Consider the following 57,671-nt stretch of genomic DNA (forward strand, 5'->3'; position numbering starts at 1 on the left):
CGCCCCTTTTCCTTTTGGAGTTGGGGTCGGTTCTGGAGGAGGTGGAGGAGCCACTGTAGTAGGCGCCAGGGTAGGGACCGTCTGCGCACTGGAAATTTGAGGCGCACTCAATCCCCAAAACACGCCGAAAAGAATCCCTATAGCCAAAAAAGCAATTACTTTTTTCCAAGACATAATGCCCCCTATGTTTTTTACAAAACCGGATTGCTTTTATTATAACACGTTCAAATTCTTTTAATGACTATACAGATAAAAAATTCATATCAAAATCCTGAACAAAGCCTCCAGATAAGGTAATTTGACTTCCACACATTGAACCTGCAGGATCTGGTTTTTTACCAGCCCGGGAGAGCCCGGTAATACCGTTTCCCAACCCAGTTCAGGAATCATCACCACTGCTCCTGAAGAACGATGGTCAACTACATGAGCCGCTCCGCTCCAACCGGGATTTTGCAGTAAAAACACCAGTGTCCAGTGCTTTTCGGAAAGAGTTTCAGCCTGTCGAAGGGAAGGCAAGAGAGCCTCGACTTCGCCAATCCGTTCAAGGATTTCCTGCTCAGATAACACACGCTCTTCCCGAAGAGAACGACGAATCTGTTGATGGACAACCAGATCCAGGTACCGCCGTAAAGGGCTTGTTCCCGGTACATAGGCGCTTAATCCCAATCCAGCATGTTCTCCAGGGGATATTCGGTACTGGCTTCGTCGCATCCACCGACGCATGGCGTACATGTCTGCGAGCGTGTTGCCAGTAAGCCGCTGTTCGGGCGGTTCCTGCACACTGAAAGGCACGGGAATGTGTCTTGCTGAACACCATTGTGCCAGCGCCGATCCAGCCAGAATCATGGCTTCCTCCACCATTCTTCGGCTCCGCAGGGACAATACGGGAGAGATGCTGACCCGATAAGACGAATCCACTTTAATCTTCACTTCAGGCAAATCCAGATCAACGGCACCCCGGTTCTGTCGGGATGTGCGATGTTGAGATAGGATGTCCTCAATCTCTGCAAATATAGAAGAATTCATCAGCGTTTCTGCTATTTGATAGGTCAACCGCGTCACCCGCACCCACGAAGGAACAATATCAACGCTCTGAATTTCTCCTGAAGTTGATAATTCAATTCCGATGGAGAGTGCCGGTGAAATTTCCTGTTTGCCCAACCCGAATTTCGAGATGGCATCTTCCGAAAGCATGTGAATAGTGCCTTCAGGAAGATGAAGAGACTCGACGCGCTGGCGGGCTTCCAGATCAGGTGGAGTATCGGGGAAAATTAATGCCGCAGGATCGGCAATATGCACCCAAATCCTCCTTCCTTCCAGACTAACAGCATCATCGGGAACCTCGCTCCCTTCATCGTCTATGGCGTAAGCGGAAAGATGGGTCAGGTCTATTCGCGGTTCGTCCGGAAGAGATGGAAGGGTATAAATCGGAACCTGAAGTGGAACCTGAAGCCGACGGGGATGAGGGTTGTGAGTATCCTTCCAGTAACCAATCTCGAGCAGAAGTTGATGAGCATTCTCGGGGGTCTCGGCTCTTTTTAATTCCTGCAAAACCCTTGATCGTTTGGAAATTCCATATGCGAATTGTTCAACCTCTTTGAGGTAGCGAATGTCCTGTTCAATCCATTGTTTAAGACGAATGCGGTTAAGAAATGCCTGCCATTCCTGCTCCGATTTTTGCTTTGCCCTTTCCTGTTCCTCTTTTTCCCTCACCTCTTCTTCTGACAAAACCTGTATTGCCTCAGGCGTGCCTTTAAATAAATAGCCCTGTAACACAGATTTCCATACTTCCCATGCCGTTTGAGGGGTATAGGTACCAAACGCCAGTTCCGACAACTCAACCAGTGTTGTGGTCATTCCTGCCAGTATTTGCCATGCACCCTGTAAATCCCCAGCAACAGGATGGAGTTCCTTCAAATCCTGGATGGGTCCGGGATGGATGAGCACCACATCCTTTGGGCGCACACGAAATACCTCTCCGTTCGACAACTCAATTTCCCAACGATCGCCTGTTCGGATGACTCTGGCAGGTTCGTTTCGGAATGCTACCAGTGCCCCTGGATGGATATTGTTCATAAGTACCTCGCTTCCAAGAATATCCGTATTTCGGTTGAGTTTCATGAGTTTAACGAATCATGTAAAATACATTAAGTTCATGTGCGCACGCTATTCAACCTTACCGCTTAACCAGATTCTTCAGGGAGATTGCCGGGATATTCTTCCCGACCTTCCCGACCGGTCTGTTGATTTAATTTTTGCCGACCCACCCTACAATCTTCAACTCCAGCAAGATTTATATCGTCCTGATCGTTCGCGGGTGGAGGCTGTTAATGATGCCTGGGATCAGTTCTCCAGTTTTTCAGAATACGACGAATTTTCACAGGCATGGCTGAAGGAATGCCGGCGTGTTCTTAAAGATGACGGGGCTCTGTGGGTGATCGGTACATACCACAATATTTTTCGCATTGGCACTATTTTACAGGATTTAGGCTTCTGGATTTTGAATGATGTAATCTGGATTAAAACCAACCCTATGCCCAATTTCAGAGGTGTGCGATTCACCAACGCACATGAAACGTTGATCTGGGCAGTGAAATCCAGAGATGCCAATTACATCTTTAATCATCACGCCATGAAAGCCCTGAATGATGATCTGCAAATGCGCTCTGACTGGTATATTCCGATTTGCTCCGGTCCCGAGAGAATCCGGATCAATGGAAAGAAAATCCATTCCACCCAGAAACCCGAAGCCCTGTTGTACCGAATCATCCTTGCAACCACCCGTCCCGGCGATGTAATTCTTGATCCGTTTTTTGGCACAGGCACAACCGGAGCCGTTGCTCAACGCCTGGGCAGGAACTGGATTGGGATTGAGCAGGAATTGCAGTACATTCAAGCAGCCCGGGAAAGAATCGCCCGGGTAAATCCAGCCCCAGCAGATGCTCTTTCTTTACCCGTACGCTCCCGGAAAAGCCGTCTTCCCTTTGGAACGCTGGTAGAGCATCATCTGATTAAACCCGGACAGATTCTTTATTTTGACCGAAATCCGGATATCCGAGCCATGGTTTTATCCAACGGACATCTTTCAGTAGATGGTTGGAGCGGATCCATTCATATGGCTGCAGAAAAAATTTGCGGGCGACCAACCAACGGCTGGGAAAGGTGGTACTTCCTCGACGAGCATGGTAACTTTCAACCTGTTGCTGTTTTGAAACAGAAATTTCTTTCCGGTATTTCAAAAGAAGATGACCTGAAGGAAAACCTCTAATGGCTCTCGACATTTCTCGCATTCAAGCCATTTGCTTTGATATTGATGGAACGCTCGGTGATTCGGATGACCAGTGGGTAGAAATGATCTATCATCGGATAACCTTCCTGAAAGGCTGGTTTGGAGAAGAACGATTGCACCAGCTGGCACGCTGGATCGTCATGGAAATCGAATCCCCGGGGAACCTGCTCTACAATTTTCTGGATCGACTTCACCTCGACGATGAAGCCTCAAGGTTGTTTAATTTTTTAGCACGCACATTCCATTCTCCTTCCCCAAAATTCAAGTTGATTCCAGGGGTAGATCGAGCCCTGCATTTGCTGGCACGCCATTATCCTCTCGCCATTGTCAGTGCCAGAGATGAACGCGCAACGCAGAGTTTCCTTCAGCAAGCCGGGCTTGAGACTATCTTTCAGGTGGTGGTTTCTGCGCATACCTGCACGTACACCAAACCTTTTCCAGAACCTGTTCTTTGGGCGGCAGAGAACCTGCACATTCCTCCATCTGCCTGTTTGATGGTGGGAGATACTCCTGTAGATATTCATGCTGGAAAGAAAGCCGGCGCTCAAACTGTGGGAGTCCTGTGTGGGTTCGGAACGGAAAAAGAACTGCTCCGTGCTGGAGCGGATTTGATTCTTCAGACCACCTCAGCATTGCCGGAAATCCTCTTAAGGGAGACATAATTCCATACCAAATGGATTACAAATTCACTGAATAAATTGAAGAATTTCCAATAAACACTAGAATATAAATCAGGTGTTATATCGTACCATCGGGGAAATATGAGCAATATAGATTTAGATAAGACTCGTGAACAACTGGTTACCGACCTCATTAAAGCCCGTGAGCATATTTCCCGTCTACAACGGCAACTGATCGATTACCAGAGCCGGGATATAGCCTATCCAGAGATGATGTTGCAGAGCATCCCGGACGGGATTCTTCTGTTTGACAAGGAGGGCTATCTGGCAGAAGTAAAGCCTTCTCAGGATCCCCTGCTCTCTACCCTGTTTCCGATAGAACATTTGATTGGTCATCAATATACTGAATTTTTTCCTGACGATCTGACCGAAAAGTTCTCCGACGCTGTATCTCAGGCAAGAAAAAAGCCCCAAACCCTCCAGACATTTCTGTATGAAGCGCAATCGCCTGATGGAGTAAAAGTCAGTGTTGAATTCTGGGTCAAGGTTTTCCCTGGTGGGAGTGTGGCATGTTCTTTTCGTCCCTCCCAGACCGAAAGTCAAGCCCCTGAGCAAGATGTTCACCGGCAAAATGTCTTCTACCATAACCTCATTGAAATTACCCGTCAACTTTTAGAAAATGCATCGCCATCTCGCTTCTGGCAGATCCTCACCGAATTAATTCATCAGCACATGGGATTGTACCTGACTCGAACTTACCTCTACCAGTCGGATAGTGAATCTCTTTCTCTTATCGCGGGTACCGGAGACGTAACCATCTCGAGTCAGAGCACCCACCTGACCTTTTCCACCACCAGCCGTTATCCAGCCGTTCGAGCATTTAAACAAAATCAGGTTGTCCTGATAACTAACCCGGCTGCAGAAACCGGTATCCCCCCTAATATCCTTTTGCCGGGTATTCAATTCCTTCTGGAAATTCCTATTGAAGGGGTAGGAGTCCTGGAACTTGCATCTGAGAAAAGCCAGGCATTTGACAGGGATGAACAATTGATGCTTTCCTCTCTTGCACAAATGGTCCGAATGATATGGAAAGTTCTTATAGAAAAAGATGCTTTAGAAAAGCAAAAAGAACTGTTTTTCCTGGAAAAAGAAATCAAAGAGCGCATTCAACAAACGAAAACCATTGACGAAGCCTTGCAGGTGACCTTACAGGAACTGAGTAACGCCCTGGGATTTGAGCGCGCAGAAATCCGCTTAAATATCAACCCGGACAGAAAGGCAGCCTCTGGAAATGAATGAGGGTATTTCCTCCCGGCTCGAAGAGCGGTTGAAACGCCTGCTGGACGAGATAGACATTCCTCCACCTGTTCCAGAAAAGTCGGCTTCCGCTGGAACCATTCCCACACCTGAACCCTTCCCGCAGGAAATCGTTCGAACCTTTTACCCGGGTTTAAACCTCCTCATTCATTCTGAAATGCCTAAAACTTCCACGTTGCCTGCGGTTTCTATTCCTATTGCCACTGAAGATCTTTACATCGGTAAAATTACCCTCTATAAAACGGATAAGCCCCTTCAGGAACACGAAAAGACCCTGATTGAAACGGTTCTCAAGATTCTGGCTTCTCATCTGGGAAAACTTGTCCGACAACCTGAAATGCTCAATGTGTCTGTCAGCACAAAGCAGGGAGAAAAACGCCCTTTTCCCAAGAGCATTATTGAGGAACGCGGGTATTCTTTCTGGAATCATGAAATTGCTCCCCTTTTATCTTCCATTCCTTCCACTCTAGACCCTCTTCTGACCTCCTTAGAATATCAGGATGATCTGGCTGGACAAATCCATCTCAGTCTGCAAGGCATTCCGGACACACAAGAGCATGGTGAATTTTTGAGAGGGGTTTTAAGTACCCTGCAAGAGCATCTGATAAGTCTTTCTTATCAACAATTCTCCAAAAATCTTCTGGAACAACAACTGTCCTGGGAAAATGCATTAGAGAAAATTCTCCATGCCCGCTCCCCTGCGGATGTTCTTACTGTATTTTGCGAAATAATTTCCTCTACCGCAAAAGCGTATCTTCTACATTACATCGAGTCTTCCGGCTTCTTCGAAATCTCATCCCAGTGGAGTTCTCGACCTCAGTCTACATCAGGACTCAGACAAATTGTTGCTGACCCCATCCTTCAGGTAATTACCCATCCTGAAAAAATCCTGCAAATTTCATCAAATACTGAGACTCCCGGGGCATTAAGAGAATTGAAAAACTTTCTCAGCCCTGAAGAGCATTTGCTCGTCATTCCACTGATTTCAGGAGAAACGCCAGAGGGTTGCATTCTGCTAATGTCAACACAAAAACCAGTTATCTGTGAAGAAGACGAAAGAAAACTCCTTCACCTTGCCGGGGTGGCTTCGCTGGTATTACACCGCTTGACGGAGTAAATGTCATTTCTTACCCGCCCAAAGCAGCCCCAGACTGAACAATGCAATCAGAAAAACCCCATATTGATATCGAAAATCGGAAGAAATATTGACCAGCAGCATAATGGATGATTGCAGGATGGGAATCACCCCTACCATGAGTGCCCATCTCCATGAACGCCGTTGCAAGGAAGCCATCCCCCAAATAATGAGAAACACGTAGAAAGCCCCGCCAGCGCTCCACAAGATACCCGCCCCGTGTGTAGAACTCCAGACAAGAAATCGCGCTAAGGGTAAGGTCAAATCGGGTAATACCGGTTGTTCCGTTACCCCATAAGGATTGTCATTAATCCAATGGACATTCCCATCAATGATCTCGATATTGTGATAGAGCGTGGTACACGAAACGCACACCTGCCAGACCAAACCACTACTGCACGCCCAATGCTGAAGGTCTACTTCAGGATTGCGGAGCGCCAATCGAATAAACAGGGAAAGATGACGGGAATGGTTTTGGGCAAACAATTCATGGTTAAAATGATCTGTGAAGTAGATAGGACTGACGTTACAGCAATAGTAAGGCCAGGAGTCCAACGGCATCAGTGCGTTAAGATAGGCTTTTTCTTCATCCGTAAGTGGGGTTCCTCTGGTGATATGGGCACCAAAATGATGAAGAAAAATGGTGTCTCCGAGGACATAACTGTTTCGCTCAACCTGAAAGACATCGTAGAGGGGACCCCGAATTCCCAGCCCCACTGCTGACCCAACAAGCACCGCAAGCCCAATCGTTTTCCAGTAATTCCGGTACAGCGCTAGAAGCACAATGAACACAACGATAAAAATTGCAACGCCGTTATGTCGAAAAAGGAACACGACCGTTGCCATCAAAGATAACCCTAACCCATGACGCTTTTCAGTCAGCCATTTTCCTTCTGATTCTGCAATCAATATACATATTAAGAACAATCCCGCCAGCCCATACGAGTAAGGGACATCCTTCCAGTGAGTGATGGCAAAAACAGGATTGGCAGGCACCAGTGCCAATAGAATGCTCATTCCCCAGCCAGCCCATGCCGAAAGCCCCAGAGATCGCAACTGTCCCACTCCCCATCCAATCAGCATACTGAACGCAATAATTTGCAGGAGCGTCATAGAGGCTGGTGAGTTCCACAATTTTGCCATTCCGGCAGTCAGGAGGGTGTAAATCGCAGGCGCCCAGTCATTAAATTGACCCGTCAAGACCTGGCGCCACTGATCAATAGAATCTTCCGAGAGAATTGCCGGGTAAAACGCCAGCCAGTAAATCAAACCCGTCAGAAAGGGTGGAATACTGTAACCAATCCAAGACAGGAAAGGTACCGGTTGTAACCAGGAATACCGCCGGTGAAGGACAGCATACCCCACCAAAGAAAGTACGCACCAGGTCAGTGCCACCCAGTAAGCCGCGAAAGCCAACCAGGATAATGGTCTGGCGAATGGCTGAGGATTTTCCAGTTTGACAATTATCTGTGAGACTTCTGAAGCATAGAGATTGATCTCACGACTCTGTCCATCCCACTGTACCAGCACTTTTCCGCCTTCCGGACCACCTCGAAACACCAGATACCCTCTATGAAGAAGCCTGCCATACCAGCGTAAACTTCCCGTGTTCCCGGCTGATAAAATCCACCCGTCGTCATTGCGTTGCCATCCTTCGCCCTGAAATTGATGCAGAGGAATGCGATAGCGATTTCCGTCCGATAAGTACTCCATCCAGAGTTGAGAAGATGATTTGGAAGTTCCGTCCTGTGGGATTGGGGTAATCGTTAATTCATGCTTGGGGAAAAGGAAAGCAATCCATTCGGGGCGCATTGGAATGGCAACCATCAACCAGAGGGAAAACCCTGCAGCAAACAGTACCGCAAGAACCCTCTGCCAGATGGGAATCCTTCGCAAAGCGGGGAGATAAATATTTTCCGTCAGAGATTGAGCAATGAATGTTCCCAAAGCGGTCAGGATCACTACAACAAGCCCAAACTTCCAGCCAGAAAGGTCTAACTGGCGCAATACAAGAGCACATACAGTGATTGCAAAGGCTGTTCCTGTACCCAGCCAGATTCCTTGAAGAAGAATTTTTTTCCACCCGCGCATGCACAGCCTCAGTTATGGGAAAGTCCTGTTGAGTATATCACAGGGGTGAAAATCTTCTGCTCAAGCGAAACAAATCGAAATTGTGGTATGCTTTTCTAAAAGAGATTGTAAAAGGTGGACTATGATTGCAGATTTCGCCCGGCGGGTGGTAGAAAACATCCAAAAAACCTTTGTGGGCAAAGAAGAGACGATACGCCTGTTACTGGTTGCAGTATTGTGTGAAGGACATGTCCTCATCGAGGATGTACCTGGAACGGGAAAAACCACACTTGCCCGGGCGTTAGCAACATCACTGGGATGTACGTTCCGCAGGATTCAGTTTACTCCTGACCTTCTTCCCTCAGATATTACCGGCATTTCATGGTTCAACCAGAAAACTCAGGAATTTGAATATCGCCCCGGTCCCATCATGACCCAGATTCTGCTTGCCGATGAGATCAACCGTGCCACCCCACGTACCCAATCAGCATTGCTGGAGGCAATGCAGGAACGTCAGGTTACTGCAGATGGAATCACCCGAAGACTGGAACGCCCCTTTCTGGTTCTGGCGACGCAAAACCCGGTCGAACTGGAAGGTACTTTTCCCCTTCCTGAAGCACAAATTGACCGATTTTTCCTTCGCGTTAGTCTGGGATATCCCGATCCTTCTGAAGAAAACACCATCCTCACACGCTTTGGTTCCCATGACCCTGTGACGGATTTAAGACCTGTCACACAACCAGAAGAAATTTTCGAAATGATTGCGTTAAGACAGAAAATCCATGTAGAGGCTTCTGTTCAGGATTACATGGTAAAAATTGCAAGAGCCACAAGAGAAGAAGCCGATATCCTTCTGGGAGCAAGTCCACGGGCAACACTGGCTTTGTATCAAGCCTCTCAAGCCATCGCTGGAATACAGGGTAGAGATTATGTGATCCCCGACGATGTAAAAAGCGTCATCGCTCCTGTCCTGGCTCACCGGCTGGTCATTTCCCCTCAGGCGCAACTCCGCGGACGCAACGCTCAAGATCTGATTCATGAACTGGTCTCTCGACTTCCTGTGCCGGTTGAGTCATGAATCCCATCGCCTGGCTTCCCCTGCTTTTCTTCTTGTTCCTGATGGGGATTGCTCTCCAAGCCCAGTGGTTAATTTTTTTCAGCATGACCATTGTGGTTGTGTTTGGCATGGTCCACTACTGGACTACCCATGCGCTGGATCATGTTCATTACCGACGAAGTTTTCGGTACCGTCGTGGTTTCCCCGGCGAAGAGAGCCCTGTAAGCATCGAGATCAGCAATCAGAAAGCCCTCCCTCTCTCCTGGCTTAAGACAGAAGACCCCTGGTCATTGCAGATTGCCCCTACCGATGAGGCTTTGCTGGCACCTTCCCCCATTGAGGGAGAAGGATGGCTCGTGAATGTTGCCAACCTGCGCTGGTTTGCAAAAGTCCGCCGCCAATTCTCAATGCGATTTGGAAAACGAGGAGTGTATTACGTAGGAGAAACACGCCTGTCATCCGGAGATCTCTTTGGCTTAAGCCAGATAGAACGAACCATTCCCAACCGGGAATATCTGACCGTGTTTCCAGCCCTTTTGCCATTTGAAATGCTGGAACTCCAGGCAGAAGATCCATTTGGCGAGGCACGCACCAGGAACACCCTGTTTGAAGATCCGACTCAATTTGCCGGCATTCGCCCATACCGTCCAGAAGACGGCTTTCGACGTATTCACTGGGCTGCAACAGCGCGAAGCGGAGAACTGCAGACAAAAATGCTTCAACCCGTCTCGGCGCACACGCTGGCAGTATGCCTGAATCTATCCACATCGGAGCAATTCTGGCTGGGATATTCTTCTCCATTACTGGAAAAATTAATCAGTGTTGCCGCCACGCTCTGTTATTATGGGGTTCAGCACCGCTACAGTGTTGGACTGTATGCCAACGGCTGTCTTGCAAATTCAGATCAGCCATTCCGGATTCAACCCGGTGAGACCCAACAGCATCTTGCACATCTGTTAGAAGCCCTGGCAGGGATTACTCCCTACATCCCTCAACCATTTGAGGCATTCCTCACCGACTCCCTCCCTCAAATTCCATATGGCACAACGTTACTCATTATCACTGGAATATTGCCGGAGTCTCTGGTAGAAACCCTGATGCGACTCCGCACCATTCGTCGCCGCATTCTTCTCTACAAAATTGGCAGTCCACCCCAGGTAAACATCCCGGGTATTCGAGCCATCCATGTGCCATAAGAGTTGATGTGTTACCAAAACCCTGCCATGAAAACGAAAATCTTCTCCCTGCGTCCGATGGAAATGTGGAAACACTTCCCCCTTTTGTTTCAGGGGGGAATGGAAATGGTTTGGGCATCGCTCTGGTACGCAGGGCTGTTTAGTGAGCAGGTTCGTATCCCCTGGTGGGGCATCTGGCTGATTTTCTGGGGCATCCTCCTCTTCAGTTATGGACTGAGAACCGCAATGATCCACGTCAAGCGATGGGAGATAGCATTTCAATCTGTTTTTCTACTCTGGGCACTCACTGCGGGTATCCTCTCGCTGAAATGGATTTTTTATTTTCAAGTTGGAATTGGATGGAAACCTCTTCTTCTGTCTCCCTGGTATGCGTTGACAGGAGCAGAGGAAAGTTTCCTGCCCTTCTTTCATACCCTGATGATGCCTCTGATTATCCTGCGGGGCATTGCCCTGGCAAATTCCATCCCGGAAATAAGCCAGGTTCTGGTGGATTTTCAAACCGGTCTTGTTGGCATTCTTCTCTTTGGACTGTTCTACCTGCCAGTACAACCCGAATTATCGGCAACAGGGTTATTCCTGTACCTCTGGATCGGATTAGTCACCCTGAGCAGCACCCGTATCTATGGAGTTAGCGCCTTTCGGGGTGGAAAGTTATCCGCTATTAATCCTGCCTGGGTTTTGGGTTTGTTCGTCTTTTCAGGGCTGGTGATTCTTCTGGGATTGCTTTCAGGGGCTCTTTTTAGCAGTTATTTGGGGAAGTTCCTCCTCCAGATTATCATTATTTTGATCGCCATTCTGGGAGGACTGATCATTTTGGTTGCTTTTCCCCTCCTTATTGGAGTCATGCGGCTTTTGATCTGGGTATTTGAACGTTTTGGAGGGCGAATGAACGAGATTCAAAACGCCATCCAAAAAGCACTGGAGCAAACCCAGGCTTATTCGGTTCAATGGATTGAAAGTCAGCAGAAAACCATCAGCACTTTGAAAATTGCCATTCCGCTGCTGGTGTTGCTTGCCGTTCTGGCAGCAGTATGGCTATGGCTCCGTCATCAGAGCCAGTCTCAAAATCTTCAGGAAGAAGAGGAAACCCAAAGCGAACGTCCAGGGCTATCCAATTTATTCTTCTCCAACCGAAAAAGCCGCCAGAAAAAGAGCCGGTTTTCCCCCCAACAATTACTCGCCATTGCCCGTATTCGTAGAATATACCACCAGTTTGAAACCCTGTGCGCACGGGCAGGAACCCCTCGCCCCACCAGCGCCACTCCGTTAGAATTTGCCGAGCAATGTAATGAACACTTCCCTGAAGTGAGAAAAGACGTCCAAATCATCACCCAGATGTATGTACAGGTGAGATATGGTGAAATTCCAGAAACCCCTGAAGCATGGAAACAGGTACTGGAAGCATGGAAAAATGTTGAGCATTTTCTGAAAACAAAAAAGCCTGCTCGAGAGCAGGCTCTGAAGAGAAACACTATCTCTTAACCTTCCCCAAACGCCTTTAAAATTCGAGCAATGTGCATGGCGCCTTTCAGATACAGGTCCAGACGGATATTTTCATTAGGCGCATGCGCCTGAGAACCGGGATGCCCAATTCCCGCCGTCACCACAGGCACATTTAATGTCTCAATAAAGACATGATTTGGTCCCGATCCGCCCACCATCGGAACAATTTGCATGGGTTGCCCATAAGGTTCAACCGCAGCATCCACAACCAGTTTGACGAACGGGTCATCGGGGTCTGTCAAAGCAGGAGACTCCCCACCGAGGAAGGTCACTTCTACATCCTCAAATCCTTCAGCGTCCAGGTGGGCGCGTAATTTTTCGAGAACTTCTTCAGGAGTCTGGTGAGGAACCAGGCGGAAATCCACTTTAGCACTGGCTCTGGCTGGCTGAACCGTTTTGGAACCAGGTCCCTGATAGCCGGAAGTCAGCCCGCAAATTGTGCAGGTAGGTTCATACACCTCAGCAATCTTTAACGGCGTTCCTCCGGTTATTCCTCTCAGAAAAGATTTGACCCCATAACGGGTTTTGTATTCTTCAGCAGGATCGGGTAAGGCTTCCAGAAGAGCAATTTCTCGTTCTGTGGGTTGGCGCACATTGTCATAGAACCCACGGATACGAATGCGCTCGTCCGTGCCTTTCAAAGAATTGAGCGCCCACACCAGCCGCCAGGCGGCATTCGGCATAATCGAACCACCCAACCCTGAATGCATATCCTGGCTGGCAGTTTGAACGCTGAGTTCCACATAACAAATCCCCCGCAAACCCAGATACTGCATGGGGACATCGCGGAAATCTACACCGCCGAACTCCCAGATACATGCATCAGCCTTAAGCAGATCAGCGTGTGAACGCACAAACGGCGCCAGATGGAGGCTGGAGGTTTCCTCTTCCCCTTCCAGAATAAATTTTACTGTACAGGGCAGTTCTCCTTCTTCCGCAAGGAGGGCATCAACGGCAAACAGCCGGCTGGTGAAGTGCCCCTTATCATCGCTAACGCCCCGTGCGAACAACTTACCCTCTCGAATGGTAGGCTCAAAGGGTGGAGTATCCCAGAGTTCCAAAGGTTCAGGGGGTTGAACATCGTAATGGTTGTAGAACAAAATGGTTTTGGGACTTTTTCCTTTGCGCTCCGCATAAACAATTGGGGCGCCATCTGTAGGAAAAATTTTGACCTCAAACCCTCGCTTTTTCAACATCTCAGCAGTCATCTCTGCTGTTTCATGCAAACCCCAGTTTTGCGCGGAAACGCTCGGCTGAGCACAATACCGCGAGAGTTCCTCAATACTCTCATGCAGGTGATTCTGTAGATACAAATCAATTTGAGAAAAACGGGACATACGAGCCTCCTTGATGAAACTTGGTTGTTTTGAGACCTAGAAGGGGAGGAAGTTCAACAAACCTGCCCCTCCATATGCAAACAGGAGCATTTTCAACACTTTCCCAATCCAACAAAACAGCAGGAACCGCCACACCGGCATTCTTAACATTCCAGCAATGATTCCAGCCACATCAAATACCGGATTGGGAACGAAAGCCAGAACCAGCACCGTCCAAACCCCGTAACGCCGCATCCAATACACTAACCGATCATATACATCAGAGCGTTCAACCACGCCCCTGCCGCTGATACCCGCAAGATATCCGGAAAGTTCACCCAGCGCACTGCCCGTTCCTGCCACCACAGCCACCCAAAAGGGATGAAAAACAGCCCCCATTAGAGAAGTAAATAACACCCCCGGTACTGGCAAAATCAGGGTGGCATTACTCAGCAATGAAACCAGGAACAAGCCCGGATACCCCAATCCGGCAAGTTGTTTTACCTGGTCACGATACAGGTAAATGGAAACCGAAAGGACGATTACGAGGAGCAATAAGAGAATTCGGACAATTCGTAATCGCGTCTCCGGTTTCATTCAGCAGGCTGTTCCTCTCCAAGCAGTTTTTCGATTCGAGCAATCACCATATCGAGGGCAACAATGTTCATTCCCCCTTCAGGGATAATGACATCGGCATATCGTTTGGTAGGCTCCACAAACTCTAAATGCATGGGGCGAACCGTTTCCAGATATTGACGAATTACTGACTCGGTTGTTCTGCCCCGTTCGACAATGTCCCGTTGTAATCGTCGAATAAAACGGATATCGGGATCAGTATCCACAAATATTTTCACATCAAAAAGCGCGCGTAAAGCAGGTTCGTAGAAAATCAAGATTCCATCCACCAGAATGATCCGCCGCGGTTCAACCAGAATGGTCTCTTCAGTTCGGGTATGATGCGCAAAATCATACACCGGCATATGGACTGGCTGCCATTGTTTCAGTTGATGAATGTGCTGAATCAGCAAATCCGTCTCCAGCGAGTCCGGATGGTCAAAATTAACTCGCTGCCGTTCTTCCAGAGATAGATGAGTTAAATCCCGATAGTAAGCATCATGAGAGAGGCAGGCGATACGATGACTGCCAACCCGTTCAATGATGCTTTTCACAACAGTTGTTTTTCCAGAGCCGGTTCCACCGGCAATACCAATTACGAGGGGATTCAGGCGTCCTTGCATAATCGAATTATAGCAAATGCTGAGGAAACTACGGGTAGGAAATTAAAAAATGGTCAAGAGTCGTGGTTTGATTGCCTTTTTATGTTATATTCTGGTTATGCCCAGTTTGGATTATGAACTTTTATCGCATGGACGGGCTTCTGCAATTGCAGGAGAGAAAGAAATGGCGCGCCGCTATCTGGAACGCTTCTTGAGACGCTCACCCTCAGAAGAGGAGCGTCTCGAGGCTTTATACTGGCTGAGCGAAGTGGTTGACGACCTCAGGGAAAAACGAGCGCTATTAGAAGAAATTCTGGCAAGCAACATGGGAGATGTTCGCGCGCGCCGGAAATTAGCCATTCTGGATGGAAAAATTAAACCAGAGGAGATTGTTGATCCCGAACACCTTCCTGCTCCCGGGGAAATCCAAACCAATGGCACCCGTTCGTTTACCTGTCCTCAATGTGGCGGCAGGTTGACCTACGCACCTGATGGACAATCTCTGGTGTGTGAGTTTTGTGAAAGCCAGTCCCGAATTCGCCAGCAACGCCCCACAAAAGAAGATGATTTTCTTATTGCCATGGTCACCGCGAAAGCCCAGCGACATCCCATCCAGCACCACGTGGTGGAATGCAAAGGGTGCGGTGCTTCCTTCACGCTACCTCCCCAGGCACTCACCCATGTTTGCCCCTTCTGTCAGACTCCCTATGCCATCGAACAAGTTGAAGTCCGGGAATTAGACGCCCCGGATAGCATCATTCCATTTAGAATTTCCAGGGAAGAGGCACGAAAAATTCTGGTTGCATGGCTACGCGAAAATTCGCCCGAAGAAAAGCCTTCCCTCAAATCCATGTCTGGAGTGTATTTACCGGCATGGGTATTTACCATCGGCGGGCAAATTGACTGGAAAGGCTGGATATTCAAAGAGAAAAAAACGGTGCCTGTTCAAGATCGCCAAATCCTTAACATTCCGGATATCCTCATCCCCGCAGTGAAGGACTTTACGGAATCCCTGAAACCTGTATTTGATTCTTTTTCTCTAAGTGATTTGATTGCATTTGATTCGGGGTACCTCGCCAGTTTTCATGCAGAAACCTTTCAAATTTCCGCTGCCGATGCTTCCCTTCTCGCACGAGAGAAAGCCGTTGAATTGATTCGTGCAAATATTACTGCAAGCGCATTTTCTCAAATTCACGATCTGGCGGTCAAGACACCCAATATTATGGTTGAGTCTTACCGACTGGCTTTATTCCCCGTATGGATGGTGGTGCTTCGTACTGGCTCCACCCAATTCCGGGTGGCAATTAATGGGCAAAACGGAAAATGCTACACAGAGCGGGGAAGCTCATCATCTCACTGGCTGAAAAAGTTACTGGGATTGTGACGAGAGATCATCCAGAATTTTACGGGCAAAAGCCTGGCTGAACGCCATGGTCTCTTCAAAACCCTTTTCCCCTCGCAATAAGGTATGATGTTCACCCGAAACGAAGTGAAACTCCAAAGGAGCCTTTATCAGGCGAGCCAGACGAGCAGTGACCTCAGGACGCACAACAGGATCATATCTGCCCTGAAGGATACAAACCGGCATGGACAAACGCGGCGCTGACCGCTTAACAGAGCGACTCAGAGCACGAAATTGCTCCAGAAATAATAAGGGTACCTGAATCTGTTGCACCATCTTTCGCAAAGAAGGCACATCTACCGGCACATCCGGTGCTGCACGGCGAGCCTCGGCTTTTAACTGCTCAACCCACTGAGGGAAAAGGCGAAATGGATAAATTGCCTGTGGGAGAAACAGACGCACAATCCCGACCAGAAGGCGGATCCCCATGGATTCGGGAATCCAGAAAGGTGCCAGAAGAAGCAATCCATGTGGCTGAGATTTTTCCGCCGCCACAATCGACAACCCTCCCCCCATGGAAAAACCCGCCAGGAGCACTTTCCGCCCCTGGGTTTTGTAATAGGACACTTCCTGCACGATTTTATCTACCCATCTCTGTAACCCGTGCTGATACATGTTGGGCAACTCGGCTCCAAAACCCGGTAACAGCAGGGCTTTGACCGTCCATCCCTGTTGATTGAAAGCCATTGCCCACTCACGGACCTCAGCAGGTGTACCGGGAAAACCGTGAACCAAAACAGCAACCGGATCCCCTCCCTCCAGTATAAATTCCTGATGTTCATCCCCCTTAAGAATGCCTAATTCGGGGAAAACAATTTCCTCTCTGGGTACGTAAATGGCGTGCAAAGCATCAAAAAGCAGGAGGAAACCACCCTGCACCAGGATGCCCAGTCCCATACCACGCCACCACTCATCTCCCCCGCTGGACATCATCCAAATCCCGCCCAAAACATAAAGCACATCCAGTCCTGTATTGACCCAGAGAAACTTTTGAAGACGGGAAGCATCTCGACTGAAACCTTGAAAGTCTGGAGGCGTTTCAATTTTTTTATTTAAGCCGCGCAAGGCAAATAAGGCAATGGCACAATCAATCAATCCCCAGAGCGCACTCTGGAAACCAAAGCCCTTCCAGAACAAAGCAGGGTGTAACAACCCCAAAACAGCGCCAGCAAGGACGCTCAAAGTACCCCAGGCAAACAGGCGATGACTGAGAATTTTCTGGTAATAGTAGATCATCTGGTTTCAGCAAAAACCCAATTCAATCTGGCGATTCTTCTCAAGAACTCTCCGCGTTTAACGCATCCAACAGGTTCAAAATGCTCTCGTTTGAAGGAATGTCCGCCATGGAGTCGCCATAATGGCTATACCGAATAACTCCCTGTTTATCAATCAGGAAAAGCGCAGGCATCCTCCCGAATTTAAATAAACTGACTTCCTGATCATAACGATTGGCTACTCTGGAACGAAGATCGGCGCATCCCGGAAAAGGCATCTCATTCTCTTGCCAGTACTTCCGAAAAGCATTGGGACCATCGGGACCAATGGCAACAATTTCTGCCCCACGCTTGACAAACTCCGCATAATCCTGACGCAACTGCGCCAGATGTTGACGGCAATAGGGTCATATAAACCCACGCAAAAGCACCAGGACTACTGGCTTTTTCCCCCGGAAATCAGATAATCGAATAAGGTTTCCCTGTGTGTCGGTTAATTCAAAGTCAGGTGCTTCCATCATGCGAGACAATCGTTCAGCCATATCCTTCCCCTCCATCCTATTGAAATTTATACCTGCCAAGAAATTCTTCAACTGCTTTCAAAAACTGATCAGGGCATTCTTCCTGTGGAACATGGCCACAATTTGAAAAAACTACCAGTTGCGCCTGAGGAATTTCCTCAGCCAGTTTCAGGCTGAGCGATGTGGGTACGATACGATCATCATCCCCGGTCACGACGAGTACCGGCATGGTCAATTCAGCAAAACGGAGGGAGAGATCTTCACTACCGCTGCCTGCTTTGGTAAACTCCCACAAGGCGCGATCCCAGTTTTCCATATGAAGAGGTTTGCGATATCCTTCTATTACTTCTGGGGTTAATTTCGAAGGATCGTGCCAAGCCATTGAAATCAGGGATTGTCCCTGCTCGCCTGCAAAAGCAGATCTCAACAAATAAGGTCCAATGCGGTTCAATTGAGGAGTGTTCATGAGGGCACGAATGAATGATGACTGAACTCCTCCACCCTGATAAATAGCGGCATCTACCAGAATTAACCCAGAAACTCGTTCGGGATGAGCCAGAGCCATCTGCATTGCCAGCCTGCCCCCCGCTGAGTTTCCAATCAGGATTGCCTGATTGACTCCAAGACGATCCATTAATCCAACCAAAAGAGAAATATTGCCTTCAACGCTGTACGGATTTATACCCTGCCAGTCTTTGGGCATAGGACGGCTGGTCAACCCAAAGGCGGGGCGGTCGTAAGCAATGACCGTACCATGAACAGAAAGTGGTTCCACCACCTCCCGCCAGGAAAACGTACTGGCGCCAAACCCATGAAGCAAAATGATCGCGGGTTCACCGGCACCGTACTTCTTGTAGTGGACCTGAATACCCTGGATCTGGATGAACTGGCTGTCTGGGTCTTTTAATTCATTTACATTCCGGATGTCCTGCAAAGGGGGTACAGGCAAGATCAATGGGACAACCAGCAGTCCTGCCAGCAAAAGCAACAAAATCACCCCAATAACCCTCAATATCCCAGAAATCCGCTTCATAAATCCCCCTCTTTCATACGGGTTAAAAACTCAAGGATGGCTGACACCACCTGTTCTTGCTGCTGTTCGCGAGAAATCTGTGCGGGAAGATCGCCATTCTGATCACCATACCAGCCAAACTGAGCATGGTTCCCTCCGGCAATTTCCACCCAGAGGGTATCTGCCGGTAAAAGAGGGCGAGATGCCAGTACTTTTTCAGGTGTGGCAAGTCCATCCTGAGAAGCATATATGGAGAGAACTTTGAGAGATGATATTTCCCGCAGGTTATCGCTGTTTGCCGGGTACGATGCCAGTAAAATCAGCCCTTCAACTTTATCCGGGTGTTGCTTGATGAAATGAGCCGCCATGGCACCACCCAGAGAATGTCCGCCAACCACCCAATGCTTTACATCTGGATAAGCCCGAATCACATCCAGGGCAACGTCCGGATCAAAAACCGCCAGATTTAAAGGCATGGAGGGAATCACCACCAGGTAGCCTTTCCCGGAAATACTCCGCGCAAGCGGCGCATAGGATCGGGGATCTACTCTGCCGCCGGGGTAGAAAATCAAACCCGTATCCGGTTCCCTCAAAAGCGGGGTGAAAACCAACCAAGATGACTCAGATACAGAAACCTGTTGATCAGACTGGAGTGCATTCATCGCTTCTGGCACAGGCTGCGCAGGCGTGGACCCCCAAATGACAAAACTGCCAATGAACAGAACAAGAATGACCGGCAAAAGCCATAAAATTCGCAGTTTCTTCATATGAAGATTCTACGTCATCCACGGCTATTCGAGAAGATACGCTCTATACAAACCCTGTACAAATATCTTAGAAATGGATTTCTGCAACCTGATCAAAATCAAAGGATAAGGTTTGCGATTCTTCTTCGTCTTCTTCCCAGTCCAGAAAATTCCCTGCTAAACCGCGATCACACAGGGAACGATACACACAGAAACGACAACGCTTTTCTTCAGTGGTGGGAGGAAAGACATCATCCTGTTCAATCCAATCAATCAATTGAAGGATGTCTTGCCTGTCCTTTTCAAACTGTTCTTGAGAATACGGCAAATGCACACTTTTTTCTGGAGCACCAGCAAACCAGTAAATCATCTCCACATCTTGAGGTCTCGGAGATTCCGTTCCAAAAATATTTTTACCGGCTTCCACAAGCACATAGCGATACACGCGTGTTTGCCAGCGCTGTGACAGATGAATGACTTTGGGAACTTTCTCTCCAGTCTTCCAATCCCAAATGATCCAGCGCAATGGATCGGTTTTCATTTGAATGAAATCAAAGCGGGCAAAGAGGCGGTATTGTCTGATCGGAAGACTGAGGGCAAACTCTACTTTTTTCACCTGGCCTACATTCAGTGACGGGTACAGTTGCACAAAGTTATTCCACCACGTATACAAAAGGGGATCGCTCCCGGCAACCTTTTCCAGAAGCGCCAGGTCTAAGCCCACCAGTGCCTGTTGTGCCAGCCGATGAAACTGCTCGCCCAGCAAGCGATGCCTCTCATACTCTTCCAGCGGCTCCACAGGCGGGGCAGGCCAGGCAAGTTGCTCTAAATACCGAAGCCAGAACCGGCGCGGGCAATCGGCATAGTCCTGCAAACTGTGCTGACTGAAAACAAACGATTGTTGGTCTGCCAAACGCTTAACAGGTTGGTTGAGCATTTTGCCTCCACAACTCTTCCAGCGCCATCAAGGCACGCGCAGCATGGTACCGCCCTTTCCTGCCCGTGTTCCAGGTAATCACCAGTTCCTGACGAGCCCGGGTAATACCAACGTAAAGAAGCCGTAATCGCTCTCTGGCATAATCCCGGCGGGCACGGAGGGTAGCAATTCCTTCGTGATACCATTCATACTCATCACGGGAGAAAAGAATGCGCAACTGTTCCAATAACTCCGCCGTTAAATTAAGGTGGTCACGGATAAACCAGTCTTCGGCAATATAGGTATCCTCCGGATCGCCGGCAGGAAAATCATAATTGTTCACTGACATCAGGTAAACCCGATCCCACTCCAATCCTTTGGCTTTATGCATGGTGGCAACAACCACCTTGCCTTTGTAATCATCCGGGTTGAAGTTTAAGTCATCCTTGCTGAAGCCGGCAAAACGGCGCTCATTTTTCACAATTTTATCCAGTTCATCCACATAATCCTTCAACTGCCAGCCCGGGTTCATCGATTTCAAAATATCCAGAGCCCCGGCAAGTTTATGGGCAACAGCCAGATCAGCCGGTGCGGTGAACAGGTCCTGCGCAAGGGTTAGAATCAACTGGTCAATGGGCAATACCACTGCCATGCTCCATCGGCGAAGCAATTCCCGGAAATGACTGCATTCCTCAACCAGAGTGGGATCCGTACTGAGCAGTTTTTCATCGTCCAGAGGGTCTTCCCCGGGGAAAGGAAATACCCACTTTTCCAGCAGGGACTGGCGCTGAATCCATTTTGCCACTCGTTCAATCGTGGGTTTTTCATCCGCTGTGATGGCACGGGCGGATCTCCAGGTTTTGTACAACTCACTCAATTTTATAGCACTGGTTGGTGAAGCCAACCACTCCAATACCTTTTTCAACACCCTCGCGGCTGAGCGTGTCTGAGTGGTGGTTTTTAGCAAGGTATCTACCACCGGAATCTGGTATCTGTTGAGGAATTCAACAAAATCCATGGCTCTTTGATTGCGTGGTACAAGCACAGCCACCGTACGATTCTGATTGTTTTCATCTTCGAGCCATCTTTTGAGGGATTTCACAACTATCTCAAATTCTTGCTGGTCTTCTAACTCCTTCATGAAAAGTGTAATTCCTCGTGGAACATCCGGGGGATTGGGCTTGGGATCATCCGGCTGAGTAGGTTGAATCAGGGGTAGATCCAGACCATTTTTGAGGACATCTTCCTCATCCAGGGTTTGTGACCAGCAAATCAACAGATTCGCCAGGCGAATAATATCAGGCGAAGAACGTCCTGACTCTGGCAATTCTCGTGGAATTACTCCCGGGAGTTTTCGGAAAGATTTCAGGAATTCCGGACTGGCAGTAGTAAAGGTTTCATAGATTGCCTGGTTAGGGTCGCCTACCCTGACCCAGTTTCCCGGGCTTCCCGCCAGTTTTTTGAGAATCTCTTCCTGTAAACGGCTGGAATCCTGGGCTTCATCCTCCAGAATATAGGGCCAGCGGTAACGCAGTTGCTCCAGAAAGACTTCATCTTGCTCAAGAATGGAATACGCCAGATAAATCAGGTCATCAAAATCAACCGCTACACGATATTGAAGGGCTTTCTGGTATTCCGTATATAACTCGCAAGCCACCTCTGCCAGCGCTAACGGCATGGGCAACCTGTCCAGTTCGGTACGCAAACGCTGGGGGGTGATACCCTGGTCTTTACAATAACGAATGGCATTACGGGCTAAATTCGAAATCAGGCCAAAAACATGCTCCCGCATCACCTGTTCCACATCGCGAGGGCTTAAATCGGGCTTCAGATATCCCTCGACCCAGTCCATGTGACTACGAATCCAGAGGCGTGCAATTTCCATCAGGATCCGTTCCGATTCACCCTCATCGAGAATACGGTAATTTTCAGACAAACCCGCCAGCTCGGGGCATTCCCGGACAATGTCATTCGCCAGACCGTGAAGTGTGCGCACAGTGTAACCCATCCCGGGAATAGCCCCAGCCTCATGAATGAACGAGGCAATCCGGCTGGCAAAGTTATCTACAGCGGCATTCACCAGGGTAACTATCAGAACTTCCTGATCATCATCCAAGCCGCCACTGAGGATCAGGTTTGCAGCCAGACGGGAAAGGGTAAAAGTTTTCCCCGCACCAGGCACGGCGGAAATCCCCATCCATCCCCCCTGATAATTCAGGATGGACTGTTGACTGAGGCGCAGACGAACTTCAGTCACGCCGACCTCCGTTAATGAGGACCCGGAAGAGCGCCTTGAGGAGTAATCCGCGCTGCTCAAAACCGGCTTCGTTTAAATCACTGTAAGCGATGAATACCTTTTTCCGGCAACGCCGCAACAACCCGAGCGAGATACGGTACAGGGAATTGCGATTGAGTTTGATTTCTTCTTCCGCAGTCCATTTTCTTGCAGGTTCCCAGCGCCGGCTCAACACAATCGGATGGGTTAAGGGCTGGAAAATGCGTTCGTACCATGTTTTCGCCCCAATATCCAGCCAGAACTGATAGTCCACAATGTAATTGTTCATCAAAAAAGTATGAGCGGGTGCAATAAACACTGCGTTTTGCTCGGAGGGCTGCCAGTTCATCAAGTACAGGGCGGAGATTACACCCTCCTGAACCAGCAACAGGTATTCTTTGCCCAGAGGCATATCTCCGAGGCGATGCTGCACAGCCCGGCGGAACTTCTGGACGGATTCGATAAGATTAGCGGTCACCTGGGCAGCATCCAGGCGAGTGTGAAAGCCAAACCCGGGGCGTGATAAAACCTCATCGAATAACCGGCTGAAGAAAAAGTCCAGTTCGTTTACCGGATGTTCTGCATATGCCTGCAACCACTCAAAAAGAATCTGATAGCGCTCTGCAATGCGATGGGTAATGCGTTCTCGCATGTCCATCTGGATTTTCTCTCCAAAGGGCTGTAAAGTCATGATGCCGTTTTGTCTCCGGTAACAGACTTCTATCAGCAAGTGAGCGCGCGCCCAATCCAAATCTTCAATCGCCAGAAGAAGCGCTTTCTGCAAATCCTGCTTTTCCGGAAGCATCTCCCAGTGAGGATGGGCTAACCTGGCAAGAGTCAACAGACACTGTGCAGCAGGTTCGTCATTCAATGCCCGCGAGGGACGATGAGTCCGATAAGGAATTTGATGCCTTTCCAGCCTGTCAGCAAGCGAAAAACGCAGCGCATCAGATAAGATAGGCGCTAAAATGGCAATTTCTCCTGGTGGAACCCCCTGATTCACCAAAGTTACAACTTTTTCTACTGTCCAGTCCAGCATTTGAGGGAAAAACCGCAGAGATTTTTCAGGCGGTTCGACCACTTCCCTGAAATTCGAGAAAGAAGCTCGGACTACCGGATGACGGGATTCTTTACGCTCTACCGAGTCCCTCATGTGAATTGCCAGATCACGCATCACCTGAGGAGCGGCAGAATATTGCTCAAAGCGGACATCCGTATCGCAAACGGATGCCAGTCGCGCGGCGCTTTCCGGGTCCGCGCCCAGAAAAATGCGAAAACCGGCATCTGTATCCATAATCACCAGAGCAGAGTCTGCCTGAGGAAGCACTTCCAGCAGAAAATCATGTGCCAGAGGGATATCTTCCTCGACATTGTCCACAATCCAGTGGCGATATGAAGCCAGAAGGTATTCCCGACACAGAAGTGTCTTCCACAAATATCTGGAAAACACTTCAATTTGCAGTGAAAAATCCAGCAGGTTATGCTGAAGACAGTATTCTCGAAATTGATTAACGCAAACCTGAACATCATCATAAACGTGCAATTGTTCAGGGGCACCACTCCAGGAAGATTTGAGGCGTTCTGCAATTTCTGTATGGGGAAAACCTGCCAGCGCAGCCTTATTGAGATTATCCAAAATCTGGCTGTACAAACGCGCCCGCTCTACTTTCACTGTCTGGAAAAAGCCCTGATCCAGAAGCGGACGAACCAGAGAAGCCATAAAATATTGAGCGTTTTCAAGCGTCAAGAATGTAGGTGATTGCTCTGGATGAGCAAAACCGGCATCCCTGGCGATCAGGGGCCAGAACAAGCCCACCATCCGTTGAGCCAGCCCGCTGAATGTGGAAACGGTGACCTCACTGCCATTCCCCTGAAATTGGTGCAAAGCCCGATAATAGGGAATACCCAGTGTCCGCTGGGGAACCATGATCATGATGGTATGTCCAGGCACACCCGATTGCAATAAGGCATTCAATCGTTCTATCGCTGCAGTGGTTTTCCCACTGCCTGCAGGTCCCTCAATGAAAGCACGGCAAAGAGGTAAATTAACAACGCGGGTTTGTTCAGAAGTAAGCGAAATCATAACTCGGGTTTACCGGCAGGACGCTCAATTTCTTCAATGGCTTCAAATGGCGTCACCCCACCAAAACTGACTCTTAGAATGCCTAAAAGGTAGCGATCCATGGTGCGCACGGCGGGGTAAATGGCGTTGCGAATATAGCCAGCCGTAAGTTCTTCTTCCATGAAATTCAAACTGCTTTTATAGCGTACCTCTCCATCGGCAAAATCCATTTCAAAGTTTCCAATACGCATTCCGTAATTTGCGCGGGTAATAAATTCTGCGACAGAGGGTCTTACCGCTTCTGGAACCCGAACTGGAGCAACGGCATAAAACAGTAATTCTTCCACATCCGGGACAATGGTGATAAAACAGCGCAAATCTCCATTTTCTCCCGTGTAGCCCATGGTGAAGGAGAATTTTCCTTCAATCCGACGAGGATGCCAGCCATCTTCCTCTAGAAAATCCTGTAGCGTTTCGAAGGCTCTCAGCACATTGGGCGAAATGGGATTCTCTTCGGATGACTCTCCTGACCCTTGATAAGACACATTCCCTCCTTCAGGCAATCTGCTCTAGTTTTGGGTGATGTACTGGATGGCGTACTCTGCATCCGCATACCCCGGGTGCTCTCCCAGGGCTTTTAAGAACATTTTATAGGCTTCTTCCCGTTTTCCCAAGCGATACAGCCCCCAACCTCGCCATAACATGGCTTCTTCCGAATTAGGAGTAATTTTCAAAGCATATTCGGTCAAAGTCATTAATTCGTCCAGACGAAAGTCGTGAAAATAAGCCATAAATGGACCAAACTGATAACGCAACATGCGTTGGGGCAAACCAATTTTGCGTGCCTGATCATATGCCTGAGCGGCTTCATGGTACCGGTCAAAGTAAACCAGATTCGTCCCTAGATTGAACCAGGCAAACGCATTGGATGGATCCTGACGGGTTTCACGCTCTGCCTGTTTCAGCGCGTTCATCCGGTTTTTATCCAGATCCCAATCCTCACCCAAAATTTCTTTGACCGTTTCCTCCTGCTCAGGATAATACAGCACAATATAGACGCGATTAAAGGCTTGCCAGTTTTTATCCAGATCAGCGTACGCAACTTTTATATTAGGGCTGACAAAAGAATCTTGCGCAATAAAAATTTGTTGTTGATCATCATAACCCGTCAATAACAGGTAATGTCCAGCCCAGCGATCATCATTGGGCCAGTAACTCTCCTCCATCATGAAGGTCTCTTCTATCATCACGGGAATGCCCGCAGCAATGAACTGGCGGAGACGATCAATACTCCCTCCTACACGGTATTGAAGCCGTAACCAGCCTACATTGTGAAGGGTATAAAGAGCCAGTTCCTCCACATTCACATTGCGGTCATCCCGCATGGGTTTCACTTCGCTGGCAATGTCTGCCTGAGTCCCTTTCCAACCAAAGAACTTCAAAGCCATTGCCAGAGTAGCAGGACCACAATTGTTAATATCCTGCTTCTCATATTCAGGCTCTGGCAAGAGAACCTGTGGAGGAATCGGTGTTGGGGTCGGGGTGATGGTTGGAGATGGCGTAAGAGAAACCGTTGAAGGAGTTACGAATGCCTGAGACCCCATAGAGGGTGTGGAAGTCCATTGAGGGGTAGCAGTCGGATTCGAAGCAGCCTGGACAATCCGAGGAGTGGGAAGAGGTTTGACCGGATTAATGACCCCCCGCACATAGGCACGGGCAAAATCAAAACGCCAGCCATAACGTACACGAACTCCTGGCAAATTCCATACAACAACCCCAAGGATGATCACACCAATAAAGATGGATAACCCAATAAAAAGGCTTCTCTGTTTAATGCTCATGGGGCAAATTGTACCAGACTTCTCCTTATAGGTTTTCAAACCTTTTCGTGATAAAATGCTGTCAGACATATGCTCACCGATCCCCTTGGCAGAACCATCAGGTACCTGCGTATTTCGGTTACAGACCGATGCAATCTGCGTTGTGTGTACTGTATGCCTCCTCAGGGCATTCCGCTGTCATCACATGACACTATCATGCGCTATGAGGAAATCCTTGAAGTCGTCAAAGTTGCCGCTGAGCAAGGCATCACTGCTATCCGTCTTACAGGCGGAGAACCACTGGCACGAATGGGAATCACCGAACTGGTTCGGATGATCGCCAGTGTTCCCGGCATTCACGATATCAGCATGACCACCAATGGACTCCTGCTGGAACGATTTGCTCAAGAACTCAAAGAAGCCGGTTTAAAGCGTATTAATATCAGTCTGGATACCTTAAAACCGGATCGATTCAGCCGCATCACCCGCGGGGGCTCATTTGAGCAGGTCTGGCGAGGAATTTTAGCCGCTGAAAAGGCCGGGCTAAACCCCATCAAATTAAATACCGTCGTCATGCGCGGGGTAAACGATGACGAACTGAGTGATCTTGCCAGCCTGACACTGGAACATCCATGGCATGTGCGTTTCATTGAGATGATGCCTGTAAACAACCAGGAAGCATGGGATGATGGCTTCCCACCCATCAATCAGATTTTTGTTGCCCTGTCGGAAATTAAACAACGGCTTGCTGTGCTGAACCTAAAACCTGTTCAGGAGAAATCGGGCAATGGCCCGGCACGGGTATTTTCCATTGAAGGGGGGCAGGGCAAAATTGGTTTCATCTCCCCCATCAGTGAGCATTTTTGCGGAGAATGCAACCGGCTACGCCTGACCGCCGATGGCAACCTGCGTCCATGTCTGCTGAGCGATTTGGAGATACCCCTGTTGCCCGCTCTGCGGAAAGGAGAAGACATTCTCCCTTTGCTTCAGCAAGCGGTTCAATTAAAACCCGAGGGACACACTCTCCAACAAAATCAACGTACTTTTACCCGCTGTATGATACAGATTGGCGGATAAAGCGCTAATCAGAGTTTCCCGTGCAAAAATAAACCGCTCTTTCGAGCGGTTATTTTTATCCAGTGCCAAACTGGCGATCGCCTGCGTCCCCTAATCCAGGGACGATATACCCTTTTTCGTTCAAATGATCATCAATTGCCGCAAGGTGAATGGGAACATCAGGGTGATGTTTCTCCATCAAAGCAATTCCTTCAGGAGCGCCTATCAAGCCAACAAATTTGATTTTCTTCACCCCCCAGGTTTTCAAAATATCTGCAGTTGCCACTGCCGATCCACCGGTTGCCAGCATGGGATCCAGAATCAGGCATACCTGAACGCGGGGCTCCACGGGGAGTTTGTTGTAGTACTGGACAGGTTTCAACGTCTTCTCATCCCGATACACTCCAATATGCCAGACTTCTGAAGAAGGCATGAGTTCCCAAACGCCTTCTACCATACCCAGTCCCGCCCTCAGAATAGGCACCAGCCCAATTTTTTCTTTGAGTTCACGACAATGGGCAATCGCCAGAGGCGTCTGAACGTCTACCGGCATCGTTGCCAGATCACTGGTTGCTTCATAAGTTAAGAGTGCTGCCAGTTCCCGGACCAGTTGGCGAAACTTTTTGGGTTCAGTATTGACATTTCTCAGAATGGAAAGTTTGTGCTGGACCAGAGGATGGTTGGAGATAATTACGGTCATTTCCACCTCCCGGAATTTTTCCCATTATAACGTGAATTGGCAATGACAGGAAAAAGTTATTCATTTCCAGAGAGAAAGAGATGCCGAGATACCATTTGTAAGGATTGGTATAATAGAACCCATGAGCGATACCAGCCAGCGATTTATTTCTCCCAATCCCATGCCAGATGAACCGGTAGATCCAGCCTTAAGACCGGTCAGGCTGCAGGATTTCATTGGACAAGACCAGATTCGGGAAAACCTTTCCATCCTCATCACCGCCGCCCGTCAAAGGAATGAACCGCTGGAGCATGTGCTTTTTTACGGTCCTCCCGGTTTGGGGAAAACCACCCTCGCCCACGTTCTCGCTAATGAGATGGGGGTGAACATTAAAATCACGGCTGGGCCCGCCATTGAAAAAGCGGGAGATTTAGCCGCCATTTTAACCAACCTGAAAGGGGGTGACATTTTATTTATTGACGAGATTCATCGCCTTGGAAAAGCCATTGAAGAGGTGCTTTATCCGGCAATGGAAGACTTTGCGCTGGACATCATGATTGGAAAAGGCCCTGCCGCTCGTTCCATCCGGTTGAAACTGCCACGGTTTACGGTGATTGGTGCGACAACCCGACTTGCTCTCATCTCCGCACCACTGCGAGCCCGATTTGGAGCCGTGTATCGGCTGGATTACTACGATGTGAATGCCATTGAAGCCATCCTTCAGCGGGCAGCCGGACGATTACAAATGAGCGTGGAGCCAGAGGGGTTTCGCGAAATTGCCCGCCGTGCTCGCGGCACTCCGCGAGTAGCCCTGAGATTGCTGCGCCGGGTCCGCGATTTTGCTCAGGTGCGCCATCAGGGTCTGGTTACCCAAGCCATTGCCGCTGAAGCATTGAACCTTTTAAACGTCGATCCACTGGGGTTGGATGATGTGGATCGGCGGGTTCTTTCCACCATTATCCTGAAGTACAACGGCGGTCCTGTTGGATTAAATACCATTGCCGCTTCTATTGGCGAGGAACCTGATACCATTATGGATGTGGTAGAGCCGTATCTTTTACAGTTAGGGTTCCTGGACCGTACTCCTCAGGGCAGAGTAGCCACACAACGCGCCTATGAGCACCTTTCAATTCCTTATTCTCAATCCCCCAATCAACCGGAGTTATTTTGAGAACCTCAGACTTTGACTACGAACTTCCTCCTGAACGCATTGCTCAACATCCAGTTGAGCCTCGTCACGCCTCTCGTTTACTGGTTTTAAACCGCGCAGAGGATTCCATCGAACACACCATTTTCTGGAACATCACCGAATACCTCCGCCCCGGTGATATTCTGGTGGTCAATCAAACCCGGGTGATTCCGGCACGGATTTACGCTCAAAAAGAAACGGGCGGAAAACTGGAAATTTTGCTGTTGCGACGGGTAGATGAATGCACCTGGGAAGTGTTAATCGGAGGGAAACGCCCCCGCAAGGGTAAATCTTTTATTATCAACGAACAGTTAAGGGGAACCATCATCGAAGAACTGGAGGAGTCCCGCCGACTGGTGCAGTTCAATCAACCTGTAGAGCCCCACATTGAGAAAATCGGACAGATGCCTTTGCCCCCGTACATCCATGAGCCGCTGAAAGACCCGGAACGCTATCAAACGGTATTTGCCCGTCAGCCCGGATCTGCCGCCGCTCCCACCGCTGGATTACATTTCACTCCAGAATTGATGGAGCGCATCATCCAGATGGGCGTACACATTGCTGAAGTCACTTTACATGTAGGATTGGACACCTTCATGCCCGTTCATGAAGAGAATCCCACGGAGCACAAAATCCACACCGAGTGGTGTGAACTGACCAGAGAAACAGCGCAGAAAATCAACGCTGCAAAAAAAGAAGGAGGCAGAATTATTGCCGTGGGAACGACCAGCGTTCGCACGCTCGAAACTGCGGCAAAATTTGCTGGAGCAGGCGAATGGGTTGGTGCGGTATCGGGAGCCACGAATCTATACATTCTACCCGGCTACACCTTCCGGGCTGTAGATGCCATGGTGACCAATTTCCACCTGCCTCGTTCGACCCTCATTATGCTGGTGAGCGCTTTTGCCGGCAGGGAACGGATCCTGAACGCTTATAAAGTGGCAATCGAACAAGGGTATCGCTTTTATTCTTTTGGGGATGCCATGCTGATTTTATAGATATTGTTGTTAGAAACCATGACACCTGAAACCGCTCTACAGGAACTCAATCAAACGCTCATTCAATGCAGACGTTGTGAGCGGCTGACGACCTGGCGAGAGTCCATTGCGCAAACCCGCAAAAGGGCTTACCAGAACGAAACTTACTGGGGAAAACCTGTACCGGGTTTTGGCGACCCTCATGCTGAGGTGATGATTGTCGGGCTTGCACCGGGAGCACATGGATCCAACCGCACAGGCAGGATGTTTACCGGCGATTCTTCTGGACACTTTCTCTACGCAGCCCTGTACCGGGCTGGTTTTGCCAGCCAGCCTCACTCTCTGTCCATAACGGATGGATTATCCCTCCGTAGCGTTTATATCACTGCGATTTGCCGGTGCGCCCCGCCCAATAATAAACCCACCCCTCAGGAAATTCAAAACTGCCGTCCTTATCTGGAACAGGAAATTGAGTTATTCCCTCACCTGAAAGGATTTGTGGCGCTGGGAAATTATGCCTTTCAATGGCTTGTTCAATGGTACCGTCAGCATGGAGAAAACGGCACTCGCGAATGGGTATTTGCCCATAATGCCTTTTATCCATCCCAAAACGGACTTCCCTGGTTGCTTGCTTCCTATCATCCCAGTCGGCAAAACACCCAAACCGGAAGATTAACCCAGCAGATGTTTGATGCAATCTGGCAACGGGTCAATGCTCTGCTCGGAGGATAAAATCCATGCCTTTCTCTTACCTCTCCCATCTTGAATGCAGTGAATGCGGTCAGTCTTTTTCATCTCTGGAGCCACAAACCATTTGTCCAACCTGTCAAGCCCCTTTATTTGCCAGATACGACCTGAAATCTCTCTCCGCAAAGGTATCTCCTAAAGAGATGGAGAAAATTGATGGGATGTGGTGCTGGCATGTGGTTTTGCCCGTGCTAAACCCTGAACATGTGGTTACCTTAGGTGAAGGGGGAACACCGATTCTCAAACTTCCGCAACTGGCACCAAGATATTCCCTCAAAGCCCTGTTCTTGAAAGACGAGGGTTTAAACCCTACGGCTTCGTTTAAAGCCAGAGGTCTGTCTGCGGCGGTTTCCAAAGCCAGAGAGTTCGGAATTCAGCGGTTGATGATTCCAACTGCCGGAAATGCAGGAGGAGCCCTGGCGGCTTATGCCAGCCGGGCAGGGATGAGCGCATGGATCGCCATGCCCGAAGACACTCCTCAAGCCAATATCCAGGAAGCAGAAATCACCGGTGCTAAAATCAGTCTGGTACCGGGACTCATCAGCGATGCAGCAAAATTCTTACAATCTCATTCCTCGCATGAGGGATGGTTCGACGTATCTACCTTCAAAGAGCCATATCGGCTGGAAGGAAAGAAAACCATGGGGTATGAGATTGCCCGTCACTTTGATTGGGAATTTCCAGAGGTCATCCTCTATCCTACCGGCGGCGGTACGGGACTGGTTGGAATCTGGAAAGCCTATGAGGAACTGCTCGAATTGGGCTGGCTGAAGAACGATCATCCCCCACGCATCTATGCGGTACAATCCGAGGGATGCGCCCCTGTAGTGAGAGCCTTTCAGAATGGAGAGTCTGATGTAAGGTTCTGGGAAAATGCCCACACACATGCCTCGGGTTTACGTGTACCGCGTCCATTTGCCGGCAAAGCCATTCTGCGTACCCTGAAAAACAGTCATGGTGGAGCCATCGCTGTCAGCGAAGAGGCAATCCGGAAGGCTCAAAAAGACCTTGCCCAATGCGAAGGAATCTTTACAGCCCCTGAAGGGGCGGCAACCCTTGCCGGACTGGAAAAACTGTTAGAGCAGGGTGAAATTGATCCTGAAGAGAGGGTTTTATTGCTGAATACCGGAAGCGGGTTAAAGTATCTTGACGTCCTTCAAAAAGGATGATTGGACTCTTATGAAACAGGCAACTGCTATTGCGCACCCCAACATTGCTTTCATCAAATACTGGGGAAACCGAGATCCAAACCTGCGGATTCCGGAAAACGGCTCGATTTCCATGAATCTGGCAGACCTTTCTGTGAAAACGACAGTTTCCTTTGGAAATGAAGAGGAAGACTGTCTTATCCTGAACGGTACCCCTGCCGATGCCAGCGCTTTGCAACGAGTCAGCCGTTTTCTGGATCTGATTCGTGGTTTAGCGGGAATCCATGAGCGAGCACGGGTGATCAGCGAGAACGACTTCCCGACCGGTGCGGGAATTGCTTCAAGCGCAGCGGCGTTTGCCGCGCTTGCCCTTGCCGCCACCGCCGCGGTTGGATTACATCTTTCGGAAAAGGATTTATCCCGTCTTGCACGCAAAGGTTCAGGCTCTGCCTGCCGTTCCATACCAGGAGGATATGTAGAGTGGCTTCCCGGTGAAACCGATGAGGATTCCTATGCTGTGTCCATTGCTCCTCCAGAGCACTGGGCGCTGACAGACTGTATCGCCATCCTCTCCACGCATCATAAACCGGTAGGCTCAACTGAGGGACATGCCCTTGCCTCTACCAGCCCTCTTCAATCTGCCCGTGTGGCAGACACTCCTCGGCGGCTCAATGTTGTCCGACGCGCTATTCTGGAACGAGATTTCCCCGCCCTGGCAGAAATGATTGAACACGACAGCAATCTCATGCATGCGGTGATGATGACTTCTACCCCACCGTTGTTCTACTGGGAACCGGTTTCATTGACCATCATGAAAGCCGTCCGGGAGTGGAGAGCCTCAGGGTTACCCTGCGGCTATACTCTGGATGCCGGACCCAATGTGCACGTTCTGTGTCCTTCGGAATTTGCCGGGGAAGTCACCAACCATCTGAAAGCCATTCCCGGCGTACAGACTGTCTTACTAGCCAGTGCAGGTGGTCCTGCACGGTTGGTTAAGGAATAAGGTTAAACCCACCCTTTTTTCAGAGGAAAACCATCTTATAATTAAAGTAAAGATTGCCTTTGTCATTGGGCGTCTTACATTGAAAGTACAGGTACAAACGATATGGATGTGACAGGATTACTCAAAAATATCGGGCAAATACTGGAATTTGTCCTGGCTCTGGGAATTTTGATTTTTCTTCACGAACTGGGGCACTTCATTTTTGCAAGGTTGTTTAAGATAGAGGTACTGGAGTTTGGCTTTGGTCTTCCTCCCCGAATGGTCAAACTGTTCACCTGGAAAGGAACAGAGGTCACCCTGAACTGGATACCCTTCGGCGCTTTCGTTCGTCCCAAAGGGGAGAACGATCCTTCCATTCCAGATGGAATGGCTGCTGCCAATCCCTGGAAACGGTTTTTCATTTTACTGGGCGGACCATTAATGAACTTTGTCACTGCCATTGCTATTTTCAGCCTCATGTATATCCTGACAGGTGCTCCGGAAACTCAAAAGGTGCAAATTATTGAGGTCAATTCCGGAAGCCCTGCAGAAATGGCAGGCATGATGCCCGGTGATCTGGTCCTTTCAGTAGAAGGCAGGTCTATCGACTCTATGCAGGCTCTCTCTGAAGCCATCCGCGCCCATCTGGGAGAAGAAGTATCCATTGTGGTTTCTCGAGAAGGACAAATTCTTACTCTGAAGGCTACTCCGCGCCAAAATCCTCCAGAAGGACAGGGTCCACTGGGAATTGTGATGGGAAATCCCATACGCACCATTTCGGTTCCTGAGGCGCTCCCCTATGCCTTGAGAGACACCGCTTCGCAGGCGCGAACGTTGATCTCCTTACCGGTTCTTATTCTGCGCGGTGAAGTGAGTGGTGAACAAACCCGTCTCATTGGACCGGTTGGTATGGAACGAGTGTACCGGGAAGTCCGTCAAATGGATGTTCAGAGCCAGCAGGAAAACCCCAATAATGTCCCTATAAGGACCTTAATCCTTCTGGCAAGCATTTCAATTGGGCTGGGGGTAGCAAATTTATTCCCCATTCCCGCACTGGACGGGGGACGAATTCTCTTCCTGTTACCCGAAATCTTCTTTAAGAAACGCATCCCCCCTGAACAGGAGAATCTTGTTAATCTCATTGGGTTCACCGCACTGATTCTGCTGATGATTTTTATCACCACGCAGGATATTGTGAACCCGATTCAATTGCCTTAGATAGGACTGCAAACATGGCAAGAAAACCCATACCTTTTGATCACGTCATTAAAGCCCTGCTGGATGACAGTACCCCCTTTTCGCCTACGTATCTTCACCGCTTCAGCGATCTGGAAGAAGACGAACTGGACGCCCTCCAGCAGATCTGGCATCAGATTCAACCCACACGAAGATTAGCCCTGCTGAGCGATTTGGAAGAAAATTCTGATGTAGATACCCTGGTATTCTTTGACAATGTTGCCCGCATTGCATTGAACGACGAACATGGCGCGATTAGAGCCCAAGCCATTCGTCTGCTCTGGGCAAGCGACGATGAAAACCTGATTCCGTTGTATTTAAATTTTCTGAGCGACCCCGATGCTGAAGTAAGAGCAGAAGCAGCCGGCGCGCTGGGAAATTTCGTTTATCTTGGAGAACTTGAAGAATTGCCGGAAAATACCCTGCATCAGATTGAGGATCGTTTGATTGACCTGGTTCGAGGAAAAGACGAAACCCTGGTACGCCGCCGGGCTCTGGAAGCACTGGGTTTTTCCAGCCGGAAAGAAATTCCCGCGCTGGTAAGAGAAGCCTACCAGACAAACGATCCCGACTGGGTAGCCAGCGCGTTACTGGCAATGGGACGGTCGTATGATAAAGCGTACGAACCGGAAGTCAAAAGGATGCTGAAACACCCCAAAGCCAATGTCCAGTTGGAAGCCATTCGTGCCGCCGGGGAACTGGAACTCGAATCAGCCCGACGCACCTTACTGGATCTGTTAGAAGAGGAAGCCCAGGATTCCGAAATTCGTTACGCTGTGATCTGGGCGCTTTCACAAATTGGTGGAGAACAGGTGCGTGAGACTCTGGAAAAAATTGCCGACGAAACGGAAGATGACGAAGAACTGGAAATCGTTGAACAGGCGCTGGATAATCTTCAATTGAATGAAGAAATCCCCATGATGATGTTTGACTTTGACATTGAAGACGAAGAAGAACTCAAGAAATTCGGAAGGCAGGTAGATCTTTCCAAACCAGAAGAGGATGACGAGGAAGATTAAGGGGGATGAGGATGAGACCTGGATGGCTCTTCCAGTGGCAAAGGGTTTTCCTGATGATGCTCCTTCCTGTCCTGATGATTGCAAATCGGGGATTTGCTCAATCAGGCATTGCGTTTGAAAATGTCGCTGCCATTCCCGAATTTGGAAAGAGTATCACCTTTCAAGCCACAATTCGTTCGGAAGTGCCGGTAGAAGGGGTTGTTCTCGTCATCCAGAGCGATAAAGCACCGCCAGAAACTTTTCCAATGTCCCTTTCTGAAACCGGAGAAGCGGTCTATCGGCTTGAGACACCTCCACAGAAAATCCGCCCATTCACCCGACTGGAATATCAGTTGCGGGTACGATTACAAAGCGGCACTGAAATTCTCAGCCCAACCTATTCAGTGCTTTACGAAGATACGCGTTTCCCGTGGGAAATCACCTCCAGGGATCTCATCTCCGTTTACTGGTATGAACGCGAATCCGACTTTGGGACAACCGCGTTGAGCATTGCGGAGGAAGGATTGCGCTCCGCTCAGCGCTTGATTCCTGTAACGCTGCAATCTCCCATCACGATTTACGTTTACAATTCATCGCAGGACATTCGGGACGTCTTGCAATCATCCAACCCCTGGATTGCAGGTCACGCTGCACCCGAACATAACCTTGTCCTTGTTTCGATTGCGCCGGGACTGGAAGAACGTCTGGAAATGGAGCGCCAGATACCCCATGAGATCATGCACATTTTACAATATCAATTTCTGGGGGAGAAAATCACCCAGCAGCCTATCTGGTTAATCGAGGGACTGGCATCAGTTGCCGAACTGTATCCCAATCCCGATTACCTTCAGGCGCTGGAGCAAAGCGCACTGGAAAACCGGTTAATCCCAATCAATTCCCTGTGCCAATCCTTCCCACGGGATGCTTCTGGCGCCTTTCTTGCCTACGCGGAAAGCGATTCTTTTGTGCGTTACCTCTATCGAAATTTTGGCGCTACCGGGCTGCAAAATCTGATGGAACAGTACAACAACGGTCTGGAATGTGAAAAAGGGTTTGAGAAAGCATTTGCTTATACACTCACCCAAATGGAAACCCGCTGGAAACAGGAAGAACTGCGAGTGAGCCCGGAAGCGCTGATCTTTCGCAATCTCTCCCCGTATTTGATTGTGTTTCTGGTCTTATTTGGAGCCACCGCCGCCTCTGTCATTCTGGTCAAAACCAGAGGATAACAGAAATTCCTGCTCAAAGGGAAAGACTATGATGGAACAACCTGTTCGTCTGCACGCACTGGTCATCGGGCATGTTCAGGGAGTGGGCTTTCGGGCTTTTGTGTACGAGCGCGCTCAAGCCCTCAATTTGACAGGTTGGGTACGGAACACCTATGATGGGGATGTGGAAGTCACAGCAGAAGGTCCACGGGAAACCCTGGAGACCTTTTTGAACGACCTGCGCCGTGGTCCTCGCAGTGCTCACGTCATTGACGTGCGGGTCCAATGGGAACAAGCCACCGGACAATTCCCCAAATTCAGCATTCTTCCCACCTCTTACAGTTCGTTTTAAAGCCAGGTATCCCTGAAAAAAGGGAAAAGGGCTGTCCGTTATGATCTGGACAGCCCCTGTTTTTCTAAACCGTCAACTTATCGGTTACCGCCCATCATCCCCCGTCCGCCACGGAATACACCCGGATTTTGCGAAGTTCCCCATTGACCGCCCATCATCGGGCAACCACCATTCCCGCCAGCGCGTCCACCACGACCCAACCCACGGGTTTTCATCCAATCAGCCTGTTCCTGGGTGATGACACCATCCGCAACCATGCGATCCAGTGCGGTTGTGCGGGCGTTAATCATCAAAGTACGAAATTCATCCACAGAAAGCCCCTTTTCCTGAGCAATCTGGTAAACGGTTTGCCCTTCGGAAAGACGCGTTTCAAGTTCTTCTTTTGTAAGACCTAACTGCTCTGCCAGGGCGGCATGCATGTACTCTCTCATGGTTTCCCGATACAAACCCGGAGTACCCGTACCCGGCGCAGGCGGTGTTGCCGTTTGGGCGTGAACCAGCGAAACTCCGGCAAGGGAAACAACCCCAACCAGCATCAAAATACTTAAGACCATCCAAACACTCTTTTTCATTTTGTTACCTCCAGATCTTTGAAGTTTCAGGAAATCATTTTCCTGTTGATCTGGATTGATCATACAAAAGAGTTTTGAAGAATTGATGAAGACGATTTGAAGAATGAATGAATTATTCTTCTCCCGCAAGAAGACGGGCGCGCTGGAGAGGTGTCAAATCCGATTCCTCAACCAGTAGAGCCTTCAGTTCAAATACCTGATCACGTAAAGCGGCAGCCCGCTCAAACTCCAAATTGCGCGCGGCTTGTTTCATTTGTTTTTCCAACTCTTGAATCATGCGCTGGAGTTCATTTCTCGGCAAGCCGTGAGGTGTTCCAGTACGATACTCACCGCCCTTTTCAGCGACCATCTGAGGCTGTACGCCCATTTGTTGGGTGATGTCGTGAATGGCTTTTTGAATGCTGACAGGAATAATGCCCATTTTTTCGTTATACGCCATCTGCTTGGCGCGCCGACGATTGGTTTCCTCAATGGCAGTCCGCATGGCGTCAGTCACGTGATCTGCATACATGATCACCTTTCCATGAACATTGCGGGCGGCACGTCCAATCGTTTGAATCAGTGCCGTAGCGGAGCGTAAAAAGCCTTCCTTATCCGCATCCAGAATAGCCACGAGGGAAACTTCAGGTAAATCCAATCCCTCACGAAGCAGGTTAATCCCCACCACTACGTCAAAAACGCCAAGGCGAAGATCACGTAAGATACCCACCCGTTCCAGCGTTTCCACCTCCGAGTGCAGATAATGGACTTTAATGCCCAATTCCATGAGATACTCTGAGAGGTCTTCTGCCATGCGCTTGGTTAAAGTGGTGACCAGAACGCGCTCTCCAACCTCAACCCGCATGCGAATCTCACGTATCAAGTCGTCAATTTGTCCGACTGTAGGTCGCACCTCCACTTCAGGATCAATTAACCCTGTGGGACGGATAATTTGTTCCACAACCTGTTCGGCTCTTGCCATTTCATATGGCCCGGGGGTCGCGGATGTGTAAATCACATACCCCATGTGCTGCTCAAATTCATCGAACTTCAATGGGCGGTTATCCAGCGCAGATGGAAGGCGGAATCCGTAATCCACCAGTACCTGTTTGCGGGACCGGTCGCCGTTGTACATCCCTCGAATTTGCGGAATGGACATGTGAGATTCGTCAATGAACAACAGATACTCACTGGGAAGGTAATCAATCAATGTCCACGGGGGAGAACCCGGTGGACGCTGATCCAGGTGGCGGGAGTAATTCTCAATGCCCGAGCAATAGCCAACTTCCCTGAGCATTTCCAGATCGTAAAGCGTTCGTTGTTCAATGCGCTGGGCTTCGAGTAGTTTTCCCTGAGACTTGAAATAGGCAATCCGTTCTTGAAGTTCCTGTTCAATATCCTGAATGGCTTTTTTCAGAGATTCTTCTTTGGTGACATAGTGTTTCGCCGGGAAAATGCTGATTTGCGTAGGTTGTCCATAGACCTCTCCGGTGAGAGGGTTGAATTCCAGAATTCGTTCCACCTCATCGCCAAAGAATTGAATGCGGTACGCCCGGCGGTCTTCGTATGCCGGGAATACTTCGAGCGTCTCCCCACGAACCCGAAACACCCCTGGACGTAATTCCATGTCGTTTCTCTGATACTGACTCTCCACCAGTATCCGCAGCAAAGCATTACGCCGGTAAATGTGCCCTACTTCCAGAGTGACGGCTTTATTTCCGTACTCTTCCGGGCTACCCAAACCATAAATACAGGACACCGAAGCCACAATAATGACATCCCGTCGAGTCATCAACGCCGTCGTTGCTGAAAGTCGTAACCGTTCAATTTCCTCATTAATGTCGGCATCTTTCTCAATATACAAATCCCGTTGAGGGACGTAAGCCTCGGGCTGGTAGTAATCGTAGTAAGAAACAAAGTACTCTACCGCATTTTCTGGAAAGAACTCTTTGAACTCAGCATACAATTGAGCCGCCAGCGTCTTGTTATGGGCAATGACCAGCGCCGGCATGTTCAACCGGGCAATGATATTTGCCATCGTAAATGTTTTACCCGTTCCTGTCGCCCCCAGAAGCACCTGATGACGCATGCCCTTGCGGATTCCTTCTACAAGTTTCTCAATGGCTTCTGGCTGATCGCCCATGGGCTGGAAAGGCGCGTGAAGTTTAAAATCCATTCTGCTCTCCTTAAGACTTTCCTATTTCAGAAAGCCTGTTCTATTGTATAAAAAACCTGGGGAACCGTCAACGAGCAATTTTTTAAGTTAATAGGACTTAACGAATACTGTAAATCCTTCTTTGGTTAAGTGTTGCATTTCAGTAACACTTTTTCAAACTTCCTCTTGAGGATATTGACTTTTAATTCTGCGGCGATTATGATTCGAATCGTAAAGAATTTTAGTAATTTGTATCTTTTTCAAACTCACGTTTGATTTTGAAAAAGTGGAGGCGATGACTCGAGGACTGTAAATTGGTCGCTTGCTCGAATTTTCGAGCAGAAGCCTCGATGAGCCAATGGCGAAACCGTCCACTTGACACCCGTCAGTGGGCTTTTTCTTTATTCCATAACGCCTTGCAGCATCCTCATGCCCACGGATGAGCGAGAGAGAACAACAGAACAACGCCTTCCGTCAGGATAGAAAGGGAGAAGCAAGTGGCGTCCTTAACGAAAAAAACAGGAATTCCCACAACCGAAAAACACCAATTCCGCATTCTGCACCAGATTGCCACCCCGCAGCAAAAGCATCAGTGGCGTGCGTTAACCATTGCTCTGGTGATTCTGGATGCAATCTCAATTGCTTCTGGTTTTCTGGTGGCTTATCTCATCCGGTTTGAACTCAATCTCCCCATCTTCTTTTCCGTTGAAGAAAGTGTATCCTTGCGTTTTTACCTGTTTTTAGGGATAGTCCTGCTCCCTCTCTGGTTGGGGATTTTTGCCCTCCACGGACTGTACTCTCGCCCTAATCTACTGGGAGGAACCAAAGAGTATTCTCTCCTGTTCAACGCCACCACCATTTCCATGTTTCTCATTATTACCGCAAATTTCCTGATACCGGATTTCATTCTGGCGCGAGGATGGTTACTCCTGACCTGGATTTTTGTATTCCTGTTCTCATTCCTTACACGCTTCCTTTTTCGACGGGCGATTTATTTTCTACGTCGAAAAGGTATGTTCATCAGCAATGCCATCATCGTAGGCACAAATGCGGAAGCCCAACTTCTGGCAAACCAGTTTGATCCACCAAATTCCTCTGGATTAAGAGTGGTAGGCCATATTGATTGCCCTTCCTCATCCTCCAGAGCAATCCCCAACGAAAGCATCCTGGGAGATCTTAACGATATCGAGAAAATCGTCCACGAGAAAAATGTTGAAGAAATCATCATTACTTCAAGTGCAGTAAACGCACAGGATATTGTCAGTTTATTCAAATTGTTTGGGATTGCTGAGGGAGTCAACTTAAGACTTTCTTCGGGTGTGTATGAAATCATTACCACAGGATTGCAGGTTCAGGAAATTGCCTCGGTTCCCCTGGTCAAGGTCAACAAAATTCGGCTAACGGGTTGGGATCAGGTACTCAAAAAGGCTCTTGATCTGGGGCTCTCCTTGCTTTTACTGCCGTTGATTCTTCCCATCGGTGCAATCATTGCACTTTGGATTGCACTGGATTCCAGAGGCCCGGTGTTTCATCGCCGCCGGGTCATGGGGGTCAATGGGCGCACCTTTGATGCATTCAAATTCCGCACCATGTATGTCAACGGGGATGCCATCCTGGATGCCTATCCAGAATTAAAAGCCCAACTGGCTCGAGAGCATAAGTTAAAAGATGATCCCCGGGTCACCCGGGCAGGCAGATTCTTACGCAAAACCAGCCTGGATGAACTCCCTCAAATCATTAATGTTATTAAAGGGGAAATGTCGCTGGTGGGACCAAGGATGATTTCCCCCGAGGAAATGGAGAAGTATCAGGAACATGGGATGAACCTGCTCACTGTGAAACCCGGCATTACCGGTTTGTGGCAGGTGAGCGGGCGTTCTGATGTCTCTTATGATCAGCGCGTCCAGATGGATATGTACTATATCCGAAACTGGAGCATCTGGCTGGATTTGCAAATTCTTTTCAGAACTATTCCGGCTGTCCTCAGCCGTAAAGGGGCATATTAAGCCGTTCCGATAGAGAGGTTATTGTGATTATCGTTCAATCTCCGCTTCGAATCAGTTTCTTTGGTGGTGGAACAGACTTTCCGGATTACTATCTTCAGGAAGAAGGCTGTGTCCTTTCGACTGCAATTGATAAATACATCTTTGTTGTCATTAAACAACGGTATGACGATAAACTGCGTATTGGTTACACACGTACCGAAATGGTAGAGCGGGTGGATGAAATTCAGCATGAACTTATCCGTGAAGCCTTGAAGTTGACGGGTATAGAGAAAGGCGTCGAAATTACCACAATGGGAGATATTCCTGCCGGATCCGGACTAGGATCGTCCAGCGCAGTCACGGTAGGCGCTCTTCATGCCATGTACACTTATTTGAATGAAAACATCCCTGCCGCTCGGCTTGCCAGAGAAGCCTGCGAAATCGAAATCGAACGATTGAAAAAGCCAATTGGGGTTCAAGATCAGTATATTTCAGCATTTGGTGGAATTCGATTCATTGAATTTAAGCGGGACGGTTCTATTCATGTGCATCCGGTTTCGCTGGACCCGGCTGTAAAGCGACACCTGAATGAGAGCCTGCTGATATTTTTCACCGGAGTCACCCGTCAAGCCGATTCGATTCTCACCGAACAACAACAGAACATTCAACAGCGCCTGGTAATCTTACGAGAAATGAAAGACATGGCAAAAACAGCCCGTCAGGAACTACTTCGTGGCAACGTGGATGTGCTGGGAAAACTGCTACATGAGAGCTGGCTGTTGAAAAAGCAACTTGCCAGCGGAATCAGCAATGGCATGATTGAGGAAGCCTACGAATCTGCCCGGTCTGCTGGCGCACTGGGCGGAAAAATCGCTGGTGCTGGAGGAGGTGGTTTTCTGTTGCTTTATTGTCCTTATGAAAAACGGGAAGCCGTGAGATATGCTCTCCGTTCGATGAAGGAACTGCCTGTCCAGTTAGAGCCGGACGGCAGTAAAGTGATTTTCAATTATCGTCGCTAAGTGCAAGATACCTGAGAACAGATATGAACCAGTGCTTCTGCCAGATTATCAAACGTATGGAAAGGAGGCAATTCCGCCACCTGCGGCAATTGGGACTGGTGGTTCCCTCTGCCAGTGCGCACCAGAATGGCTTCGCGAACCCCTGCCGCCCATCCTGCCTGGAGATCGCTCAACGCATCTCCCACCATAAAGGAACGCGACAAATCCAGGTTCATGGCACTGGCAGCTTGCAAGAGCAACCCGGGTTTGGGTTTTCTGCAGGAACAGTTCGCTTCTGGTGCGTGCGGGCACATCCACGTTCCATCTATGCGTCCCCCCATCACCTGGATATAGTCAATCACCCTGCGATTGATTTCCAGAGCCGCTTCCAGGGTAATCAACCCCCGCCCAACCGCAGATTGATTGGTAACCAGAACAATGCGCAACGGGGTGTCTCGAATGGAGCATAACGCATCGACTGCTGCCGGGATAAAGGCCACATCTTCCCAGCAGCGCACATACTGATCACGGTTTTCGATGATGACCCCATCTCGATCCAGAAAAATGGCCGCATCCATGCCCAAACTGTAGCATAAAAGGATACGGCTCGCAAGATCAAGGGGTTTCAAAAAACGAAAGGAAAAGCGTTTCCCGGAAAGGAAACCTTTCCTGTACGGACATAAAAAGGAATTCGCTTCGACAAACAGATTGTCGAAAGGGCGGAGCGCGCCAGAAATCCTTTCTGAATTTGCTCCTGAAGTAGATTGAGATGCTTGTTCAACAATTTCTTGAAAAGAGCGCCGAACGGTTCCCAGAAAAAAACGCGCTGATTTGCGGTTATCAGAAATTGACCTACGCTGAGATAGAAGAGAAAGCCAATCGGATAGCCAATGCCTTGATTTTCTCAGGATTTCGTCGGGGGGACCGCGCAATTCTGCACATTGGCAATACTACAGAAGCCGTTTTATGCATTTTTGGCATCCTCAAGGCTGGCGGGGTGTTCACTGTCTTGCATCCTTCAACCCCACTGGAAAAAGTTGCTTTTATTCTCGAAGAAACTGAAGCAAAAGCGTTCTTTGCAGGCTCAAAACCCGGTGATATCCCACGTTTCTCCTTTGAAAAATATCGCCCATCTATTCTGATTCAGGTTCCCTCGCAAACCTCCCCCAATTTTGAACTTCAGGGATGGATTAAATTCCATGAATTACTGGGCTTTGATTCTGGACGCCCCGATATTCTTTGTATTGATCTGGACCTTGCCACCATTATTTACACATCGGGAAGCACGGGAGAACCAAAAGGGGTGATGTCTGACCATAGCAACGTAGATTTTGCCACCGATTCGATCATCTCTTATCTTCAAAACACCCCAGACGACATTGTGATAAACTTCCTGCCCCTTTCTTTCGACTACGGATTGTACCAGTTGCTCATGACGTTTAAATTTGGTGGAACGCTCGTATTAGAAAAAAGTTTTGCTTTTCCCACAAACATTCTGGAAAAAATACAACGGGAGAAAGTGTCTGGATTTCCCGGAGTACCCACGGTTTATGCCACATTGCTCCAAATGGATTTATCCCCATATGACCTTACCAGTATTCGATACATGACCAATACGGCAGCAGCATTGCAAGTCAGCCAAATCCAGCAAATCCTGCAAAAGTTCCCCTGGGTCAGGTTCTATTCGATGTATGGTCTCACTGAGACGAAACGAACGCTTTACCTTCCCCCAGAGCAATTGAGTCTTCGTCCCAGGTCCGTGGGGATTCCTATCCCGGGAACGGAAGTTTGGATTGTAGATGAACATGGAAACCGGCTTCCTCCCGGGGAGGTAGGGGAGTTAGTGGTGCGAGGGCGTCACGTGATGCGGGGATACTGGAAAGATCCTCAAGCCACCTCAGAGCGCTTTCGTCCGGGAATTTATCCCAACGAGCACGTCTGCTTTACGGGAGACCTGTTTACCTGCGATGAAGAAGGCTATTACTACTTTGTAGCCAGAAAGGATGATGTTATCAAAAGTGGTGGGGAAAAGGTTGCCCCTCTGGAAATTGAAAGAGTCATTTCCCAAATTCCGGGCGTTGTTGAAGTCGCTGCCATTGGTGTTCCCGACCCCATCCTGGGACAGGCTATTGAGGTATACCTCGTATCTCAGAACCCCCACCTGACCAGTAAAGAAGTATTACAGTATTGTGTCCAACATCTTGAGAATTTCAAAGTACCCAAAGAAGTGCATTTTGTACCCGATTTGCCTAAAACAAATAGCGGGAAGATCAATAAGCGAGCATTAAGGGGAGAAATCCCCGCATAACATTCAGACATTTTTTGGTTAAATCAGGAGGTCCCCCATGAATTCCATTGAAGAACAGATTCGATCATACATTGCCCAGAATATTTTATTTTCCACAAATGGGTTCCCCTATCCAGATACAGCCTCGTTTCTGGAAAACGGCATTGTGGACTCAATGAATGTGCTGGAAATTGTGATGTTTGTTGAAGAAAAGTTTAGCATTAAAGTCGAAGATGCAGAAATCATCCCTGAAAATTTTGACTCGGTCGCCCAACTGGCATCCTATATCCGCAGGAAACAATCTCTGGTGCTCAATCAATAAGGTGAGAAGGGGAACATATGAATACTGCTGATTATTTACTTGAACGGGGAAGAGATAATGATGTCGCTCTGGTTCTTCCAGAACACCGGTATACCTACGCTGACATTCGCCAGGGCAGTTCCCGCGTTCTGGCGGCATTGCTTCAATGCGGAGTACAACCGGGCGATCGGGTGGCAATACTGGGAGCCAATTCGTTTTTCTGGGTTTGTTCCTACCTGGCAATTTTGAAAAGTGGCGCAATTGCAGTCCCCCTTGCCACTACCCATACTCCTGAAGAAACTCAAAAATTCATAGCGTTTACTGGAACCCGAATAGTGCTTGCTGAAAAGCGCCTGTATCCAAAATTTCTTGCTTCTTTAGACGGACAAATCGGCACACTTTTCGAGGATATTCTTTCATCTTCCCAATCCGTTTGGGATGTACCTGACCTTCATTTCAACCTCGATCAGGATGCCGCTTTGATGTCCACATCTGGCACTACTGCGCGTCCCCGTGCCGTCAGAGTAACCCACAGGAATATTCAAGCCAACACCAATTCAATTATTGAATACCTTGAACTGGATTCATCGGAACGAATGATGGCAGTGCTCCCCTTTTACTACTGTTTTGGGACCTCCCTGCTCCATACCCATTTGAGGGTGGGTGCCTCTCTGGTCTGCGGTGGGTCATTCACCTATCCAGAAACAGTGCTGGACTTGATGGAAGCAACCCAATGCACGGGATTTGCCGGAGTACCTGCCATTTATCAGACTCTTCTGCGTAATTCCAGTTTTCCGCGAAGAAAATGGACCTATTTGCGAAAACTCCAGCAAGCCGGAGGAAAACTGCAAAACATCTTGATACAAGAATTGATGCACGCCGTGCCTCACGCCAAAATTTTTGTCATGTATGGGCAGACTGAAGCCACAGCCCGATTGTCCTATCTTCCCCCCGATTTATTACCTCATAAACTTGGCTCTATTGGCAAAGGTATTCCAGGGGTAACCCTGCGTGTCCTGAACGAGGAGGGTAAACCGGTAAAACCGGATGAGGTTGGAGAAATTTATGCGCGAGGCGATAATATCTGCCCGGGTTACTGGGATGATCCCGAAGCCACCGCAGAAAAATTTGTCAACGGAGAATTGAAAACAGGTGACTTGGCAACAGTAGATGCCGATGGCTTTTTTTACATTGTGGATCGGAAAGCCGATTTCATCAAAACTTACGGGTATCGGGTCTCCAGCCAGCAAGTTGAAGCGGTGTTGATGGAAATTCCCGATCTGGTTGCCGCCGCAGTGATTGGCGAACCAGACCTTGTTCGTGGAGAAGCCATTTTAGCCTTTGTGGTTCTCCGGGATGGTGCCACGTTAAACGAAAAAGAGATTCTAACCCACTGCGCAAAACGGCTACCCAATTACATGGTGCCCAGGGATGTGTATTTCGTGCCAGTCCTCCCAACCAATGCACATGGAAAAGTGGTTAAAACCGAGTTGCGTAAACAAATTAGTCGAAAAGAGACGCTGTAATGTGTGGAATTGCCGGGGTCATTGCTTCTAACCCGAGCCCCCCTGTTCAACAGGATGTCCTGTTGGGGATGATTTCCATGATTAGCCATCGGGGACCGGATGAGTTTGGGTTGTACCTGAATAAACAGGTGGGGATGGGCAGTGCCCGGCTCAGCATTATTGACCTTAGTGGAGGGCAGCAGCCCATATCCAACGAAGACCAGTCCTTATGGATTGTGTACAACGGAGAGGTATTTAATTACCCGGAGTTGCGCGGACGTTTACAAGCCCTGGGACATACCTTTACCACCCGCACAGATACAGAAGTCATTCTGCACCTGTACGAGGAATATGGAGCGGACTGTCTGAACCTTTTGAACGGGCAATTTGCCATTGCAATCTGGGACGAAAGGAATCGGTCTTTGTTTCTGGCACGGGACCGCCTGGGAATTCGCCCGCTGTATTACACCCAAACCCCTCAAGCCTTTGTGTTTGGCTCAGAAATGAAGAGCATTCTTGCATACCCCGGGATCAATGCTGAAATCAACCGGGATGCTCTTGTAGAGACATTTGTCTTCTGGAGTCCTCAACCGCCCCTCTCCACCTTTTCCAATATCTTCCAGATCCCGCCAGGGCATTTTCTTTTATACCAGGATGAAAAAATCCATCTTCAGCCTTACTGGAGTCTGAACTTCTCTGACAGAGACGAACCTCAGATTCCCATGAAAGTGGCTCTGGAAGAATTGCAACGCCTTTTGCTCGATGCCACCCTGATTCGTTTACGTGCAGATGTCCCGGTTGGAGCCTATCTCTCTGGAGGATTGGATTCCTCCCTCACCACCGCCCTGATTCGAAAATACTCTCAAAGCCGGCTTGAAACGTTCTCAATTGCGTTCTCGGATCCCCAGTATGATGAGAGTGCGTTCCAAAAGAAAATGGCAGAAACCCTGGGAACGCATCACCATGTAGTCTATACCACTTACGAAGATATTGGGCGAAAATTTCCAGAGGTGCTCTGGCACACCGAAACCCCCATCCTCCGAACTGCTCCCGTTCCCATGTACCTGCTTTCAGATCTGGTGCATCAACATGGTTTTAAAGTGGTCATCACAGGAGAAGGAGCCGATGAACTCTTTGGCGGATATGACATTTTCAAAGAAATGATCATTCGCCGCTTTTGGGCGCGCAACCCGGAATCCACCCTGAGACCCAGATTACTGGGTACGCTCTACCCGGAAATTGCCGGACTTTCAGACTCCGCGAGAAATTTTTTCATGGCGTTTTTCAAGATGGACTTAACCGCGACCCAATCGCCTTATTATTCCCACATGATTCGATGGAAGAACGGGATGCGGCTTTTGCGATTCCTTCAACCTCAACCCGCCCAGGAATGGGTGTCACTGGCTCAACGCCTGCCTTTACCGGCAAGGTTCGATTCCTGGAACGCACTTTCAAAAGCCCAGTATCTGGAAATTACCACCTTTCTTTCTTCCTATCTGCTCTCATCCCAGGGCGATCGAGTAGCCATGGCGCATTCTGTAGAAGGCAGGTTTCCCTTCCTGGATTATCGAGTGGTTGAGTTTGCCAATCAATTGCCCGCGGAATGGAAGTTATATGGATTGACAGAGAAATGGATTTTACGGCAAATTGCCCGTAACCTGTTGCCTGAGGAGATCTGGAAAAGGCGAAAGAAACCCTATCGCGCTCCCATCCATAAAAGTTTTTATCATCCCAACCCGCCAGATTACGTAACCGAGATAACCTCCCCCGAGTTCTTAGAGGAAACCAGCCTGTTTAATCCTCTGGCAGTAAACCAGTTATTTCAGAAAGCCTCTCGTGGGATTCCTCTCAGCGAAGTGGAAGACATGGCAATCGCCGGTATCCTTTCCACCCAATTGATTTACAGGCAATTTATTCAACATTTTCCTTCACCCCAAAGGAATCAGTTGCCATTAAACAAAATTAAAGTCATTCGCAGAAATTCAGAAGGGACTATTTTATGAACCACGAAACCATGAAAGCATTTAGCCGACAGACACTGGATCTGGACGTTCCAATAGAAGTGGAACGAATCACCAAATTTTTAAAAGAAGAGGTTCTTCACCGATTAAGAAAACAGGGAGCCGTGGTGGGCATTTCCGGCGGGATCGACTCCTCGGTGGTGTTAGCCCTGTGTGTTCGGGCTTTTGGAGCCCAACGCGTGGTTGGAATTCTGCTGCCTGAAAAGGAATCCAGCCCGGAAAGCACAGAACTGGCTCACACACTGGCAAGACAGTTTGGAGTACAAACGGTGACCGAGGATATATCTCCTGCACTCGAGGGCTTTGGGTGTTATCGCCGCAGAGATGAAGCCATTCAAAGAATCTTTCCTGATTTTGAGCCAAATTGGAAGTCTAAGATTGTCCTGCCCGGAAATCTACTGAAAGAAGATCGATTGAATGTGTTTTCCCTCACTGTCATCAAGCCTGATGGCACTGAGTTAACCAAACGCTTACCGCTGCAGGAATATGCTCAAATCGTTTCGGCTTCTAATTTCAAACAAAGAACGCGGATGGCATTGCTTTATTACCACGCCGAACTGCGCAATTATGCAGTCATTGGAACGCCAAATAAAAATGAGCATGACCTGGGATTTTTTGTCAAGTATGGAGATGGTGGTTCGGATGTGAACCCCATCGCACATCTCTATAAAACTCAGGTTTATCAACTTGCCCGATATCTGGACATTCCCATAGAAATTCAGGAACGCACCCCAACCACCGACACATACCCGGCTGGGAGTACTCAGGAAGAATTCTTCTATCGCATTCCTTTCCACTTGCTGGACTTGATCTGGGCTGGGTACGAAAAACAGGTGCCGGTAAAAGAGATTGCCGAAGCGGCAGAACTGACCGAAGAACAGGTTAACCGAGTCATTGCCGATATCGAACGTAAAAAACGCGCTACCCAATACCTGCGGGCTCACCCCGCCCAACTCGAGTAAACCATATGAAACCTCAAAAGCATTTACTTTCACTCTATATACTTCTTGTCTTCATTCTGTTTTCAGGATGGATACCAGATATCTCTCCGGTGATGGCACAAAGCCGGGTCAACCGCTGGGAAATACCTCAGAACATCTCCAAATCCGGTGAAAGTTTGAATCCCATCCTGGGTGCCGATACAAACGGAGATCTCCATGTCTTCTGGGCAGATCCCCGTTCGGGGGTTTACTATGCCTACACTACCTCAGAAGGCTGGACTTCACCTAAGAAAGCCAGTTTTCCCATCCCTCGAGAGGTGATGACTTCCAATCTGATGTTTCAACATGCCAGCCCAAGACTGGCGCGCAGTATTGGAACTCGTATGTATCTCTTCTGGAAGGATGAAAATTTTTTGGTGTTTAACATTGGCAATGTGAGTGCAGCGGATAAATTATCTTCCTGGTCAGCCACACGCCTGATTGCCCGCTTTGTGACCCATTATGACGTGCAAGTGGATGAGGATGGTATCGTGCACCTGGCATACCTGCAAGCCGAAGATTATGCCAACACGCCAGCAGGTATTTACTATACGCAATCATTAGACTTTGGGGGAACATGGTCACAACCCATTTTGATTTCTGCTTCCAATTATTTTCGCAGTTTATTGCCGGTTATCCGTACCGGACTGGAACCTCCCCAACCTATCACCAATTCTGTGAACCTCTCGATTGCCCGCGTTGGGGAGCAGAAAATCGTATATCTGACATTTGACCAACAACCCAGAAAAAAAGTCTGGGTGGCTCAATCAACGGATGGCGGAAGAGGATGGAGCACACCGATGGAAGTTGATACGGCAAGCAGTTCAGGGGGGATTGCTTATCCAGAAAATATCCATGTGGCTTCCCAAGGCGAGAATGCCGTCCTGGTATGGCAGGTGAGGCAATCTGAAACGGTTTGCTTTACCTATTTCAAACAGACCGACGATGCAGGAAAAACATGGAGTAGCAATCAACGGTTGAACACCCCCTTCCTGACCTGTTCAGAAAAAATAGAAGTTCTGGAAGAACCCGATTCTTTACCCCTGATCTCTTTTTACACCCAAAAATTACTTTACTTTACAACATGGGATGGAACACAGTGGAGTGAAATCATCAACGAGCCGAACGCTTTAAGTTTTACCGATCCAGAAACTTCTACCGGTGTTTCTTTAAACCTGTTTGATCTGATTGCCAGAACGCCCGGAGAAGTGGCACTTGCAGGCATTGACCTCAATGCCAACCATGATGTCTGGGTAAGGACGGGGGGTTTGAAAGATATTTCTTCCTGGCTACCGCAAAACCCGGGATGGAAGCCTTCTCAAATTCTTCAAACCACAGACAGCACGATTACCGATTTACAAATTATCGAAGATCAGCAAAAACGCTGGCATGCTTTCTGGCTTCAGGATGAGATTCTGGACATTCCTCCCGGCACACTGGTCAAACCATCAGCCAGAAGAATTGCCTATTATTCCTATCTCGAGGACACACGCTGGAGTCTGCCTGTATCAATGTTTACCCCATCCTCAAACACAGCTCGTACCACTTCAAGAGAGGATGAACAGATTGCCCGATTAGCGGTGACCGTAGATGCAGAAAATCGTTTCTTCACCATCTGGAAAAATCAGATGGGCGGAGAAGTATTTTTCAGCTGGTGTGCAGGAAAGGCTCCCCTTTCCGTATTAGACTGGTCTCCCCCACGCGTAGTGTACTCTATCCCTGTTGAAGCCACGGATCTATCCATTCAGATGGCTCCAGATCATTCCATCCAAATCCTTTACGCCATCCCCATTAACGAAAACCGCGGGGTTTTCCTGGTTGAGTCAGGAGACATGGGAAAAACCTGGTCAGTGCCTTTGAGTATCCTCAATGGATCCACAAAAGGTTGGGATATTGTCTCTAAACCGGTACTGGTGTATGGTTCTGACGGCAGTTACCATGTCAGCGCAATCAATCAAACCGTTCTGGAAGGGAACCCGGCAAAAGGACTTTACGAAACCCACTCCTTCGACCAGGGAATCTCCTGGACAGAGCCGGAAAAAGTGTCATCCAATACCATTTTATGGCACACACTACTCCCCTACGGAAATAATCTTCATCGGCTCTGGGCAGAAAAAGACACCAGCGACAATGGCACTATCCTGCTCCACCAGATTTCTCAAGATGCCGGTCGCTCATATGGACGGGTTACACGCATCACAGAATGGAACAGTTCCTCTGCCGCCATTCAAGCCACGCTGGATGAAGCCGGTCAAGTCCATCTGGTATTCCTCAATCCACAGCCCTTAGGGAATGAGGAATTAAGATACATGGTGTGGAATGCTTCAGGTTGGGATGAGATTGATGCCCTCGATTTCGGTATCATTCAGGAAAAGAATCAGGACATCCCGATTGATTTTAAAGTGCGAGAGGACGGGGTAGCAGGAGTTCTTCTGGGATTACCTCTTTACAACCCTGAGCAACAAAAAAGTATGACTACCCTTCTGGGGAGTTATCGGAAAGTTGACATTCCCTCTATCCCTATTCTGCCGACGACAGTCCCGATTACCCCTTCATTGCCTGCGCCTACTCCGACTCCGCTTGCTTTACTCACCATTGTTCCGACGTCCACACCGCCTCCTCCGGTTGAAACATCAACCTTAAATCCGAATACGCCTGTTCCGGGTTTAACGTCCCACAATACATATCTGATGATTGGAGGAGCATTCTCTGGACTTCTCATTCTTGTCGTTCTGGTGATCGCCAGATTTCGCCGGTTAAACAAGGATAAACAGAATTCCAAAAATAAGTGAAATTCTTCTCAAGGTAAAACCCATCCGCTACATATAATGAGGGTGATGGCGTTTTATGAAGTTTACTGGTGGTTTTCATTTTGATTAACAGAAATCTAATGAATAGACGACATTTTCTGAAAAAACTGACCTCTCTTTCTCTTTTCCCCTTGTTTCAGGCATTAGGGCTGATCACACTGGCTGGAGGAAATACATCCTGTCAGCCTCAGGGTATAGAACCCGCCCGAGTAGATTCCCTCCCCCAGGACACTTCTATCCCTACACCTTTTCCAACTTCCTCACCACCCCCACCTCCCCTCGCCGTAACGCCAACACCTGTGCAAGTCATCACTGTGGAGGCTACCGTAACCCCTCCCCCGCCTGTCAAAGCCGATTTCGGGCGTCATGTCATTCATGTACACAATTCAAAAGCCACTCACTGGAACAGCCAGAAACGTTACTGGGAATATGTAGACCAGCAAGTGGTTAACCAGATGATGGAGAAAGGGATCACAGCATTGACAGAAACCTCCACTCTGGAAGATGCCTGGAGAACATTACTTCCCGGTTATCAACCTGGAGATGCCATTGCCATCAAGTTGAATTTCAATAACACAATCTGGGAAAACTGCAACGAGGAAAGCGGACAAATCAACGCCCTGCCGCAGCCGGTGAATGCAGTGATTGCAGGGTTGAAATCCATTGGCGTTGAGGAAAAAGATATCTGGTTGTTCGATGGAGTGAACAGGATTATTCCCCAATACTTTGTAGCGGGAATTGCATATCCCAACGTCCGCTACTTCGATCGCTGTCACGAACCGGTCACCTACGATTCGCAAGCCGAATCGGCATTTGTGGCTTTTCATCCCCCTGATGGAGTCCAGATGCCTACCCGCCAGAAAATCGCTGATCTTCTGCTACAGGCACGCTACCTGATCAATATGCCCATCCTCAAAAGCCATGGATGTTCCAGCATCACTTTGGGGTTTAAGAATCATTTGGGCAGCATTGATAATCCCGGGGGACTCCACAGCCATATTTTCCTGGTTTCGGCATGCGGAGGCGGCTTCACCCCTCAGTACAGTCCTCTGGTTGATTTATTCCTGAATCCCAATATTCGGGACAAGACCATTTTGACCATCGGAGACGGGTTGTTTGGGGGAAAAGGCAGTGAGGATACATTCCCCTCCACCTGGTCTACTTTTGGGGGTTCAGTTCCCAACAGTCTGTTCTTTTCAACTGATCCCGTTGCCATTGACAGTGTAATGGCTGACTTCCTGCGCGCAGAACCTGGCGCAGGAGTTATGAGCAAGGCTGATGAATATCTGTTCTTTGCTGAACAGGCAGGACTTGGAAACGCAGAACGAGGCATTCCATGGGGTAAGGGCTATCAGGACATCCTTTACCAGAAAGTCGAAGGATAAACAGAATGAACAAACGTCCTCACCCCCGCATTCTCAGGTTCCTTGTGCTGGTAGTGCTTCTTGGTGGCACGACTTTCATCAGCGGGATGCCCGTTTCTGGCATGATTCCCCCTTCAGCCCTTTCTCAGATAGATCAACCCTCAGGTCCAGTGGATGAAGGCATCCATACCAGTCCAGAAGCCATTCCGACCAGCGAGTGGGCGCAGGTACAACGCGATCCTCAACACACCGGCTATTATCCGGATAATCTTGGAACCAGTTTCCAGATCGCCTGGCGGTATGCTTTCCAACCCGAAAAAGTGTTTCCTCAAGTACAGGCAATTGTCTCTGGAGGCAGGGTATTCGTAGGAACAGAGATGGGGAATATGTATGCCATTAACGCCACAACCGGACAACAGGTATGGAAGACAAACATCGGCTCCCCCATCTTGAACAGCGTGGCAGTAGATGGAGGCAGAGTCTTTTTTGGAGCACTGGATGGCGCCGTTTATGCCCTCAACGCTGCAGATGGTTCACAGGTCTGGAAAAATCAACTGTCTGACTTTCAGGGATTCTCTACTGCACCTGTGGTGGCAGATGGGAAAGTTATGTTAGGCGGACGGAACGGTGTGTTCTACGCGCTGGACCCGAATAATGGACAGGTGTTATGGTCCTATTCTGTGGGAAGTCCCATTCTGCAAACCGCGGCATGGAACAACGGGAAGGTGTATTTTGGCGCAATGGATATGCGCGTATATGCCATTCAATCCGCCAATGGCGTACTGGCCTGGAAAAGCGCTCAACTTCCTGGAATGGCATTTAAGGATTACTGGCCCGTGGTTCTTAATGGCATGGTTTACATTCGACCGATGGGTTACGGGTATGTAGGAATCAGCGACCCGCCCGCACCCAATCAGGCGTTAGACGCCACGATTCAGCAAAACATTCTGGCAGATTACGCCGCCAACCCGCAAAATTACTCGCCAACCCTGTTTCGTCTGTACGAAACAAACGGTCAACAGGCCCCCATGGTCATTCACTATCACTTCCAGACCATGAACGGAGCAACCCCGCCTCCATGTGTAGACCGAGATGGTTATCTCATCATGTCATCATGGACACCACAGGGAGGCTATTCCTCCGGCTGGGCGCGTTTAAATCCTACCTCCCGAATCATGGTGGATGCCCTGGTAGAAACCGGCTCCAGTGAAGGTAGGGGCAATCAAGATGAAACCATGAATGTGACCTGTTCCCGTAATCTCATTCTAGCCATGCACATTCAGGAAGAGAACGCCAATTTCACAGGCTATTTCAACCTGGATACTCGTCAATGGACTCAGATCCCCGCTGGGGCAACCAATCGTCAAATGCAAAACAACACCCAGGGGGGTGGCGGAAATCCTGCGTCAATTGCGAATGGATGGGTGTACCACATAACCTATTACGAACTGGTGGCACGGCGCACCCAGCCATAAGGACCCTTATGAAACTGCTCAATGTACTATTCAGCGTAATTCTCTCGATAAACCTGTTGCTTTCAGGCACGGGTTTGCATGCCTTTGCCATGCCCTCTTCTCAATCCCTGAGCCCATCCAACTGGCAAACGGGAGCCACCGGATTGAAAACCACCCAGAATTCCAAAGGACAGACAGCAGGGCTGGGTTTCGTAATTACGAATGGAAACTGGCCCTCTTTAACCCTGCGGGGCGGGGTCATGAACGCGGATGCATCTTATGTAGGTCCACGACTGGCAGGACCAATTGGGATTCCACTGGGACAGATTCGAGTCACTGGCGCAAGCGGTTCCTTTACTTCCCAAAGCACAGACTGGGCGCATAACACGTTAACCTATTCGTACAGCGGCGGAACGCTTCAATTAACTGCCAGCCGGATGAGTGCGGCGGTTGCTCTGCAATCTGGCGCCTCTTCTCTCACCCTTTTTACCGGTAATGTCTCTCGTTATGCATGGAACTCCACACAGGTCAATCGCTTATCCGATGCTCCCATCTATCCCAGGTATGCGGCTTACATCTCTGGTGGAACTCTGCAAGTCAAGACGCTGAGCACCACATCCACATCCCTGAGCGGGATGGAAAGTCAGTGGATGCTGATCTGGTTCGGGAGCAACAGTCATTTTGTGGACAGCCGTAAGCCCCTTTCTTATGACTGGACTCTGCCTACCAGCGATGCGTATCAAGCCGATGCTCCCCTCCTGCTGGTCTTTCAAAACAAGCCAGCGGCAATTAAACATGCTTCAGGAGGAGGAATTGAACTGACCTTTTCTTCCGCTCTGGGCGCCATGAGCATTTTGCCCATTGACGGCAGGTTAACGCGCTCCTCTTCCGAAACAGAAGCCTGGGCAACCAGTTTCCCACAAGCCATGCGGGACAAGATCAATTTTTGGGCGCTGCGTTCCTGCGAGTTTCCATTGACGGCAACAGAGACTTACCAGTACACAGCCTCTTCAGATACCACAAAGATCACAGAAACCTTTACCTTCCTGCCCATTTGCTCGGGCGGTACAAGATTCGCCCCTCTGCCTCCATTCCTTGCCATTGCCATGAACCAGTTGCCCATTCAAATTTCTGCTACAGTCAACAGCAATGGCAACCTCAACACCGAGTTTGGTCCTATGATAGGCATTGACGGGGCTTCCTCGTATTCCTGGAGCATGAGCGGATTGAGAAAATACACCAATGAAACGCGCACTTACCTGAATGGGAGTGTACCCAATGAACTGCGGCAAAAATTAGAAACTGAGGTCCAGAAAATAATTTCATCAGGTCATTACGCTCCATGGATCTTTCTGGATGCTGTACCGGTGCATAAAAGCCGCGGCGATGTGTACTGGGCAAACCCGGCTGATGTCCTTCTCCATTTGATAGAAATTGCTGAGGCTGTAGACAACCCTTCTCTCAAGTCCCAGATACTTCAATATCTCCAAAGCGAACGGAATAATTATCCTCCAGAGACGGTTTACAACCTGAGCATTACCGCTGGAAAAAGGCGAGGACCTTTTTCATACATGGATGGAACGATTCAATATTACTGGAACCCCAATGCCACTCAAGAGGATACCCGTCAAGACTCGTTTCTGAAAGATGTTCCGTTGTATTCATTCTATGCACTGGCACGCTATTACCAGTTCGCTCAGCAATCCTTACCTGCCAGCACCTGGCAAAAAGCCGTTGAAACCCTGGACCGCGATATGCGGGAACAGGATTGGGCTACGTTTTACTGGTTTGCCAACTATCAAGATCGGCGGGTTGCGGTTGAAAATGCGAACCGACACTTTGCAGGCATGATTGGGTTTATTCGTCTCGCCCAGATGTCGAAGGATAGCACCAGCGAGGAACTTGCCCGATGCCTGTTATTAAAAGCCGCTGTCCTGCGCTCGGCTATGGCTCACTATCCCCGCTATCTGGGAAGTGTGGGATTATCCCAACTGCCCCCT

The 57,671-nt window shown here is 48.9% G+C and carries 47 protein-coding genes and 1 pseudogene (2 of these 48 cut by a window edge); 29 read left to right on the plus strand and 19 right to left on the minus strand.

The window, feature by feature from the left end:
* Both LHF31_RS10155 and LHF31_RS10160 read right to left on the minus strand, forming a co-directional pair.
* A protein-coding gene (locus LHF31_RS10155; protein WP_298005343.1) for a hypothetical protein crosses the window boundary here: on the minus strand, window positions 1–174 show its beginning. The gene continues 483 nt to the left of window position 1, outside the view; the window shows 174 of its 657 coding nt (coding positions 1–174); it begins with the start codon at window positions 172–174; its stop codon lies beyond the left edge, outside the window.
* Window positions 175–258: 84 nt separating this feature from the next.
* On the minus strand, window positions 259–2,076 hold the full coding sequence (locus LHF31_RS10160) for a ribonuclease catalytic domain-containing protein (protein ID WP_298005345.1): 1,818 nt from the start codon (window positions 2,074–2,076) through the stop codon (window positions 259–261).
* A gap of 43 nt (window positions 2,077–2,119) precedes the next feature.
* Between LHF31_RS10160 and LHF31_RS10165 the strand changes: the two genes are divergently transcribed.
* The 4 genes from LHF31_RS10165 (at window position 2,120) to LHF31_RS10180 (ending at window position 6,343) form a co-directional block, all read left to right on the plus strand.
* Window positions 2,120–3,268, plus strand: coding sequence for a site-specific DNA-methyltransferase (locus tag LHF31_RS10165; RefSeq protein ID WP_298005348.1), 1,149 nt, complete (start codon window positions 2,120–2,122; stop codon window positions 3,266–3,268).
* Complete coding sequence (locus LHF31_RS10170) at window positions 3,268–3,951, plus strand: HAD family hydrolase (protein ID WP_298005351.1); 684 nt, start codon at window positions 3,268–3,270, stop codon at window positions 3,949–3,951. Before LHF31_RS10165 ends, LHF31_RS10170 begins: the two co-directional genes overlap by 1 nt.
* A 99-nt stretch (window positions 3,952–4,050) precedes the next feature.
* On the plus strand, window positions 4,051–5,208 hold the full coding sequence (locus LHF31_RS10175; RefSeq protein WP_298005355.1) for a GAF domain-containing protein: 1,158 nt from the start codon (window positions 4,051–4,053) through the stop codon (window positions 5,206–5,208).
* Complete coding sequence (locus tag LHF31_RS10180) at window positions 5,201–6,343, plus strand: hypothetical protein (RefSeq protein WP_298005358.1); 1,143 nt, start codon at window positions 5,201–5,203, stop codon at window positions 6,341–6,343. Before LHF31_RS10175 ends, LHF31_RS10180 begins: the two co-directional genes overlap by 8 nt.
* A gap of 3 nt (window positions 6,344–6,346) precedes the next feature.
* Here LHF31_RS10180 and LHF31_RS10185 read toward each other — a convergent pair whose 3' ends face one another.
* A complete protein-coding gene (locus LHF31_RS10185) occupies window positions 6,347–8,452 on the minus strand; it encodes a hypothetical protein (protein WP_298005360.1) in 2,106 nt (701 codons plus the stop codon).
* Between the two features lie 121 nt (window positions 8,453–8,573).
* Here LHF31_RS10185 and LHF31_RS10190 point away from each other — a divergent pair, with 121 nt between their 5' ends.
* The 3 genes from LHF31_RS10190 to LHF31_RS10200 are packed head-to-tail and all read left to right on the plus strand — an operon-like array spanning window position 8,574 to window position 12,166.
* A complete protein-coding gene (locus LHF31_RS10190) occupies window positions 8,574–9,509 on the plus strand; it encodes a MoxR family ATPase (protein ID WP_303774195.1) in 936 nt (311 codons plus the stop codon).
* Window positions 9,506–10,684, plus strand: coding sequence for a DUF58 domain-containing protein (locus LHF31_RS10195; RefSeq protein WP_303774196.1), 1,179 nt, complete (start codon window positions 9,506–9,508; stop codon window positions 10,682–10,684). Before LHF31_RS10190 ends, LHF31_RS10195 begins: the two co-directional genes overlap by 4 nt.
* A 27-nt stretch (window positions 10,685–10,711) precedes the next feature.
* Window positions 10,712–12,166, plus strand: coding sequence for a DUF4129 domain-containing protein (locus LHF31_RS10200; protein ID WP_298004949.1), 1,455 nt, complete (start codon window positions 10,712–10,714; stop codon window positions 12,164–12,166).
* On the opposite strand, the gene LHF31_RS10205 is transcribed toward LHF31_RS10200, so the two are convergent.
* Genes LHF31_RS10205 through udk form a run of 3 tightly spaced genes read right to left on the minus strand, consistent with a single transcriptional unit; the run spans window position 12,163 to window position 14,741 of the window.
* Window positions 12,163–13,524 (minus strand): M20/M25/M40 family metallo-hydrolase, encoded by a 1,362-nt coding sequence (locus LHF31_RS10205; protein WP_303774197.1) that lies wholly within the window; start codon window positions 13,522–13,524, stop codon window positions 12,163–12,165. The genes LHF31_RS10200 and LHF31_RS10205 overlap by 4 nt on opposite strands.
* 36 nt (window positions 13,525–13,560) lie before the next feature.
* Window positions 13,561–14,100, minus strand: a complete 540-nt coding sequence (locus LHF31_RS10210) for a YqaA family protein (RefSeq protein ID WP_303774198.1) — start codon at window positions 14,098–14,100, stop codon at window positions 13,561–13,563.
* Window positions 14,097–14,741 carry a uridine kinase gene (gene udk, locus LHF31_RS10215; RefSeq protein WP_298004186.1) on the minus strand — a complete coding sequence of 215 codons (645 nt, stop codon included), beginning with the start codon at window positions 14,739–14,741 and terminating at the stop codon, window positions 14,097–14,099. The genes LHF31_RS10210 and udk overlap by 4 nt, the downstream gene beginning before the upstream one ends.
* Window positions 14,742–14,790: 49 nt before the next feature.
* Here udk and LHF31_RS10220 point away from each other — a divergent pair, with 49 nt between their 5' ends.
* The gene (locus LHF31_RS10220) at window positions 14,791–16,104 is read left to right on the plus strand and encodes a hypothetical protein (RefSeq protein WP_298004189.1); all 1,314 of its coding nucleotides are present in this window, start codon (window positions 14,791–14,793) and stop codon (window positions 16,102–16,104) included.
* Here LHF31_RS10220 and LHF31_RS10225 read toward each other — a convergent pair.
* The 9 genes and pseudogenes from LHF31_RS10225 to LHF31_RS10265 form a co-directional block, all read right to left on the minus strand.
* The gene (locus tag LHF31_RS10225; protein WP_298004192.1) at window positions 16,090–17,358 is read right to left on the minus strand and encodes a carboxylesterase; all 1,269 of its coding nucleotides are present in this window, start codon (window positions 17,356–17,358) and stop codon (window positions 16,090–16,092) included. The two genes, LHF31_RS10220 and LHF31_RS10225, sit on opposite strands and share 15 nt — an antisense overlap.
* A 40-nt stretch (window positions 17,359–17,398) precedes the next feature.
* A pseudogene (locus LHF31_RS10230) lies at window positions 17,399–17,848 on the minus strand (peroxiredoxin family protein); the annotation flags it as partial.
* Between the two features lie 46 nt (window positions 17,849–17,894).
* Window positions 17,895–18,890, minus strand: coding sequence for an alpha/beta fold hydrolase (locus LHF31_RS10235; RefSeq protein ID WP_303774199.1), 996 nt, complete (start codon window positions 18,888–18,890; stop codon window positions 17,895–17,897).
* Window positions 18,887–19,636, minus strand: coding sequence for an alpha/beta fold hydrolase (locus tag LHF31_RS10240; RefSeq protein ID WP_298004295.1), 750 nt, complete (start codon window positions 19,634–19,636; stop codon window positions 18,887–18,889). Before LHF31_RS10240 ends, LHF31_RS10235 begins: the two co-directional genes overlap by 4 nt.
* A gap of 67 nt (window positions 19,637–19,703) precedes the next feature.
* Window positions 19,704–20,552, minus strand: a complete 849-nt coding sequence (locus LHF31_RS10245; RefSeq protein WP_298004293.1) for a PD-(D/E)XK nuclease family protein — start codon at window positions 20,550–20,552, stop codon at window positions 19,704–19,706.
* On the minus strand, window positions 20,533–22,788 hold the full coding sequence (locus tag LHF31_RS10250; RefSeq protein ID WP_303774200.1) for an ATP-dependent helicase: 2,256 nt from the start codon (window positions 22,786–22,788) through the stop codon (window positions 20,533–20,535). Before LHF31_RS10250 ends, LHF31_RS10245 begins: the two co-directional genes overlap by 20 nt.
* Window positions 22,781–24,889 (minus strand): UvrD-helicase domain-containing protein, encoded by a 2,109-nt coding sequence (locus LHF31_RS10255; RefSeq protein WP_298004289.1) that lies wholly within the window; start codon window positions 24,887–24,889, stop codon window positions 22,781–22,783. Before LHF31_RS10255 ends, LHF31_RS10250 begins: the two co-directional genes overlap by 8 nt.
* Window positions 24,886–25,413, minus strand: coding sequence for a YbjN domain-containing protein (locus tag LHF31_RS10260; RefSeq protein ID WP_298004287.1), 528 nt, complete (start codon window positions 25,411–25,413; stop codon window positions 24,886–24,888). Before LHF31_RS10260 ends, LHF31_RS10255 begins: the two co-directional genes overlap by 4 nt.
* Window positions 25,414–25,437: 24 nt before the next feature.
* Entirely contained in the window at window positions 25,438–26,709 is a 1,272-nt protein-coding gene (locus tag LHF31_RS10265) for a C39 family peptidase (protein WP_298004284.1), read from the minus strand.
* 69 nt (window positions 26,710–26,778) lie between these two features.
* Here LHF31_RS10265 and moaA point away from each other — a divergent pair, with 69 nt between their 5' ends.
* Window positions 26,779–27,765 (plus strand): GTP 3',8-cyclase MoaA, encoded by a 987-nt coding sequence (moaA, locus tag LHF31_RS10270; RefSeq protein ID WP_298004281.1) that lies wholly within the window; start codon window positions 26,779–26,781, stop codon window positions 27,763–27,765.
* A 55-nt stretch (window positions 27,766–27,820) separates the two neighbouring features.
* Here moaA and upp read toward each other — a convergent pair whose 3' ends face one another.
* The gene (gene upp / locus LHF31_RS10275; RefSeq protein WP_363324754.1) at window positions 27,821–28,450 is read right to left on the minus strand and encodes a uracil phosphoribosyltransferase; all 630 of its coding nucleotides are present in this window, start codon (window positions 28,448–28,450) and stop codon (window positions 27,821–27,823) included.
* Window positions 28,451–28,565: 115 nt separating this feature from the next.
* Here upp and ruvB point away from each other — a divergent pair, with 115 nt between their 5' ends.
* The 9 genes from ruvB to LHF31_RS10320 all read left to right on the plus strand — a co-directional run bounded on the left by ruvB (window position 28,566) and on the right by LHF31_RS10320 (window position 37,260).
* Window positions 28,566–29,594, plus strand: coding sequence for a Holliday junction branch migration DNA helicase RuvB (gene ruvB, locus LHF31_RS10280; RefSeq protein ID WP_298004276.1), 1,029 nt, complete (start codon window positions 28,566–28,568; stop codon window positions 29,592–29,594).
* Window positions 29,591–30,610, plus strand: a complete 1,020-nt coding sequence (gene queA / locus LHF31_RS10285) for a tRNA preQ1(34) S-adenosylmethionine ribosyltransferase-isomerase QueA (protein ID WP_298004273.1) — start codon at window positions 29,591–29,593, stop codon at window positions 30,608–30,610. Before ruvB ends, queA begins: the two co-directional genes overlap by 4 nt.
* Before the next feature lie 18 nt (window positions 30,611–30,628).
* Window positions 30,629–31,321: a uracil-DNA glycosylase gene (locus tag LHF31_RS10290; RefSeq protein WP_303774201.1), complete on the plus strand. Its 693-nt coding sequence runs from the start codon at window positions 30,629–30,631 to the stop codon at window positions 31,319–31,321.
* Between the two features lie 5 nt (window positions 31,322–31,326).
* Complete coding sequence (locus tag LHF31_RS10295; protein ID WP_303774202.1) at window positions 31,327–32,505, plus strand: threonine synthase; 1,179 nt, start codon at window positions 31,327–31,329, stop codon at window positions 32,503–32,505.
* 10 nt (window positions 32,506–32,515) lie between these two features.
* Window positions 32,516–33,487 (plus strand): diphosphomevalonate decarboxylase, encoded by a 972-nt coding sequence (mvaD, locus tag LHF31_RS10300; protein WP_298008288.1) that lies wholly within the window; start codon window positions 32,516–32,518, stop codon window positions 33,485–33,487.
* A gap of 102 nt (window positions 33,488–33,589) precedes the next feature.
* Entirely contained in the window at window positions 33,590–34,684 is a 1,095-nt protein-coding gene (locus tag LHF31_RS10305) for an RIP metalloprotease (RefSeq protein ID WP_298008291.1), read from the plus strand.
* Window positions 34,685–34,698: 14 nt separating this feature from the next.
* Window positions 34,699–35,721, plus strand: a complete 1,023-nt coding sequence (locus tag LHF31_RS10310; RefSeq protein WP_298008295.1) for a HEAT repeat domain-containing protein — start codon at window positions 34,699–34,701, stop codon at window positions 35,719–35,721.
* Window positions 35,722–35,732: 11 nt separating this feature from the next.
* The gene (locus LHF31_RS10315; protein WP_298008299.1) at window positions 35,733–36,929 is read left to right on the plus strand and encodes a peptidase MA family metallohydrolase; all 1,197 of its coding nucleotides are present in this window, start codon (window positions 35,733–35,735) and stop codon (window positions 36,927–36,929) included.
* A gap of 31 nt (window positions 36,930–36,960) precedes the next feature.
* Window positions 36,961–37,260 carry an acylphosphatase gene (locus tag LHF31_RS10320; RefSeq protein WP_363324782.1) on the plus strand — a complete coding sequence of 100 codons (300 nt, stop codon included), beginning with the start codon at window positions 36,961–36,963 and terminating at the stop codon, window positions 37,258–37,260.
* A gap of 77 nt (window positions 37,261–37,337) precedes the next feature.
* On the opposite strand, the gene LHF31_RS10325 is transcribed toward LHF31_RS10320, so the two are convergent.
* Both LHF31_RS10325 and uvrB read right to left on the minus strand, forming a co-directional pair.
* Window positions 37,338–37,832, minus strand: a complete 495-nt coding sequence (locus LHF31_RS10325) for a hypothetical protein (RefSeq protein WP_298008303.1) — start codon at window positions 37,830–37,832, stop codon at window positions 37,338–37,340.
* Window positions 37,833–37,944: 112 nt separating this feature from the next.
* A complete protein-coding gene (uvrB, locus tag LHF31_RS10330) occupies window positions 37,945–39,987 on the minus strand; it encodes an excinuclease ABC subunit UvrB (RefSeq protein ID WP_298008307.1) in 2,043 nt (680 codons plus the stop codon).
* 476 nt (window positions 39,988–40,463) lie between these two features.
* Here uvrB and LHF31_RS10335 point away from each other — a divergent pair, with 476 nt between their 5' ends.
* Together LHF31_RS10335 and LHF31_RS10340 are read left to right on the plus strand one after the other, a co-directional pair.
* Window positions 40,464–41,972, plus strand: a complete 1,509-nt coding sequence (locus tag LHF31_RS10335; protein ID WP_303774203.1) for a sugar transferase — start codon at window positions 40,464–40,466, stop codon at window positions 41,970–41,972.
* Between the two features lie 23 nt (window positions 41,973–41,995).
* Window positions 41,996–42,970 (plus strand): GHMP kinase, encoded by a 975-nt coding sequence (locus tag LHF31_RS10340; RefSeq protein ID WP_298005786.1) that lies wholly within the window; start codon window positions 41,996–41,998, stop codon window positions 42,968–42,970.
* Here the strand turns inward: LHF31_RS10340 and LHF31_RS10345 are convergent.
* Complete coding sequence (locus tag LHF31_RS10345; protein WP_298005783.1) at window positions 42,967–43,527, minus strand: HAD family hydrolase; 561 nt, start codon at window positions 43,525–43,527, stop codon at window positions 42,967–42,969. The two genes, LHF31_RS10340 and LHF31_RS10345, sit on opposite strands and share 4 nt — an antisense overlap.
* A gap of 191 nt (window positions 43,528–43,718) precedes the next feature.
* On the opposite strand from LHF31_RS10345, the gene LHF31_RS10350 reads away from it, so the two are divergent.
* From LHF31_RS10350 to LHF31_RS10390, 9 genes are all read left to right on the plus strand, one after another.
* On the plus strand, window positions 43,719–45,257 hold the full coding sequence (locus LHF31_RS10350; RefSeq protein WP_298005780.1) for a class I adenylate-forming enzyme family protein: 1,539 nt from the start codon (window positions 43,719–43,721) through the stop codon (window positions 45,255–45,257).
* A 37-nt stretch (window positions 45,258–45,294) separates the two neighbouring features.
* Window positions 45,295–45,558 carry an acyl carrier protein gene (locus LHF31_RS10355; RefSeq protein WP_298005777.1) on the plus strand — a complete coding sequence of 88 codons (264 nt, stop codon included), beginning with the start codon at window positions 45,295–45,297 and terminating at the stop codon, window positions 45,556–45,558.
* A 17-nt stretch (window positions 45,559–45,575) separates the two neighbouring features.
* A complete protein-coding gene (locus LHF31_RS10360; RefSeq protein ID WP_298005774.1) occupies window positions 45,576–47,063 on the plus strand; it encodes a class I adenylate-forming enzyme family protein in 1,488 nt (495 codons plus the stop codon).
* Window positions 47,063–49,045 (plus strand): asparagine synthase (glutamine-hydrolyzing), encoded by a 1,983-nt coding sequence (gene asnB, locus LHF31_RS10365; RefSeq protein ID WP_303774204.1) that lies wholly within the window; start codon window positions 47,063–47,065, stop codon window positions 49,043–49,045. The genes LHF31_RS10360 and asnB overlap by 1 nt, the downstream gene beginning before the upstream one ends.
* A complete protein-coding gene (nadE, locus tag LHF31_RS10370; RefSeq protein WP_298003265.1) occupies window positions 49,042–50,025 on the plus strand; it encodes an NAD(+) synthase in 984 nt (327 codons plus the stop codon). Before asnB ends, nadE begins: the two co-directional genes overlap by 4 nt.
* 5 nt (window positions 50,026–50,030) lie before the next feature.
* The gene (locus LHF31_RS10375; RefSeq protein WP_298003262.1) at window positions 50,031–52,835 is read left to right on the plus strand and encodes an exo-alpha-sialidase; all 2,805 of its coding nucleotides are present in this window, start codon (window positions 50,031–50,033) and stop codon (window positions 52,833–52,835) included.
* 98 nt (window positions 52,836–52,933) lie between these two features.
* Window positions 52,934–54,238 (plus strand): DUF362 domain-containing protein, encoded by a 1,305-nt coding sequence (locus LHF31_RS10380; RefSeq protein WP_298003259.1) that lies wholly within the window; start codon window positions 52,934–52,936, stop codon window positions 54,236–54,238.
* Window positions 54,239–54,243: 5 nt separating this feature from the next.
* Window positions 54,244–55,692 carry a PQQ-binding-like beta-propeller repeat protein gene (locus tag LHF31_RS10385; protein WP_298003256.1) on the plus strand — a complete coding sequence of 483 codons (1,449 nt, stop codon included), beginning with the start codon at window positions 54,244–54,246 and terminating at the stop codon, window positions 55,690–55,692.
* 8 nt (window positions 55,693–55,700) lie between these two features.
* On the plus strand, window positions 55,701–57,671 hold the 5' portion of the coding sequence (locus LHF31_RS10390; protein ID WP_298003251.1) for a hypothetical protein. It continues 852 nt past the right edge of the window; only the first 1,971 of its 2,823 coding nucleotides appear in the window; the start codon lies at window positions 55,701–55,703; the stop codon falls past the right edge of the window.

The organism is Anaerolinea thermophila, assembly GCF_020723905.1.
GTDB classification, from domain to species: domain Bacteria; phylum Chloroflexota; class Anaerolineae; order Anaerolineales; family Anaerolineaceae; genus Anaerolinea; species Anaerolinea thermophila_A.

Coding starts and splice junctions, on each gene's coding strand:
- LHF31_RS10160 (WP_298005345.1), bottom strand. CDS start 2,076: ATGAACAATATCCATCCAGGGGCACTGGTAGCATTCCGAAACGAACCT.
- LHF31_RS10165 (WP_298005348.1), top strand. CDS start 2,120: ATGAGTTTAACGAATCATGTAAAATACATTAAGTTCATGTGCGCACGC.
- LHF31_RS10170 (WP_298005351.1), top strand. CDS start 3,268: ATGGCTCTCGACATTTCTCGCATTCAAGCCATTTGCTTTGATATTGAT.
- LHF31_RS10175 (WP_298005355.1), top strand. CDS start 4,051: ATGAGCAATATAGATTTAGATAAGACTCGTGAACAACTGGTTACCGAC.
- LHF31_RS10180 (WP_298005358.1), top strand. CDS start 5,201: ATGAATGAGGGTATTTCCTCCCGGCTCGAAGAGCGGTTGAAACGCCTG.
- LHF31_RS10185 (WP_298005360.1), bottom strand. CDS start 8,452: ATGCGCGGGTGGAAAAAAATTCTTCTTCAAGGAATCTGGCTGGGTACA.
- LHF31_RS10190 (WP_303774195.1), top strand. CDS start 8,574: ATGATTGCAGATTTCGCCCGGCGGGTGGTAGAAAACATCCAAAAAACC.
- LHF31_RS10195 (WP_303774196.1), top strand. CDS start 9,506: ATGAATCCCATCGCCTGGCTTCCCCTGCTTTTCTTCTTGTTCCTGATG.
- LHF31_RS10200 (WP_298004949.1), top strand. CDS start 10,712: ATGAAAACGAAAATCTTCTCCCTGCGTCCGATGGAAATGTGGAAACAC.
- LHF31_RS10205 (WP_303774197.1), bottom strand. CDS start 13,524: ATGTCCCGTTTTTCTCAAATTGATTTGTATCTACAGAATCACCTGCAT.
- LHF31_RS10210 (WP_303774198.1), bottom strand. CDS start 14,100: ATGAAACCGGAGACGCGATTACGAATTGTCCGAATTCTCTTATTGCTC.
- udk (WP_298004186.1), bottom strand. CDS start 14,741: ATGCAAGGACGCCTGAATCCCCTCGTAATTGGTATTGCCGGTGGAACC.
- LHF31_RS10220 (WP_298004189.1), top strand. CDS start 14,791: ATGGTCAAGAGTCGTGGTTTGATTGCCTTTTTATGTTATATTCTGGTT.
- LHF31_RS10225 (WP_298004192.1), bottom strand. CDS start 17,358: ATGATCTACTATTACCAGAAAATTCTCAGTCATCGCCTGTTTGCCTGG.
- LHF31_RS10235 (WP_303774199.1), bottom strand. CDS start 18,890: ATGAAGCGGATTTCTGGGATATTGAGGGTTATTGGGGTGATTTTGTTG.
- LHF31_RS10240 (WP_298004295.1), bottom strand. CDS start 19,636: ATGAAGAAACTGCGAATTTTATGGCTTTTGCCGGTCATTCTTGTTCTG.
- LHF31_RS10245 (WP_298004293.1), bottom strand. CDS start 20,552: ATGCTCAACCAACCTGTTAAGCGTTTGGCAGACCAACAATCGTTTGTT.
- LHF31_RS10255 (WP_298004289.1), bottom strand. CDS start 24,889: ATGATTTCGCTTACTTCTGAACAAACCCGCGTTGTTAATTTACCTCTT.
- LHF31_RS10265 (WP_298004284.1), bottom strand. CDS start 26,709: ATGAGCATTAAACAGAGAAGCCTTTTTATTGGGTTATCCATCTTTATT.
- moaA (WP_298004281.1), top strand. CDS start 26,779: ATGCTCACCGATCCCCTTGGCAGAACCATCAGGTACCTGCGTATTTCG.
- ruvB (WP_298004276.1), top strand. CDS start 28,566: ATGAGCGATACCAGCCAGCGATTTATTTCTCCCAATCCCATGCCAGAT.
- LHF31_RS10290 (WP_303774201.1), top strand. CDS start 30,629: ATGACACCTGAAACCGCTCTACAGGAACTCAATCAAACGCTCATTCAA.
- LHF31_RS10295 (WP_303774202.1), top strand. CDS start 31,327: ATGCCTTTCTCTTACCTCTCCCATCTTGAATGCAGTGAATGCGGTCAG.
- mvaD (WP_298008288.1), top strand. CDS start 32,516: ATGAAACAGGCAACTGCTATTGCGCACCCCAACATTGCTTTCATCAAA.
- LHF31_RS10305 (WP_298008291.1), top strand. CDS start 33,590: ATGGATGTGACAGGATTACTCAAAAATATCGGGCAAATACTGGAATTT.
- LHF31_RS10310 (WP_298008295.1), top strand. CDS start 34,699: ATGGCAAGAAAACCCATACCTTTTGATCACGTCATTAAAGCCCTGCTG.
- LHF31_RS10315 (WP_298008299.1), top strand. CDS start 35,733: ATGAGACCTGGATGGCTCTTCCAGTGGCAAAGGGTTTTCCTGATGATG.
- LHF31_RS10320 (WP_363324782.1), top strand. CDS start 36,961: ATGGAACAACCTGTTCGTCTGCACGCACTGGTCATCGGGCATGTTCAG.
- LHF31_RS10325 (WP_298008303.1), bottom strand. CDS start 37,832: ATGAAAAAGAGTGTTTGGATGGTCTTAAGTATTTTGATGCTGGTTGGG.
- uvrB (WP_298008307.1), bottom strand. CDS start 39,987: ATGGATTTTAAACTTCACGCGCCTTTCCAGCCCATGGGCGATCAGCCA.
- LHF31_RS10345 (WP_298005783.1), bottom strand. CDS start 43,527: ATGGATGCGGCCATTTTTCTGGATCGAGATGGGGTCATCATCGAAAAC.
- LHF31_RS10350 (WP_298005780.1), top strand. CDS start 43,719: ATGCTTGTTCAACAATTTCTTGAAAAGAGCGCCGAACGGTTCCCAGAA.
- LHF31_RS10355 (WP_298005777.1), top strand. CDS start 45,295: ATGAATTCCATTGAAGAACAGATTCGATCATACATTGCCCAGAATATT.
- LHF31_RS10360 (WP_298005774.1), top strand. CDS start 45,576: ATGAATACTGCTGATTATTTACTTGAACGGGGAAGAGATAATGATGTC.
- asnB (WP_303774204.1), top strand. CDS start 47,063: ATGTGTGGAATTGCCGGGGTCATTGCTTCTAACCCGAGCCCCCCTGTT.
- nadE (WP_298003265.1), top strand. CDS start 49,042: ATGAACCACGAAACCATGAAAGCATTTAGCCGACAGACACTGGATCTG.
- LHF31_RS10375 (WP_298003262.1), top strand. CDS start 50,031: ATGAAACCTCAAAAGCATTTACTTTCACTCTATATACTTCTTGTCTTC.
- LHF31_RS10380 (WP_298003259.1), top strand. CDS start 52,934: ATGAATAGACGACATTTTCTGAAAAAACTGACCTCTCTTTCTCTTTTC.
- LHF31_RS10385 (WP_298003256.1), top strand. CDS start 54,244: ATGAACAAACGTCCTCACCCCCGCATTCTCAGGTTCCTTGTGCTGGTA.